The sequence below is a fragment of the Microcystis sp. M44BS1 genome, assembly GCF_020244875.1.
Lineage (GTDB): Bacteria > Cyanobacteriota > Cyanobacteriia > Cyanobacteriales > Microcystaceae > Microcystis > Microcystis panniformis.
The window spans coordinates 1-56,251 of the sequence record NZ_JADBVM010000135.1 but is presented as its reverse complement, the minus strand read 5'-3'; the positions used below and the strand labels follow the sequence as shown (position 1 = coordinate 56,251).

The 56,251-nt window shown below is 42.7% G+C and carries 53 protein-coding genes and 1 pseudogene; 34 read left to right on the top strand and 20 right to left on the bottom strand.

Annotated elements, in window-relative coordinates:
* The 7 genes and pseudogenes from IM515_RS11155 to IM515_RS11125 all read left to right on the top strand — a co-directional run.
* Positions 1-221 (top strand): annotated as a pseudogene (locus tag IM515_RS11155) (hypothetical protein); the annotation flags it as partial.
* A 58-nt stretch (positions 222-279) separates the two neighbouring features.
* Positions 280-2,007: a hormogonium polysaccharide biosynthesis protein HpsL gene (gene hpsL, locus IM515_RS11150; RefSeq protein WP_287628963.1), complete on the top strand. Its 1,728-nt coding sequence runs from the start codon at positions 280-282 to the stop codon at positions 2,005-2,007.
* Positions 2,008-2,402: 395 nt separating this feature from the next.
* Complete coding sequence (gene hpsN, locus IM515_RS11145; RefSeq protein WP_193960667.1) at positions 2,403-3,398, top strand: hormogonium polysaccharide biosynthesis glycosyltransferase HpsN; 996 nt, start codon at positions 2,403-2,405, stop codon at positions 3,396-3,398.
* Complete coding sequence (gene hpsO / locus IM515_RS11140) at positions 3,395-4,564, top strand: hormogonium polysaccharide biosynthesis glycosyltransferase HpsO (RefSeq protein WP_287628962.1); 1,170 nt, start codon at positions 3,395-3,397, stop codon at positions 4,562-4,564. The genes hpsN and hpsO overlap by 4 nt, the downstream gene beginning before the upstream one ends.
* Before the next feature lie 243 nt (positions 4,565-4,807).
* Complete coding sequence (locus tag IM515_RS11135) at positions 4,808-5,392, top strand: sigma-70 family RNA polymerase sigma factor (RefSeq protein ID WP_002770166.1); 585 nt, start codon at positions 4,808-4,810, stop codon at positions 5,390-5,392.
* Positions 5,392-5,769, top strand: a complete 378-nt coding sequence (locus IM515_RS11130) for a hypothetical protein (RefSeq protein ID WP_002770165.1) — start codon at positions 5,392-5,394, stop codon at positions 5,767-5,769. Before IM515_RS11135 ends, IM515_RS11130 begins: the two co-directional genes overlap by 1 nt.
* A 20-nt stretch (positions 5,770-5,789) precedes the next feature.
* Positions 5,790-6,290 (top strand): Spy/CpxP family protein refolding chaperone, encoded by a 501-nt coding sequence (locus IM515_RS11125; protein ID WP_287628961.1) that lies wholly within the window; start codon positions 5,790-5,792, stop codon positions 6,288-6,290.
* A gap of 102 nt (positions 6,291-6,392) precedes the next feature.
* Here IM515_RS11125 and IM515_RS11120 read toward each other — a convergent pair whose 3' ends face one another.
* Positions 6,393-7,544, bottom strand: coding sequence for an NAD-dependent epimerase/dehydratase family protein (locus tag IM515_RS11120; RefSeq protein WP_002770161.1), 1,152 nt, complete (start codon positions 7,542-7,544; stop codon positions 6,393-6,395).
* 393 nt (positions 7,545-7,937) lie between these two features.
* On the opposite strand from IM515_RS11120, the gene IM515_RS11115 reads away from it, so the two are divergent.
* Entirely contained in the window at positions 7,938-9,788 is a 1,851-nt protein-coding gene (locus IM515_RS11115) for a polysaccharide deacetylase family protein (RefSeq protein ID WP_287628960.1), read from the top strand.
* Between the two features lie 162 nt (positions 9,789-9,950).
* On the opposite strand, the gene IM515_RS11110 is transcribed toward IM515_RS11115, so the two are convergent.
* The gene (locus IM515_RS11110; RefSeq protein ID WP_002770156.1) at positions 9,951-10,367 is read right to left on the bottom strand and encodes a hypothetical protein; all 417 of its coding nucleotides are present in this window, start codon (positions 10,365-10,367) and stop codon (positions 9,951-9,953) included.
* Positions 10,364-10,762, bottom strand: a complete 399-nt coding sequence (locus IM515_RS11105) for a hypothetical protein (RefSeq protein ID WP_287628959.1) — start codon at positions 10,760-10,762, stop codon at positions 10,364-10,366. The genes IM515_RS11110 and IM515_RS11105 overlap by 4 nt, the downstream gene beginning before the upstream one ends.
* A 38-nt stretch (positions 10,763-10,800) precedes the next feature.
* On the opposite strand from IM515_RS11105, the gene IM515_RS11100 reads away from it, so the two are divergent.
* On the top strand, positions 10,801-11,493 hold the full coding sequence (locus IM515_RS11100; protein ID WP_287628958.1) for a Uma2 family endonuclease: 693 nt from the start codon (positions 10,801-10,803) through the stop codon (positions 11,491-11,493).
* On the opposite strand, the gene IM515_RS11095 is transcribed toward IM515_RS11100, so the two are convergent.
* The 10 genes from IM515_RS11095 to IM515_RS11050 form a co-directional block, all read right to left on the bottom strand.
* On the bottom strand, positions 11,490-12,269 hold the full coding sequence (locus IM515_RS11095) for a DUF1350 family protein (RefSeq protein ID WP_002770150.1): 780 nt from the start codon (positions 12,267-12,269) through the stop codon (positions 11,490-11,492). The genes IM515_RS11100 and IM515_RS11095 overlap by 4 nt on opposite strands.
* Before the next feature lie 161 nt (positions 12,270-12,430).
* Positions 12,431-12,979: a response regulator gene (locus tag IM515_RS11090; protein WP_287628957.1), complete on the bottom strand. Its 549-nt coding sequence runs from the start codon at positions 12,977-12,979 to the stop codon at positions 12,431-12,433.
* 250 nt (positions 12,980-13,229) lie between these two features.
* Positions 13,230-15,008, bottom strand: a complete 1,779-nt coding sequence (locus IM515_RS11085) for a S8 family peptidase (RefSeq protein WP_287628956.1) — start codon at positions 15,006-15,008, stop codon at positions 13,230-13,232.
* A gap of 133 nt (positions 15,009-15,141) precedes the next feature.
* Positions 15,142-15,576, bottom strand: a complete 435-nt coding sequence (locus tag IM515_RS11080) for a VOC family protein (RefSeq protein ID WP_287628966.1) — start codon at positions 15,574-15,576, stop codon at positions 15,142-15,144.
* A 305-nt stretch (positions 15,577-15,881) separates the two neighbouring features.
* Positions 15,882-17,237 carry a 5-histidylcysteine sulfoxide synthase gene (ovoA, locus tag IM515_RS11075; protein ID WP_287628955.1) on the bottom strand — a complete coding sequence of 452 codons (1,356 nt, stop codon included), beginning with the start codon at positions 17,235-17,237 and terminating at the stop codon, positions 15,882-15,884.
* A gap of 40 nt (positions 17,238-17,277) precedes the next feature.
* Positions 17,278-18,288: an L-histidine N(alpha)-methyltransferase gene (gene egtD, locus IM515_RS11070; RefSeq protein ID WP_287628964.1), complete on the bottom strand. Its 1,011-nt coding sequence runs from the start codon at positions 18,286-18,288 to the stop codon at positions 17,278-17,280.
* Positions 18,289-18,517: 229 nt separating this feature from the next.
* Entirely contained in the window at positions 18,518-18,802 is a 285-nt protein-coding gene (locus IM515_RS11065; RefSeq protein WP_002770137.1) for a DUF7734 family protein, read from the bottom strand.
* Between the two features lie 32 nt (positions 18,803-18,834).
* Positions 18,835-19,428, bottom strand: coding sequence for a DUF3177 family protein (locus tag IM515_RS11060; protein ID WP_002770135.1), 594 nt, complete (start codon positions 19,426-19,428; stop codon positions 18,835-18,837).
* A 173-nt stretch (positions 19,429-19,601) separates the two neighbouring features.
* Positions 19,602-19,826, bottom strand: coding sequence for a Calvin cycle protein CP12 (locus tag IM515_RS11055; protein ID WP_002770133.1), 225 nt, complete (start codon positions 19,824-19,826; stop codon positions 19,602-19,604).
* A gap of 308 nt (positions 19,827-20,134) precedes the next feature.
* A complete protein-coding gene (locus tag IM515_RS11050) occupies positions 20,135-20,452 on the bottom strand; it encodes a DUF4164 domain-containing protein (RefSeq protein ID WP_125730659.1) in 318 nt (105 codons plus the stop codon).
* Between the two features lie 233 nt (positions 20,453-20,685).
* Between IM515_RS11050 and IM515_RS11045 the strand changes: the two genes are divergently transcribed.
* Both IM515_RS11045 and mutL read left to right on the top strand, forming a co-directional pair.
* The gene (locus tag IM515_RS11045; RefSeq protein ID WP_002770124.1) at positions 20,686-20,814 is read left to right on the top strand and encodes an element excision factor XisI family protein; all 129 of its coding nucleotides are present in this window, start codon (positions 20,686-20,688) and stop codon (positions 20,812-20,814) included.
* A gap of 12 nt (positions 20,815-20,826) precedes the next feature.
* Positions 20,827-22,479: a DNA mismatch repair endonuclease MutL gene (gene mutL / locus IM515_RS11040; RefSeq protein ID WP_287628953.1), complete on the top strand. Its 1,653-nt coding sequence runs from the start codon at positions 20,827-20,829 to the stop codon at positions 22,477-22,479.
* Positions 22,480-22,547: 68 nt separating this feature from the next.
* Here mutL and IM515_RS11035 read toward each other — a convergent pair whose 3' ends face one another.
* On the bottom strand, positions 22,548-23,660 hold the full coding sequence (locus tag IM515_RS11035) for a sensor histidine kinase (RefSeq protein WP_287628952.1): 1,113 nt from the start codon (positions 23,658-23,660) through the stop codon (positions 22,548-22,550).
* 607 nt (positions 23,661-24,267) lie between these two features.
* Between IM515_RS11035 and IM515_RS11030 the strand changes: the two genes are divergently transcribed.
* The 11 genes from IM515_RS11030 (at position 24,268) to lepB (ending at position 35,404) form a co-directional block, all read left to right on the top strand.
* Complete coding sequence (locus tag IM515_RS11030; protein ID WP_002770118.1) at positions 24,268-24,789, top strand: photosystem I assembly protein Ycf3; 522 nt, start codon at positions 24,268-24,270, stop codon at positions 24,787-24,789.
* Positions 24,790-25,015: 226 nt separating this feature from the next.
* Positions 25,016-25,312 carry an Asp-tRNA(Asn)/Glu-tRNA(Gln) amidotransferase subunit GatC gene (gatC, locus tag IM515_RS11025; protein WP_287628951.1) on the top strand — a complete coding sequence of 99 codons (297 nt, stop codon included), beginning with the start codon at positions 25,016-25,018 and terminating at the stop codon, positions 25,310-25,312.
* 126 nt (positions 25,313-25,438) lie between these two features.
* Entirely contained in the window at positions 25,439-25,840 is a 402-nt protein-coding gene (locus IM515_RS11020; protein WP_002770115.1) for a phosphomannose isomerase type II C-terminal cupin domain, read from the top strand.
* Between the two features lie 646 nt (positions 25,841-26,486).
* Positions 26,487-28,703 carry an Hsp70 family protein gene (locus IM515_RS11015; RefSeq protein WP_287628950.1) on the top strand — a complete coding sequence of 739 codons (2,217 nt, stop codon included), beginning with the start codon at positions 26,487-26,489 and terminating at the stop codon, positions 28,701-28,703.
* A gap of 2 nt (positions 28,704-28,705) precedes the next feature.
* Positions 28,706-29,203 carry a LysM peptidoglycan-binding domain-containing protein gene (locus IM515_RS11010; protein WP_002770113.1) on the top strand — a complete coding sequence of 166 codons (498 nt, stop codon included), beginning with the start codon at positions 28,706-28,708 and terminating at the stop codon, positions 29,201-29,203.
* A gap of 20 nt (positions 29,204-29,223) precedes the next feature.
* On the top strand, positions 29,224-31,683 hold the full coding sequence (locus tag IM515_RS11005; protein WP_287628949.1) for a tetratricopeptide repeat protein: 2,460 nt from the start codon (positions 29,224-29,226) through the stop codon (positions 31,681-31,683).
* A gap of 14 nt (positions 31,684-31,697) precedes the next feature.
* The gene (locus IM515_RS11000; RefSeq protein WP_002770111.1) at positions 31,698-32,069 is read left to right on the top strand and encodes a J domain-containing protein; all 372 of its coding nucleotides are present in this window, start codon (positions 31,698-31,700) and stop codon (positions 32,067-32,069) included.
* 2 nt (positions 32,070-32,071) lie between these two features.
* Positions 32,072-32,539 (top strand): nucleotide exchange factor GrpE, encoded by a 468-nt coding sequence (locus IM515_RS10995; RefSeq protein ID WP_002770110.1) that lies wholly within the window; start codon positions 32,072-32,074, stop codon positions 32,537-32,539.
* 589 nt (positions 32,540-33,128) lie between these two features.
* On the top strand, positions 33,129-33,500 hold the full coding sequence (locus IM515_RS10990; protein WP_002760125.1) for a hypothetical protein: 372 nt from the start codon (positions 33,129-33,131) through the stop codon (positions 33,498-33,500).
* Between the two features lie 495 nt (positions 33,501-33,995).
* Positions 33,996-34,829 carry a nucleoside triphosphate pyrophosphohydrolase gene (gene mazG / locus IM515_RS10985; RefSeq protein WP_287628948.1) on the top strand — a complete coding sequence of 278 codons (834 nt, stop codon included), beginning with the start codon at positions 33,996-33,998 and terminating at the stop codon, positions 34,827-34,829.
* Positions 34,829-35,404 carry a signal peptidase I gene (lepB, locus tag IM515_RS10980; RefSeq protein ID WP_002770106.1) on the top strand — a complete coding sequence of 192 codons (576 nt, stop codon included), beginning with the start codon at positions 34,829-34,831 and terminating at the stop codon, positions 35,402-35,404. Before mazG ends, lepB begins: the two co-directional genes overlap by 1 nt.
* A 9-nt stretch (positions 35,405-35,413) precedes the next feature.
* Here lepB and IM515_RS10975 read toward each other — a convergent pair whose 3' ends face one another.
* Positions 35,414-35,902, bottom strand: coding sequence for a universal stress protein (locus tag IM515_RS10975; RefSeq protein ID WP_002770104.1), 489 nt, complete (start codon positions 35,900-35,902; stop codon positions 35,414-35,416).
* Between the two features lie 18 nt (positions 35,903-35,920).
* On the opposite strand from IM515_RS10975, the gene IM515_RS10970 reads away from it, so the two are divergent.
* Positions 35,921-36,226, top strand: a complete 306-nt coding sequence (locus IM515_RS10970; RefSeq protein WP_072924041.1) for a ribonuclease D — start codon at positions 35,921-35,923, stop codon at positions 36,224-36,226.
* Between the two features lie 157 nt (positions 36,227-36,383).
* Entirely contained in the window at positions 36,384-37,238 is an 855-nt protein-coding gene (pheA, locus tag IM515_RS10965; protein WP_287628947.1) for a prephenate dehydratase, read from the top strand.
* A 41-nt stretch (positions 37,239-37,279) separates the two neighbouring features.
* On the opposite strand, the gene IM515_RS10960 is transcribed toward pheA, so the two are convergent.
* The gene (locus IM515_RS10960) at positions 37,280-39,208 is read right to left on the bottom strand and encodes a sensor histidine kinase (protein WP_287628946.1); all 1,929 of its coding nucleotides are present in this window, start codon (positions 39,206-39,208) and stop codon (positions 37,280-37,282) included.
* A gap of 91 nt (positions 39,209-39,299) precedes the next feature.
* Between IM515_RS10960 and IM515_RS10955 the strand changes: the two genes are divergently transcribed.
* Together IM515_RS10955 and IM515_RS10950 are read left to right on the top strand one after the other, a co-directional pair.
* A complete protein-coding gene (locus IM515_RS10955; RefSeq protein WP_287628945.1) occupies positions 39,300-39,980 on the top strand; it encodes a RibD family protein in 681 nt (226 codons plus the stop codon).
* Between the two features lie 36 nt (positions 39,981-40,016).
* Positions 40,017-41,207, top strand: coding sequence for a GNAT family N-acetyltransferase (locus IM515_RS10950; RefSeq protein ID WP_287628944.1), 1,191 nt, complete (start codon positions 40,017-40,019; stop codon positions 41,205-41,207).
* Positions 41,208-41,526: 319 nt separating this feature from the next.
* On the opposite strand, the gene IM515_RS10945 is transcribed toward IM515_RS10950, so the two are convergent.
* Together IM515_RS10945 and IM515_RS10940 are read right to left on the bottom strand one after the other, a co-directional pair.
* Positions 41,527-42,111, bottom strand: a complete 585-nt coding sequence (locus IM515_RS10945; RefSeq protein WP_002770090.1) for a MiaE family protein — start codon at positions 42,109-42,111, stop codon at positions 41,527-41,529.
* Between the two features lie 46 nt (positions 42,112-42,157).
* A complete protein-coding gene (locus tag IM515_RS10940; protein WP_287628943.1) occupies positions 42,158-42,661 on the bottom strand; it encodes a DUF3122 domain-containing protein in 504 nt (167 codons plus the stop codon).
* Between the two features lie 270 nt (positions 42,662-42,931).
* Here IM515_RS10940 and glyS point away from each other — a divergent pair, with 270 nt between their 5' ends.
* The 7 genes from glyS to IM515_RS10905 all read left to right on the top strand — a co-directional run bounded on the left by glyS (position 42,932) and on the right by IM515_RS10905 (position 52,603).
* Entirely contained in the window at positions 42,932-45,064 is a 2,133-nt protein-coding gene (gene glyS, locus IM515_RS10935; protein WP_287628942.1) for a glycine--tRNA ligase subunit beta, read from the top strand.
* A 335-nt stretch (positions 45,065-45,399) separates the two neighbouring features.
* Positions 45,400-45,789 (top strand): hypothetical protein, encoded by a 390-nt coding sequence (locus IM515_RS10930; RefSeq protein ID WP_287628941.1) that lies wholly within the window; start codon positions 45,400-45,402, stop codon positions 45,787-45,789.
* A gap of 83 nt (positions 45,790-45,872) precedes the next feature.
* Positions 45,873-46,946 carry a magnesium chelatase ATPase subunit I gene (bchI, locus tag IM515_RS10925; RefSeq protein ID WP_193959275.1) on the top strand — a complete coding sequence of 358 codons (1,074 nt, stop codon included), beginning with the start codon at positions 45,873-45,875 and terminating at the stop codon, positions 46,944-46,946.
* A gap of 70 nt (positions 46,947-47,016) precedes the next feature.
* Positions 47,017-48,444 (top strand): AAA family ATPase, encoded by a 1,428-nt coding sequence (locus IM515_RS10920; RefSeq protein ID WP_287628940.1) that lies wholly within the window; start codon positions 47,017-47,019, stop codon positions 48,442-48,444.
* Positions 48,441-49,130 carry an HNH endonuclease gene (locus IM515_RS10915; protein ID WP_287628939.1) on the top strand — a complete coding sequence of 230 codons (690 nt, stop codon included), beginning with the start codon at positions 48,441-48,443 and terminating at the stop codon, positions 49,128-49,130. Before IM515_RS10920 ends, IM515_RS10915 begins: the two co-directional genes overlap by 4 nt.
* 74 nt (positions 49,131-49,204) lie before the next feature.
* Positions 49,205-50,296, top strand: a complete 1,092-nt coding sequence (locus IM515_RS10910) for a glycosyltransferase family protein (RefSeq protein ID WP_287628937.1) — start codon at positions 49,205-49,207, stop codon at positions 50,294-50,296.
* A gap of 315 nt (positions 50,297-50,611) precedes the next feature.
* Complete coding sequence (locus IM515_RS10905) at positions 50,612-52,603, top strand: ABC1 kinase family protein (protein WP_287628935.1); 1,992 nt, start codon at positions 50,612-50,614, stop codon at positions 52,601-52,603.
* A 125-nt stretch (positions 52,604-52,728) separates the two neighbouring features.
* Here the strand turns inward: IM515_RS10905 and IM515_RS10900 are convergent, their stop codons facing one another.
* Both IM515_RS10900 and alr read right to left on the bottom strand, forming a co-directional pair.
* Positions 52,729-54,033 carry a cytochrome P450 gene (locus tag IM515_RS10900; RefSeq protein ID WP_287628934.1) on the bottom strand — a complete coding sequence of 435 codons (1,305 nt, stop codon included), beginning with the start codon at positions 54,031-54,033 and terminating at the stop codon, positions 52,729-52,731.
* A gap of 333 nt (positions 54,034-54,366) precedes the next feature.
* Positions 54,367-55,563, bottom strand: a complete 1,197-nt coding sequence (alr, locus tag IM515_RS10895; RefSeq protein WP_287628933.1) for an alanine racemase — start codon at positions 55,561-55,563, stop codon at positions 54,367-54,369.
* A 377-nt stretch (positions 55,564-55,940) separates the two neighbouring features.
* Here alr and IM515_RS10890 point away from each other — a divergent pair, with 377 nt between their 5' ends.
* A complete protein-coding gene (locus IM515_RS10890; RefSeq protein ID WP_271989705.1) occupies positions 55,941-56,216 on the top strand; it encodes a polyhydroxyalkanoate biosynthesis repressor PhaR in 276 nt (91 codons plus the stop codon).
* Positions 56,217-56,251: the final 35 nt, after the last annotated feature.

The following is a 56,251-nucleotide window of genomic DNA, read 5'->3' as shown; positions in this document are numbered from 1 at the left end:
TTTCCAAAGGTGGTAAACGACGTAAATATGGTGGCTCTACCACAAGACATGGGTTCCGTAAAGGAGATTTAGTTTCCTCTCCCAAAGGAATTGGTTATATTAGTGGAGATACCGAAAAAAAGCTATCTGTAAGCGATACCAATGGTCAACGATTGGGACAGATAGCTGTTAGTAAGATTCAGTTAATTCGTCGTTCTAACGGTTTAATTGTTTCTCACTAACTCATATAAAGCCGCCCTCCGCTATCGCTAAAGGGCGGGTTTCAGACCCAATTTTTCGATGACCGGACTAAGTATTGATCGCCAGAAAAAAAAGAATAAACAAGGCCAAACAAAAGCTGATAGTCCCCCGCTTAACATCAAAGAGAAACTTGCCCTCAAAAAAGAAGAAAGGCAAAGGAAACAAAAGTTAACGGGGTTGATTATTTTTGCTATTTGTGTAGCAATTTTGCTCGGATTACCCCTCAGCTTATTATTTGATGCCACGATAGGAGCTGCAGTAAGTTTAGCCTTAATTTTAGGAGTTTTCTCCTTTAGCTATCCTCGCATGGCACTTTGGGCATTTATTATCTATGTCCCCTTCACTGGCACTATTATCTATTGGTTGGGAGGTAATCCAATCCTACAAATCAGTAAAGATATCTTTTATCTACCCGCTTTAATCGCCTTAGTTTTAGAATGTCGAAAAAAGCAATTACCGATTATTGTCCCGAAACAATTAGGTACAACCCTATTATTAATCTTTGTTTTCTGTGTAGTCTGTCTATTAGCCGTCAATTTACAGAGACAATTTCTGCCTACTTGCGATTCCGTGGCTGGGATGAGTATATTTAGGGATGGTCGCTTGCGCGGGATTCCCTGTCGGGAAAGTGAGACTTTTCTGCAAGGAATATTAGGATTTAAAGTTTTGCTGGGTTATGTCCCCTTGATCTTCTGCACTTATTACTTGATCAAAGACAAACCGACCCTATTATTTTTTAGTCGTCTTTTAGTGACTTTAGCGATTATTTGTTGTGTTCTAGGGTTAATGCAATACTGGATGCTGAAAACCGGTCGTTGTGTAGGAACTAGAGGCTTTGTAGCTGGGGCACTATTCAAAGCCACCTTAGAGGCCAGGTGCTTGGTCGGCGGAGGATTAGTCTATAGTCCAGAAGTGAATATGATACGTTTACCGGGTACCTTTGTTTCCCCCTGGCACTGGGCTTGGTTTTTGGTCTCTAGTGCCGTAATTTGTTATGCCAGTGCCTTTAGTGAAATTTCCCAAAAATGGCGACTAGCAGCCCTAGTGGGTTTAACCCTAGTTTTTATTAATGCAGTGATCTCCGGGCAAAGAGTAGCTTTCTTTGCTGTACCGATGATTATTGGTCTGATGACGATTCTTACGGGACAAATCGCTAACTTAAAAAGATTTTTGCCGATCATTTTTGCCGCCGCTTTACTTCTAGCTATCGGTTTTTCTTTCCTTAACCCCGATTTTGTCCAACAACGCTACGATAGTGCCATCGGCCGTTGGCAACAAGCTCCCCCCACCGCTTTTCTTCAAGAACAGTTGGATTTTGCTATCCGTAATCAGGGCGGTATTTTAGGTCGTGGACTTGGTGTAGCCACTGCTGCTGCTAGGGTTTTCGGTGATATTTCCTTTGTGGAAACCTATCACACTAAAGTTTTATTCGAGTTGGGATACATTGGTTTTACCTTGTACATGATATTCATGACCCATCTAGTTTATCTGACATTCCGCACCTATCGTTCCCTCAAAGATCCGACTCTGCGAGGTTTTGCCGGTAGTTATTGGGTTTTGCTGCTCTTTGTTGCCTATCTTCCCTATTGGTATGCCCTCGATACGGATCCTGTGGGCGTTTATTACTGGATATTTGCGGGCGTAATTTTTAGATTACCCGCGATCGAAAAACAGGAAAAAGAAGCCAAAATTCTGGCGGGGGAAACTGAAACAAAATCCTCCAAAAAGAGCTTAAAATTTAAACGCAAGGGTATTTCTTTAGCCTGAAATATGGGTGCTGGAGATTTCAGTTATCAGTTATCAGTTATCAGTTATCAGTTATCAGATTTGAGTTTTTAAGTGTGCGGTATTAAATAAGTACCTAAACAAAATTAATTACACATCTAAGCTCTCAGCCGTCAGCCTTTTGCTGTGAGTAAACAGTGAACTGAAAACTCAAATACGATCCCTAATAGCTGTATCGGAGTCTCGGAGTCTCGGAGTCTCGGAGTCTCGGAGTCTCGGAGTCTCGGAGTCTCGGAGTCTCGGAGTCTCGACTAGGAAATTAATTTTGCACGACTACTTAGAAGTTTTCTACTGTCTTTTTACTGATTACTGTTTACTGATTACTGATTACTGATTACTGTTTACTGATTACTGTTTACTGATTACTGTTTACTGCTATGAATTTTCCCTCGATTTCTGTCATCATACCCACCTATCGACGCGAAGAGCCTCTTAAAGATACTCTCGATGACCTGCTCAAACAAGATTACCCCAATTTTGAGGTATTAGTTATCGACCAAACCGCTACCCATAGCCACGAAATACAATCCTATCTAGAAAATCTGGCTAATCAGCACAAAATTAGCTGGTATCGGCTAGATTGGGCGAGTTTACCCGGTGCCAGAAATTATGGAGTCCGTCGCGCCCAGGGCGATATCGTTCTTTTTATTGATGATGATGTGCGGCTACCGGATAATTATCTCAAAGCACATAGTGAGAATTTTGTCAAGAACCCTGAGATAGGTGTAGTGGCTGGTCGGGTATTTGATCGCATGAAATTGGGTGACTCCCAAAAAATGGTGACAGATACCGGCAAACCCTACGAAATCGACTTTTTACCCCCCCAAGCGATGGATCCGGGCATTGCTTGGTATTACATCGATCTTGTCCACACCACTAAACCCCAGCAGGTAATCTCGGCCCGGGGCTGTAATATGTCTTTCCGGAAGGATATATTTACGAAATACGGCATTTGGTTCGATGAACGCTTTCGTGGCAGTGCCGTGCGCGAGGAATCGGATTTTTGCTTAAGGTTACGCCAGACTCCCTATCATGTCTGGTATGATCCCACCGCTTATCTGGTTCATTTAGGCGAAGAAACCGGCGGCTGTCATGATATTAGCACTCGTTCTCTGAGTTATCAGACGACTTTTTATCATAATCACTTTCTGATGGCCTTGAAAAATCTCACTCCCGCTCAACAATTGCGACTCTATGCTAAATTATTTGATTGTCACGTTCTTGGCAATCCTCCCTGTAATAAAGGTGGTTCCCCGATTAAAATCCTTTCTAGGGGAATTTTTTATAGTTTGGGTCTTCTGGATGCTCTGAAAACTCAAGTTAAGTCCCTCTGGAATGATGGCCAAATTTATACAAAACTAGATAATCTATGAGAATTTTAGTCGCTAGTCATACCTATGTCGTTGATCTCAACTGTGAGAAACTGCGCTCTCTGACAAGATTAAATCCCGATATTGAAGTTACTATTGTTGTTCCCCAACGTTGGCAACCGGGAGGAGTCCAAAATAAAATCATTGAAAGTCAACCGAAAATAGCTGATAATTTCCGAGTCATTCCTATCTCTAATTTTAGCCAAAATAACCAAGCTTTATTAACTTTTGGCACTGATATAATTTCTTTATTGCAAAAATTTAGACCCGATGTTATTCAAGTGGAACAGGGTTCTAAATCTCTCGCTTATGCCCAATTTATCACTCTGAATCGTCTCTTAAATCTCCGGGCTAAAAATGTATTTTTTACTTGGTGGAATCTTCCCTATACTCCTAAATTTCCCATCTCTTGGTTAGAAGCTTATAACCTGAAAAATACCAATGGTTTAATCGCTGGTAATCAGGACGGGGTAGATGTTTTAAAAGAACGGGGTTACAGGGGTAAATACACCGTTTTACCACAATTAGGAGTGGATGAAGTTCTTTTTTCCCCCAGCAAGCAACCCGATTTAGCTCGATCTTTAGGCATTGAATCCGATGAATTCGTGATTGGTTTTATCGGTCGTTTTGTGGAAGAGAAAGGTATTCTAACGCTGATTAAAGCTGCAGCTAAATTAACAGGTAAGTGGAAATTATTACTGTTAGGTCGGGGAATACTGAAAGATAAAATAGTCAGCGAAGCTACAGCCGCAGAAATAAGCGATCGCTTGATGATAGTGGAAAGTGTTCCCCACGATCAAGTAGTTAATTATATTAACCTGATGAACACTTTAGTTTTGCCTTCAGAAATCACCTATCAGGTCAAAACTTTAACGGCCGTCGGTTGGAAAGAACAATTCGGTCATGTTTTAATTGAAGCCATGGCCTGTCAGATTCCTGTTATTGGTTCTGATTCAGGAGAAATTCCCTTTGTTATTGCTGATACGGGTTTAATTTTTCCCGAAAAAGATGGGGAGGCACTGGCTAAATCTATACAAACTCTCTTAGATAATCCCAGCTTCGCTCTTGAATTAGGCCAGAGGGGTTATCAGAGAGTAATGACCAATTATACTAATAAAGCCCTCGCTCAAAAACAATTGGATTTCTATCAACAATTACTCCCTCGGTGATGGAAGTGGGGTGTGGGGTTGTGGGGTGTGGGGTCTGGGGAGATGGGGAAGTGGGGTGACCACTTCGTGCGCGTTGCGGGGGGAAGTGGGGAAGTGGGGTGATGGGGAGAAAAAAGCTGATAACTTACAACTGATAACTGATCACTGAATCACTGATAACTGATCACTGATAACTGATCACTGGTTATGAACCATTCTTGACACCCCCTAGTCTAAAGGGACAAGTAGCTAGGGGTGAGGGGAATGATCGAGGTGATAACCGAGAAGCAAACGAGTGTGAGCGATCGAGAGTTAATTTTAAAATGTCAAAGGGGTGATCGGGGTGCTTTTCGTCACCTTTACCGTCTCTATCAACCAAAAATCCGCTCTACTCTCTATCAACTCTGTGGACAGGAATTCCTAGAGGATTTTGTCCAAGAGGTATTTTTAAGAGTGTGGCACGGGTTGCCGAAATTGCGTTCACCTGAATACTTTTCCACTTGGGTTTATCGGATCACTTGCAATGTGGCGATCGATGGTCGGCGACAATTAGCCAAAAGACAAATGAGGATGGCCAAAAGCACTGATCAGGAAAACTCCCTTGATAGCGAATCCCGTCCCCAAGATAGTCCCGATTTGATGCAACTGCATTATGAGGAAGTGGTCCGACAAGGGTTAGAAATTCTCAGTTTAGAACATCGCGCTGTCCTTGTCCTTCACGATCTAGAGGACTTACCCCAAAAGGAAATCGCCGAAATCTTAGAAATTCCCCTCGGTACGGTGAAATCACGTCTTCATTATGCGCGTAAAACCATGGGTCAATTTTTGCAAAAACAAGGAGTTATCTAATGTCCCCAGAAGATGACAAAGTGGTTAATTTTCTGCGTCGCTATCGTCCATCGCTGCCACCTCAACCGATGATAGATGAAGAAAAACAGTTAATGCAAATGATTAGGGAAGAAAAGCCAGTAAATTTCCCAAAATTGCCGCCTTTATTGGGGTGGATAACTGGTATTACTGCCTTATCTGTGCTGATTTTTGCTTCCTATCGTTGGTCTCATCCTCATCCACAACTGGGACAAATTTCTGACGAGCAGTTAGAAGCTTTTTTAGTGGAGAGTTGGAACCATAGCATCGCTCCACCGATTGCTGCTTCTAGCGTTTATAGTTCGCCTTGGATGAGCTTAAACGAGCCTCAACTCACCTATTCTACCTATAATCCTTAATTTCTTTGTCGAGGTCAATTATGTCCCTTTCTACTGTCTCGATTCTCGGCACGACCATGGCTTTAACTCTAGCGGCTAACCTAGTCCCCACTGCCACTGTGCTATCCTATCCCCAAGATGGTCTATTTATTGCTCAAACTAGCTCTCCCCAGCGTCCTGAAAATCGTCCCCGTCGGGTGGATAATTCTAGAGAAAGACTAATCGAACAATTGAACCTTACGGATGAGCAAAAGTCGAAAGTTGCCGCTATTCGTCAGAAATATCAGGAAAAAACCCAAGAATTGCGAGAAACCCTCAGAAGCAACGAACAAGAATTAAATAGTTTATTATCGAATAATGCTTCCGATCGAGATATCCGTTCTAAACATCAGCAAGTCTCTCGGAATCGCCAAGAAATGAGTAACCTGCAATTTGAAAGTTTTTTGGAAATTCGTCAAGTCTTAACTCCCGCTCAAAGAACGGAATTTTCCCAGTTAATGCAGGAACGTCGCGCTAATTCCCGCAACCGCGGACGACAATAATTCTCATCGGTGCGGATTAAGATCGAGTTTGATGGCGATACATTAGAAAAAAGGAAAGGATGGGCAAGTAACCCATCCTCAACTTATCATTTACTAATAAATTTATCGTTTCCAAGTGACTTTTGGTAGGATATGATTCATATCTACCCGGTTTTTATACTTGGTGGCGAAGTTTAGGAGGGAATCGAGGAGAGAATCGGAGAGATAGTGAGGTTGTAGGCCTAGATCGAGTAATTTCGTGTTTTTAGCGTTAAAATAATGTTCCTCTAACTCGATGCGCGGGTTGTCAAGATTGTTAATCTCCACATTTAACCCTAATGCGGAACCAGCTTTTTTCACCATCAGTGCCAAGTCACCGACGCTAAACAGTTCGGTAAATTGGTTAAAAACGCGAAATTCCCCCGATTGAGCAGGATTAGCGATCGCTAATTCCAAACAACGCACGGTATCGCGGATATCTAAAAATCCTCGCGTTTGACCACCTTTACCGTACACTGTCAGGGGATGACCGATCGCCGCTTGAATACAAAAACGGTTTAAAGCAGTGCCAAAAACCCCATCGTAATCGAGACGGTTAATTAACATCTCATCCATTCCCGTCTCTTCGGTGAGGACTCCATAAACCACCCCTTGATTGAGATCTGTAGCTTTTAAACCCCACATCCGACAGGCAAAATGGATATTATGGCTATCGTGGACTTTGCTGAGATGGTACATACTACCGGGCTGTTTGGGATAGGGTAAAGTATCCTTACGACCGTTATGTTCGATCGTGATGTAGCCTTCTTCAATATCTATATTCGGTGTGCCATACTCACCCATGGTTCCCAGTTTTACTAGGTGCGCTTCGGGAAATTCCTCTTTCATCGCGTAGAGGATGTTTAAATTGCCAACCACGTTGTTAACTTGGGTTAAAACTGCGTGTTCGCGATCGATCATGGAGAAGGGTGCAGATCTCTGTTCTCCAAAGTGAACAATCGCATCCGGTTGAAACTGTCGCAGGGATTGAATCAGAAAGTCGTAGTCATTAATATCCCCGACAAAAAGATCGATCGATTTTCCTGTTAGATCTTGCCAGCGTTGAATCCGATGAGATATGGGTGCGATCGGTGTTAAGGTATCGCAGCCTAATTGTAAGTCCCAATAGCGACGAACTAAACTATCAAGTATGCCTACTTCGTAACCTCTATTTGATAGATGGAGTGCCGTTGCCCAACCACAATAGCCGTCTCCGCCAATAACCAAAACTCTCATACAATATCTGTAAAGTTTATACACTCGTCCTTGGTAACTCTAGCAGTTTTGTGTCACGCTTTACCAGTTTAATCCCCCTGAACATAGCGGGGTGTGGGGTGATGGGGAAATGGGGTGATGGGGAAATGGGGTGATGGGGAAATGGGGTGATGGGGTGATGGGGTGTGGGGTGTGGGGAGAATAAATAAAGGTAGTCTATTGACAACTGCTCACTGATTACCACTGTCCACTGAAAACTCAAATCTGATAACTGATAACTGATAACTGATAACTGATGAGGGTGTTCTAGAAAACTTGACAAGGGAACGGATTGTAGGGAAACTCAGCTTGTTAGTCAAGGTACTAGAGCAAATCTCAATTTCTTTTTTACTTTTTACTTTATTACTTGATCTTATGCGTTGGCAAGCTCGGCAAAAATCTTCGTTTCCTTTGCTTCCCCTATACGGATTTTTGGCATTTATTGTCACTTGTCTGATTATTTGGGCAATTTCTCTCTATCCTCGTTCTAATGCTCTGGTGGGGGGTGATTCTCTCCCCGCACCTTTTAGGGAGTTTCAACCGGAATGCGCGGATTATGTCCTAGAAAATAGTTCTTTTAAGGATATATCGACAATTTTTGATTGTAAAACCTATAAAAACCTCTCCGATCGAGTGATTATTCCCCTATCTCTCCAAAAAAACGATATTAGTCTCGATAATTGGCCAAATAACTCGGCAACAGCGATCGAATTAGCACCCTGGCCAGAAATTCATCCCCGCGCTCAAGGGACAAAAGTGCCGATTTTAATGTATCACGACATTTTACCAAAAAAAGAGGTATTTTTTGACGTTACTCCCGCCGAATTAGAGGCACATTTTCAATTTTTGCAGGAAATCGGGGCAACTCCTATCAGTATCGATTGGTTAATTTCCCATCTGCGGACAGGTATCCCCCTTCCCGCTAAACCGGTTTTATTGACTTTTGATGATGGTTATGGGGGACATTACCAGTATGTCTATCCTTTATTGAGAAAATATAACTATCCTGCTGTTTTCTCGATTTATATCAATAAAATGGCTCAAAAAACTGGTAGAACCAGTGTCACTTGGCAACAACTCCAGGAAATGGCCGCCGATCCTCTAGTACAGATTGTCTCCCATAGTGTTAGTCATCCCCGGGATTTAAGATTATTGTCCGATGCAGATTTGGAGCAAGAAGTCAAGCAATCGAAACAAATCTTAGAAAAAGAATTGGGCATTCCGATTAATTATTTCACCTATCCGGAAGGGAAGGCGGACGATCGAGTGAAGGAATTCGTCAAAAAAGCGGGTTATCGGGCGGCTTTATCGATGAATGACCTCGATGAGCATTTTGCGGGACAATCCCCCGATTTACTCACGATTGGACGCTTTGGGCAATCACGCACGCGAGAAGTTGTACCGCAAGCTTGGGGGGGTGATCCCTTACCCCGTAGGGATGGCGGTTTTAACTTTGCCACCACCATCCAAAAACGGGAAGTGGAATTTCCAACCAATACACTTGTATTGATTAGTGGCGGGATTCCCAAAACCATCCACGCTGATAGTCGTTATCAAGTGGAGGAAATTATCGCCAGTACAGAAGCGATCGCAGCCGTGGACGGCGGTTTTTTCTCTCTCAAGGAATTGGACTCAAATCAGATGATCGGGCCGGTTTTAAGCCAAAATGGCGGCTTTATCCCGGGATATGAGGGAGAAATCGGCAAGTTAGAGGGTCGTCCTTTAGTAATCATTACCGATCAATGGGTGCGTTATCTTCCCTTTGATCCGGCCCGTCATAATACCCTAGAAGGAATCGCAGCGGAGGCTGGAGATGATCTCAAGGTTACGGATGCTTTTGTCGCGGCCGCTTGGTTAGTCAAAGATGGACAACCACAACCGCGGGAATCCTTTGGTACACTTTACGGTTTTGATGCCCTGCGTCACCGGGCTTTTTGGGGGATTAATCAGGCAGGACAGCCAGTTATCGGGGTTTCCAGAGAGCCGATCGATTCGATGGCTTTGGGAGAATTATTAGTACAGGCAGGTTTTCGGGACGCAGTGATGTTAGACTCGGGAGCAAGCACCTCCCTCGCTTATCAAGGTCAATCGCAAGTGCATTATACTCCCCGTCCCGTTCCCCACGTTGTCGCTTTATTTCCCCCCACAGAAACCTATATTGTTCCCATTAATCATGTGGGGATTCCCTGCGTAATTTTCGCCGATTCCTGTCCTGCGGGGAGTTAGGTTAGCACTGAGCTAAGACGCATTTTAACCGCCTATCCTTAGATTAGCTGAATCTCCCCCACCCCCCCCTTGCCCCCCCGACGTCGGGGCGGCAAGGGTAGGGGGTTGAATATACGGGAAAATCAAGGAAAATAAATCATGCACTTTTTCTGTCAAAATTTGTCAGGAGGAAAAAACAACTTTTCTTTTAGAAAGAGTGGATTGTCCAAAAACTTGCTCTTGCCAAATATTAACATCCTTCGACCTGATAGTTTCCAACGCCTCTTTAATCAAATTGACAGTGAAATCGGTAGTTACTAGCACTATTGTTAAAACCATAACCCCCAGTTCGTTTATAGGACATCTTTGCGAAAAAAGCTTATACTTACCAAAGATAGATTCAATGACATCGGAAGTTCCCAGAAATATCTCACCTTCTGGGATAGTAGAAGTTTGTTCTAACAAATAACGCTGTATTTTCTGGTAAATAGGGATAAGACTTTCGGGAAGGGAAGACTGGGGAAAAAGCTTATCCCATTGAGATAAAGATGTTTGAGTTAACCCCTCATGTTTGATTTGAGCTTCAAGACTTCGGGTCATAGCCAAGATGGTAGCCCAGACAGGGAGAGAATCTTGATTGATAGTCTAGGAGCCAGTCCAAAGACCCTATCTAAGTTAAAATAACGAGATTTTGTCCGTTGACAAGGCGGCATTAAAAACAATAATTCGGTTTGTTGTATCTCTTGACGACACTGATGACATTTTTTGACAAATGACTGATATTGTTCATCTTTTTCCAGTTCTGACTTTAAAATCAATGCCATCTGATGAGTTACCTCATAAGTGTGAGCAACTTCTGGATTTTTCTCCTGATATAATTGGATTCCTCTGTATAAATCCCTGCCGTGGTCGGACAGTATTTGTCGAGGAGTTCCCATCTTATTTGTTACTTGTTCTAACAGTGCCGCTATCAATTCTCCCTTTGTTGATGTCATAATCTCTAGTTATAGTTATTACGCTAGGGAGTAGAACGATGATCAAGGCGATATCTTTCTCTGAGTCGGAGATTATCTATCCCGATAGTGATGGTAAACCGATGGCCGATAATACCAAACAGTTTCGCTGGATTGTGACGATCAAGGAAAATCTCGAATGTTTATTCGCAGACAATGACAATGTGTTTATCGCCGGCGATCTGTTGTGGTATCCGGTCGAGGGGGATAATAAAACCTGTCAAGCGCCGGATGCTATGGTGGTGTTTGGCAGACCCAAGGGCGATCGAGGTTCCTATAAGCAATGGTTAGAAAACCAGATTGCGCCGCAGGTGGTCTTTGAAATTCTCTCTCCAGGCAACACTAAAGCGGAAATGCGCCGAAAATGGCAATTTTATCAGCGTTTTGGCGTAGAAGAATATTATCTCTACGATCCCGATGCTAATTATCTACAGGGTTGGTGGCGAAGGGGTGATCAATTGGAGATGATTGCCGCGATCGATAATTGGCAGAGTCCGCTTCTACAGATTCGTTTTCAACTGGAGAGTCCCCAGTTAGCTATTTTTTATCCCGATGGCTCGCGGTTTTTGACCACCCTAGAAATCAAGCAAAAAGCGGAATTAGCCGAACAGCAAGCCCAACAGGAACGTCAACGGGCCGAATTAGCTGAGGCAAAATTAGCCCGCTTAGAGGCGCAATTACGGGACCTGGGGATTAATCTAGAGGAAAGCTAACGAGAGGCGGGAAGGACGGGATTTAACCACTGGAGAATCTCATCTTTGAGACGGGAATTATCCCGGGCAAGTCCCTGTTTTAACCATTGGCCGATCGCATCGAGGGGAGTAAATACTTCTCCGGTTTGCCAACTGACATCTTGACTCAAGGGAGTGAGATGATTGCCCGGGAGAGTTCGCAGGGCAATTAAATCATTAAAGCGTTTTTTTAGCAGGGGATTTAATACCAGAGATTGATCGATCGTGTCGTCTTGAAAACGGATTAAAAGATTGCGACGAATGGCATAATCTTGGAAAATTAACTCGTTTGTTTCTTCGGGGGAAGGGGTAAATTCGAGGTTAAAAGTGGTGTCAATTTGCAAAGGTTCAATAAAGGGAATAGCTCGACGAATGGGATAATTATTAAAGGAAATGAGGATATTTCCCGCCCGTTCCACTTCGTAGAGACTACCGATTAATAAATGTAGTTTACACCCCATACTGTGACCCAATCCGTAGATGGGGAGATAACCTTGGGGCAGACTATGATTCCAGCGCAGACGTTCAATAATATTATCAAAACGGTTTAAAACTGTGCGGGCGATCGATTTGTGATCGAGGGTATTAACAAAGGGAGTCGCGACCATAGCGTAGCCTGAATTCCCAAGACTTTCTAATAACCAACGATAGGTAATATTCGGGGCCGCCGCTACAAATGCCCCACCTAAAAAGTGAATGATACCCCGGGGACGACGGGGGAGAAAAACCCAATTACCCGCTATTTCTTGCCAATTCATAATTAGTTATCAGTTAATTAATAACTTAGTCACTCACCAAATAAAGACTACCTCATATTATACTAAATCCTGTTTAAAACGGATAGGAGATTAGCCCGAGATTTGCCCGCTGGATAAAGATAACTGCTTGCCCAAGTTATAAAAAATCGGGATGAATAGTTCTAGGGCAGTTTTTTCTTAATAAAAGCCACTAATTGCGACATTTGTTTCTTCATAGTTTCCATTTCTGTTTGCATTTGGGCAATTTGGGACTGGAGAGTCTGAATATCGGTGCTATAATCCCCAGTGAGTTTCTCTAGTTTCGGGCTAAAAACTGTTGGTTTGGGAGAATATTGTTTGGCCTTAGCCATCGCTTCTTTAATCGCTTGTACCAATTGTTTTTGGTCGAAAGGCTTCTCAATAAAGGCAAAATGCGGGAAAGGTTCGGGGATTTTCTCTACTACCTCCTCTTTCCGTCCCGACATTAACACTAGGGGGATACTTTTGAGATTATCTTCGGTTTGGATTTGCTGAAACACCTCCCAACCGCTCATTTTCGGGAGAAGGAAGTCCAAAATAATCAAATTCGGGTTTTCGGTACGGATGAGATGATAGCCCTCTAATCCGTCTTTAGCTTCGAGTAATTCAAAGTTACCCTCTGGTAACATATCGCGAACGTGCATCCTGATCACTTTACTGTCATCGATAACGAGAATTTTATGATTTGACACGATAGACACCTTAGAAAAGAGACAATAGATAAGCTCGATGATTCGAGGGGGTATTGGGGGAAACTTTCGGGATACGGATTGAGAATTCCCAAAAAACCCCTAGAAACTAACATACATCATAAAGAAAAAACCTCGGTTAATGTCCGAGGCTGCTGTTGTAGGAGAACTCAATGCAAAACAAAAGGAAGATACCAAAACCAAAAAGGTTTTGAACGGTAAATCACCTTTGTTGTCCCATTGTAACCCCTGTTTAAGCGTATCGGGAGGAAGTAGCACTTTTTAGGGCTAAATAACCTAAACCGAGACATAAAAGCGCATTTACGCCCAAAAATGCCTGAGCGATCGTACCAGAACCTAACCAGATCAGAGTAGGATGGACAACAGCACTGATACCTAAAGTCACCGCCATAGCTAAAGATACCCCCACCGCTAACCATTTTGCCTGGGGATGACCCAAAAGCAGGGCAATCAGGACAAAGGGCAGGATAACACTGGCAAAAAGCGGATTAAGGGCAGAACTTCCCTGAATAACGCCTCCTAGGTCGGAAAGAGAACTCCCCATCACTCGGAAAGGCCATTGGGGTAAATCGAAGATATAAAGACCTCTGAGGAAAAATAAGCCAGAACTGCCAAAAATTAGACCAGCATTCAAAAATCCGTTCCAGGGGAAGGGAAAATAATTTCTCAGCCACCAAGCGAGGAGATAAGAACCCAAAACCATGGCCATTTTGGGCAAAACCGCCACCGCGCCGCCATCAATCCAGAAACGGGGATTGAGATAACCGTTATCGCGCAACCAACGCCAAAAATCCCGGAAAGTAATCTGTCCTTTCAGGGCCAATTGTAGAGCATTGCCCGCGTCTAATTGTCCGGCACCAAAATGATTAAAGGGATCATCATTGATCTTACGGGCTGACTGTTGCAAAACCTCTAAAACTGCATTGGGTTCTTTAATTCCCGCAGCCTTGATTAAAGCTACCACCCCAGCAACGTGAGGGGCTGCCATGCTGGTTCCCTGAAAACCGAGGAACGCCGGTTCACCCCCTTTAGCGGGATCGATGGTTTCTTGGATAATTTTACCCGTATCGGAGCCGCCGGGGGCAGCAATATCGATTCCGGCTCCGAAATTAGAATAGGGGGCTTTATTTCCGGAGGCATCTACCGCAGAAACGCCGATAACGTGCGGAAAACGGGCGGGATAGGCGGCGGAATTATCATCGGCATTACCGGCAGCGGCGACGATTACCACACCCTTACTATAGGCATATTCGATCGCCTCTTTCATTACTTGGGTTTCCCCTCCACCCCCTAAACTCATATTGATGACATCGGCTTTATTATCGACGGCAAAACGGATCGCTTCGGCAATATCTGCCACGGTTCCCCCACCCGTCCCGGAAAGTACCTTGAGGGGCATGATTTTGGCTTTGTAGGCGATGCCGGCTACCCCGTAGTTATTATTGGTCGATTGGGCAATTGTTCCCGCTACATGGGTTCCGTGACCGTTATCGTCCTCGGCATTGCTGCGATCGTTGACGAAGTCGTAGCCTTCCACAAACTCGGTTTCTCGCAGATCGGGAACTTTTGATACACCTGTATCAATAACGGCGACGGTGATCCCTTCACCGTGATTTTCTTCCCAAGCGCGTTCGATGTTAATTCCCCGCAGGTTCCACTGTTTGCTATAGTCGGGGTCGTTAGGGGCGATAAAAGCATGATAAATATAATCGGGTTCGATCGATTCGGTGTATTTTTTTAGGTCGGAATTGCGGAGAGTTTTCAGGAGTTTGCTATCTCCTGCCACGGTGTAAAGATGTTCATCGATGGAAAAAATACTATTTAAACTGGTGGTTTTTCCCGCTTTTTTGTTGACAGTATTTAACTGCTCATCGAGGACGCTGACGGGTATATCGTCCTTAAAGTCGATCAAAATTGATTGATATTCGCCCCGATTTGCTAATCCAGTAAAGTGAAAGAGCGCAAATCCTAGACCGATAATAAATAGGGTTAACAATAAAATTTTTTTCATAGATTTCCTAAGAATTTATCATTACAAGCCAAGGTTTTTTAGTTTCGATGAGAGAATCCGAGGGAAGTTCCCCTGTTTTTGTCGCAGTTGAAGATAGGACTAACCAGTTACAAAAAGTCACCTGTTGTTTATTTTAAGCTCGATCGCCGATCGCTGTTAATTGCCGACTGGCAAAAATAGCTTCGTAGTGGCGATAATGTTTAAATTCGAGGAGATTATAGAAAGGATCCTCTAGAAAAAAGGTTTTATGTTCGGTTATCTCCCCAGCAAAGCGAGTTTTTGGTTCTAGATAAAATTTTAGTTGATTGACTCGTGCTTGTGCGAGAAGATTGTCCCAATCCCTGGCATTCGGCAGAATTAGACCAAAATGGCGCGGATAAATGCTATTTTGGGGAGTAAGAGGCATTTCAGTGACGTGAGCGACTACCTGATGACCATAGAAATTTAAGATTATCGCTTTCTCGGTTTCCCTTCCCGCTAAACAACCTAAACCATCACAGTAAAAGCTTTTAGCGGTGGACACATCGGTAATCGGAATAGCGAGATGAAAAATTGCAGGTTGATTCATGGCGATCGAGTTTATCGGCATTCTACTAGGTTCCATTGTAGTGATCGAGGGGCGACTTTTCCGAAAATTTTTTCTTGAAATTGGCAATTAGCTAAGATTGGCTAAATAAATCTAAAAATCTTGTTTAATAATATCTTTAGGCTTTTTTGACATCAAAAAGTGCCGACTCTTAGAGTAATCGCAGGGAAATTTTAGGCACTTTTTCCCTGAAAATCGATAAAACCCCACACCCTACACCCCACACCCCCCTGCCCCCCCGATGTCGGGGGGGTTGGGGGGGTCACACCCTACACCCCACACCTCACCTAAAGACTTTGCGCGATTCTAAAACCAGCGTGTTGATAAAAATTCCGGCGAAACCAATTGCGATAGTAGGGTAAGATTTCTGTACCGTTAGTCACCCAAGCTCCTCCTAACATCATTTTATGTTGACTATTAAAGAAAGGAGTGGAATTGTCAGCATAGAGGTAATGGGGTTGAAAGTCAGTTAAGGGATTAAAATCATCTTCTAGCCATTCCCAGACGTTACCGCGTAAGTCATAAATTTCTGAGTTATTGCCCGTATTTTTTAACATTCCCACGGGAGTGGGAGAACAGAATTTTAAATTGAGGTTATAGTCATCAAAGTTATCGTTTTCTAGGGTATAACATCGATTTTTTTGACTGCCATAGGTGACTAAATTCCACTCAGCTTCCCTCATTAAACGTATTCCTTGACCTTGAAAACGACAGTAGGCGATCGCTTCATAATAGTTCACTTCTACTGGCCAATCGAGAGGTAAATCGAAAACATCAAACATGGCTCGATATTGATAATTTCCTCCCTCATCTACCAGCCAAAATTTAGGATATTTGACTCGATAATGATTTTTCCATTGCCAAGCTTCCTCATCCCAATAGCTGGGATTTTCGTAACCACCATTATGGACAAATTCTTTAAATTCTCCGTTGGTAATCATATATTTACTCACCAGAAAATTGTTAACTTGAACTTGCCGATAACCATACTCATTATCCCAACCATAAATAGGAGAATCTTGGGGTTTACCAATTTCTACTATTCCCCCAGAAACCTCCACCATTTGATTAGGACTAGCTTGACCAAAAGAAGGAGCATAATGCCAACCAGGAGGACGTTGCAGACAATCTAGAGGCAGTTGTCTGAGTAACATTGAAGATGTTTCAAAGTGAACACGCTGATGCTCAATTCCCATCATTAATGACCAGAGAGAATGCTGAGGATGAATAGGAAGATTAAGGGGGATATTTTTAATTATTTCGACCACAATTTCATAGACTTGTTGTCGATATTCCCAAACTTTAGCCACCCCAGGCCACTGAATCTGAGCGATAGCAGAGTTTAATTCTGCGGGAGTTGCCGGATCTACTCCCACTCCAAACAATAATTCGTAGTCAGGATTAGGGCTTTTTTTTAATAGGTTAACCAGCTGCAATTTATTCAGATAAAAAGCGGCAGCATGACCTAAATAAAAAATGAGGGGATTTCTTAAATCATCAGGGTTACAATAAAAAGCTTCTTCTTTGATGATGCTTTTTAACAGCAGATATTCTAATTGCCAAGCATTATCAAAATAGTCCAGTATATTTTCTCGACTACATTTTTTTAGAGAGATAGGAGCCTGTGCTTTAATCTTTTCCATGTTTTTATGCCTCTATTACTGATAAAAATCTTTTCATTATTTACAGGGATAACTGACAGAGAATTAAACCGAATAAATTTTCAGGATCGGTGAAAACCTTGAGCGGTTTTAATCCCTTTGATTCTAGGTCTTTTTCCATAGTTTCTAGGTTGAATTTACGGGAGATTTCTGTTAAAATACTCTCCGATGCTTGAAAATTAACTGTTAAATCGAGTTTTTTAAGATGAACAGAATGAGTTTTTTGACAAATTAAATACATTTCAATTTGAGATTGGTCTTGATTATAGATAGCTTGATGACTAAATAAATCAAGGTTAAAATCAGCTTGAAAACGCCAATTTAAATGGGAAAGCATATTTAAATTAAAAGCGGCTGTTACCCCTTGGGCATCATTATAAGCTGCTTCTAATATTGCCGCTGGTTTTTGGAGATCAATCCCTAATAAAAAATAATCTCCAGCTTTTAGAACAGTGGCAATTTCTTCTAAGAATTTATCACATTCAGCCGCAGAAAAATTACCGATCGAACTTCCCAAGAAAAAAATCATTCTGGTATTATCGGAAGCATTTCGATAATAGGCTAAGGCCTGTTCATAGGTTCCAATTAACCCCTGAATTGGTAAATTAGGATATTCTTTTTGTAATTCTATGGCACTAGCTTGGAGAATAGTTTCACTAACATCGATAGGTACATATTTAGAGGATTTTTGTTGCTGATAATAAGCGTCCAATAACAGACGAGTTTTAGTGGAACTACCACTACCTAATTCGATCAATTCGCAGGCTCCTGTATAGGCGACAATTTCTGGGGCATATTCTTGGAGAATAGCGGTTTCTGTCCTAGTGGGATAATATTCTGGCAATTGACAGATTTCTTCAAAAAGTTGCGAACCTTGCCGATCATAAAAATATTTAGATGGTAAACTTTTGGGGGTTTTAGTTAATCCTTCAATCACATCTTTGCCATCATCTTTAACCAGGTTTTGTCCCGTAGCAACGGTGGCTAAATACTCAATTTGTAACAGTTCTTGGTTAGATTGTTTAAGTTGCATAGATTCTCCGATTATTCTCCAGTTTTTTGATTGTTCTCGATCGATACCGAGGATGAAATCCACTTTGACAGCTTGAATGCTGGCAGCGATTATCATTCCCCGGTAATCTTACCACTAAAACGCCGCAAAATTTACCTCTTGTGTAGATAAACCAAGTTTGTGGATGGTAAATAAAAGCTGTTAAATCGCTCAAGATGAGTGCTGATGTTATTCAAGTAAAATTACTGGTTTAATTAATCAGTAAAGACTGCATTTCCTCTAAGGTAAGATTTTCTTGAATGTAGCGAGGTTTAAGGGGATGATAGGGACTAGCAAGACGATCTATCTTAATAATTCTAGCCGTTTCAGGAATGAGCGGAATATCGGGATCGTAGGGAGTGCTGCGGGTAAGGGAACTAGAAAAACCTTTAAAAATAGAGATTTCTTCCTCCTCCCCATCCACAGCAATAGTCACTAATAAAACCTCCTGGGGATTTTTGAGGGTGTATTGTTCGAGTTGTTGACCAATATTCATAGAAAAATGGCTAATCATCGATAGCTAAAAACTTACTGTTGTAAAGCTGAACGTCCCTGTTTGCCAAGGCGAATAAGAAGAAAATGGGCAAAATAGAGAGTATAAAAAGAGAGACCAACTAAACCAAAAAAGCCCAAAACATTAGCAGTAGCTTCTGAATGAAAAATCTCGCGAAACTGCCAGGGTGCTTCCTGCCAAACCTGACAATAGGGAGAATTTAGCAATTCCCCTGACATAGCACAGGAGAGAAAAGGTAGGGTAGAAATTGCGCCCAGAGGACAATAAATCGTAACTGCCCAACGCCAAGCAGTGGTGACAAATTTAATTGGACTGGCGGGTAAATCTTTAATTTCATCGTTAATATCCACCCAAAACCAGAGGGAAATCGGGATTAAAATCTTAGCTAAAAAACTGGTGACAAAACCAATCGGCCAGGAAGCGATCATTAAATATACGGTAATTAACAAAAGACTAGCCACTCGCCAATAGATAATCAACAATTTTTGTAATGATTCGATTTTTGCAAATAAAGACCAAATCAACAAAATTGCTGGAATAATCACCGTAAATAGGACGGCTAAACGATAATCTATCCAAACGAGAGGACGAAACCAAAGTTGATTCATAAATTATTTAGACAATTACACTGTCAACATTTTACTGTCTTCGGACGCAGGAGCCAAAATCAGCCACAGCTTGACCAACAAACAACAAAACTCAGGGCGATCTCTTTATAGTTGAGATCGCCCTAAAGCTAGGATTCTACTGTAAGGAGAGAAAAAACTGCTGCCTGACTGGATTAATCTTCATAAAGGCGACACTCGGCGGCATCGGGATTATCAGCACAATACTTTTCAAAGTAGGTTTTTTGGGGATGGTCTTGACGTTGGTGAGCAGCTTCTGCTTGTAATTCTTCCACCGCATCCCAAGCGGCGGCACATTCACCAGAGGTGGCACCTTCCGTACTACAGACGGCTCTGGCATTTTCTAGCTCTTCTTGAATTTTATCCTGGATATTGCTCATGATTCCTCTGGAATTGATCTATTGATACTCTAACAATTATACAGTCACCTTCTCAAACCACAGGATCGGTTATCCCACTTGATCGCCTTTCCTGTGCTATGAAGCCGATCCTAGCGCAATTTTTCGGGAATTTAACATCAAGATTTCCTGACGGGGCCAATTTTTAGCCCAGATTTCGCACTGGAGAAATGGCAGCGGGATTTCTCCCCAGTATAGACAGCGAGCAGAACCATATCTCGACTTATTTAGGCCGTCTTACCTGTCTCGATGCTCCCTTAGACGCGGGGGCGCAGATCGAATAAGTTATTCTAGGGGAAAAAGACTGTTTTGCTGGCAATAGTCAGCATTCCTGTCACCAAAATGCCGACAATGCTAAGGAATCCAATGGTGGTAATGTTGACTCGTGCGTTGAGATCGTCAACCCGCTTTTCTAGTCCCGTAACTTTGGCATCTAAGGCCTTAATATCCCCTTTAATTTCTCCTAAACTGTTCTCGATCGCTTTCTGTCCATTTTCTAGGTTTGTCAGTCGGGACTCGATCGCTGTCAGTCGGGACTCGATCGCTTTCTGTCCGCTAACGATTAAATCTTCTAACCTTTTCAGATCATTCTCGGTAACTGCTGTCATCAGTGACAATCCTCTTATAGTTGAATTTTTGCCAGTCTCCTAATCAATACTCTATCAATATTTTCTCGGTCGGGGACTCTTTCAAACAGTAATTGGCAAAAATCAGATTCCCTACTGAGAGAGCCTAGTGATCCCGTCAAAACTGAAACAGTTTTTGATTCGGTTACGGGGACAGCAGCGCGCGCATTTAGGGCTGTATAATTGCCGTTGATATTATTAACAATAAAATCTGGGTGCAGCAGGACGGCACGGTAGCAGCGATTGGCGATAAATTGGTAGCTAGGGGAGTCCCCAAACAAGACATCGTTTTAGCTTACCATGGGCCCCCTGTGCGACAATATACCGAGTTTGCCCTTGGCTAAAACCATTAATTGATGACTTTGCCCATACAAGTTTTACCCCAAGACGTAATCGATTTAATTGCCGCAGGAGAGGTAATCGACTCTTTAGGCGCTGTGGTGCGAGAATTAGTCGAAAATGCCATTGATGCGGGGGCAGAGAGGATTACCATCGATATATCTCCCCAAAACTGGCGAATACAAGTATCGGATAACGGCAGGGGAATGTCTAGAGAAGATTTGCAACTGTGTAGCTATGCCCACAGTACCAGCAAAATCCGCCAACGGGACGATCTTTGGCAGATTACCAGTCTCGGATTCCGTGGTGAAGCTTTGCACAGTATCGCACAGGTGGCGCATCTGCGGGTTGCCAGTCGCCATGACGATGATTTAGGTTGTTATTGTCTTTACAATCACCAAGGCGAGCCGGGTAATTTAGAAACGATTCCTATAGCTATCGGTACTATCGTCACGGTAGAGAATCTCTTTGGTAACTTTCCCGTGCGTCGTCAAGCTTTACCGTCAATTAACAAACAATTAAAGGATATACAGACTTTAATTCATAATTTTGCTCTCTGTCATCCCCAAATTACTTGGCAGGTTTTTCAAGATCATCAAGATTGGTTACGCATTAGTCCGGGTAAGGATGCCAGTCAAATATTACCCCAATTAGTTAAATCTCTGCATTTTAACGATTTAGCATCCCTAAAACTTGACTTAACGACTCCTGACGCAGAATCTGCTCAAATTGAATTAGTCATTGGTTTGCCCGATCGCATTTCTCGCCATCAACCAGATTGGGTTAGAATTGCTGTTAATGGGCGAATGGTGCGCTCATCGGAGTTAGAACAGGCAATATTTGAAGCTTTCGCTCGCACAGTCCCTAAAGATCGCTATCCCGTTTGTTTTCTCCATCTACATCTTAACCCTCGTTCGATCGATTGGAATCGTCACCCAGCCAAAGCGGAAATATACCTGCATAACCTCATTTTTTGGCAAGAACAGATAATTTCAGCCATAGACAAGGCGTTAGGACTAAATCCCGAACATATACCCGAAAAAGCGCAAAATCAGCGCGTCAGTCAAATTCTCAAGGCTGCCGAAGAAAAAAGCACCTATACAATAGGGGAGAAATACCCGAAAAATCGGCTGGAATTAAAGGCACTGGCCCAAATTCACCGAACTTACATAGTTGCCGAACATCCTAACGGATTATGGTTAGTGGAACAACATATTGCCCATGAGCGGGTTTTGTACGAAGGTTTAGAGGATAACTGGGAAATCGTGCCGTTAGACAATCCGATCATCTTAAATCAGTTAACTACTCGACAAATCGAACAATTACAACGTTTAGGATTAGAAGTTGCTAGTTTTGGCGATCGCTCTTGGGCAATTCGTAGTATTCCTGTTCTACTAAAAGAACGGGAGGATCGGGCTGATGCTTTACTAGAATTAAGTTTAGGGGGGGATTTACAAACCGCTCAGGTGGCTACCGCTTGCCGGAGTGCGATCCGCAACGGTACAGCTTTGAGTTTGGAAGAAATGCAGAATTTACTCGATGATTGGCAAAATACCCGTAATCCCCGCACCTGTCCCCACGGAAGACCGATTTACTTATCCTTAGAAGAAACTTCGCTCGCTCGCTTCTTCCGTCGTCATTGGGTAATCGGCAAAAGTCACGGCATTTAATCAGTTATCAGTTATCAGTTATCAGTTATCAGATGTGAGTTTTCAGTTTACTGATTACTGATTACTGTTCACTGAAAATTGGGAGATATTGCTAGGGAAAAACGGAAAGTGCTGCCTTTACCTAATTCACTTTCCACCTCGATTTGACTTTGGTGTAATTCCACTAAACGACGGGTAATCGCTAAACCAATACCACTACCCCCAGAATAACGGGAACGAGAACGATCGGCCCGCCAAAAGCGCTCGAAAATAAAGGGTAAATCCTCGGCTGCGATGCCGATTCCCGTATCGATAACGGCAATTTGTAGGTGGTTTTTGTCCCTTGTCACTTGCAGGGTAATTGCACCATTATCAGTGTAACGAATGGCATTACCGAGCAGATTAACTAAGATTTGTTCCAGGCGATCGGGATCGGCCATTACAGATGGTAAATTGGGGGGACAATCTAACTGTAAAGTCGGTCCATCTTCTAATAATTGATCGGCAAATTTTTCGATGAGAGAATTTAACAAAGGTAATAAATTAACAGGTTGCAGTTTAATCGAGAGATAACCAGATTCCGCTCGCGATAGCTCCTGTAGATCGTGGGTTAAACGTTCTAACCTGCGGGTTTCTTTCACTAATTTCTGATAAAGTTCTGGATTAGGTTTGATCGCACCATCGGCTAATTCTTCTAAATATCCCCGCACCACAGTTAAAGGGGTGCGTAATTCGTGGGTAAGATCACCGATTAATTCCCGGCGCCTTTTTTCCACATCGGCTAAACTAATCGCCATCTGATTAAAACTGATGGCTAATTGATTTAATTCGGGGATTTCGCTTTCTGGAACTCGCGCCGATAAATCCCCTTCAGCAAAATTTTTAGTGATTTGTTTCATTTGTTTTACCGGTTTCATAATGCGTTGAGAAACCAAAAAACTCAGATAACCAGCTGCGCTTCCCCCCGCAATAAATGACCAAATGGCACTACTATCCCAAGCTGTCTCAAAACCCCTAACCAAGAAAGTTCTCGCTGATCGCACGGTAAAAAATCCCTGCCTTTCTAACTGTTCTAAACGCAAAACAAACATTCGCGGAGAAGATAATTTAGCAATGATAATAAAGCTACTCAATCCCACCACCATAACGAGGAGATGGGATAAAAATAATCTAGTTCCTAAGCTTAATTTTGGTGGCTGCATATTTGGTAAAAAACTCTATTTGTTGTCAATAATATTGAGAGATTGCTGCATAAATATAAAAACCTTGTTGGCTAATATCTTTTGGTCTTTTTGAAATCAAAAAGTGCCAGCCATTGGATTGTTCGGTGGTAAAATTTAGGAACTTTTTACCCCCGATCACTCCCATATCGGCTCTTCTGGTTTCTGTGTGGAAACTAGGTCTATACTGATAGTTTATTCCGCAAAATAGTCCTAAAAGTTTTGCCCAATAAGCACTTCAGGATTCCATAAGCCAAAATTATCACACAAAGTCGAGAAGAGCCCCATATCCAGTGCTTTTTGATTGACAAAAGGTCTAAAAGTCTTACCCAACAAGGTTTTTAGATTTATTCAGCCAGCCCTAATTACTCAGAATCTTGGGTAAAGTTGCACCAATGCTCGTCGGAATGAGATGTGTTCCGACTAGGTTCTTGGCTGGAGAATCAGCCATTAACTTCTTGCCATTGCCGGACTAGCAAAGATACTCTAAATCGAAACCCTAGCCAGAAAAATTAGAAAAACAGCCCTGGGGGTGCTGGCGAGTGCTATAAAGGTAAGTAGTCATTTCGATCGCCTAATCGTCCTAACTATGCCACGCACTCAACGTAACGATAATTTTATTGATAAATCTTTTACTGTCATGGCGGATATCATTTTAAAGATACTCCCTGCCAATAAAAAAGCCAAGGAAGCCTTTGTTTATTACCGCGATGGGATGTCTGCCCAAGCTGACGGCGAATACGCCGAAGCCCTCGATAATTACTATGAGGCTTTAACATTAGAAGAGGATCCTAACGATCGCAGTTATATCCTCTACAATATCGGCATTATCCACGCTAGTAACGGCGAGCATGAAAAGGCTCTAGAATACTACGAAGAAGCTATCCAACTTAATCCCAGAATGCCCTCCGCTTTGAATAATATCGCCGTTATTTACCATTTTCAGGGGGAAAAAGCCAGAGAAGACGGTCAACAGGCCGAAGCGGAAGCACTCTACGACAAAGCGGCAGAATACTGGAAACAAGCCATCCGATTAGCCCCCAATAACTACATTGAAGCCCAAAACTGGCTGAAAATCACCGGGCGATCGGAAATTGATGTTTTCTTTTAAATTGAGGAGTCGGTCGTCGGTCGTCGGTCGTCGGTCGTCAGGAGATAGGAGACAGTATTCAGGAGACAGTATTCAGGAGACAGTATTCAGGAGACAGCTTTTATTTATTCTCCCCACTCCCCAATTCATCATTCCCACACCCCACACCCCACACCCCCCCTCCCCGATGTCGGGGGGGTTGGGGGGGTCACACCCTACACCCCACACCCCACACCCCATTTCTCCCATGATCGATCAAGCTACAGTTGAAAAAATCGCCCATTTAGCCCGTTTAGAGATTAATAGCAGCGAAGAAGAACAATTTGCCCTGCAATTAAGCGGAATCCTCGATTATTTCGAGCAGTTAAGCGAATTAGACACGGAAAATGTGCCACCCACCACGCGAGCGATCGAAATTCAAAATATCACTCGCGCCGATGGTAATAGACCTTACCCCGATCACGAGGTCTTAGTGCAGGAATCGCCGGCTCCAGAAGGGGATTATTTCCGGGTTCCCCGTATTCTCAACACCGACGAAGAGTGAATTAGTGATCAGTGATCAGATGTGAGTTTTCGGTTTACTGTTTACTGATCACTGATTTAGATGCCATCTAGGGTTTTTGCTGCTATCTTGGACTAAGATCAGACCTAGCAATGGAGACATAATATAATGATCGCATCTCAAGATGTGGTACCATTTCAGCTTATTTCGAGCGTAGAATCGGCAGCAACAGAATTTAGGCCTTGGGGTTCTTTCACGACTCTAGAAGAAGGTCTTGGTTATAAAATCAAGCGAATTGAAGTGAATCCGGGTCATCGTCTCAGTTTACAGATGCACTACCATCGCAGTGAACACTGGATTGTGGTTTCGGGAACGGCAAAAGTCACCTGTGGAGATAACGAAGAAATTCTCGGAGCCAATCAGTCCACTTATGTGCCGCAGTGTACGGCTCACCGTCTGGAAAACCCCGGGGTGATCAAATTGGTGTTAATTGAAGTGCAGAATGGGGAATATTTAGGAGAGGATGATATAGTCCGTTTTCAGGATGATTATGCTCGCCATCAGAGCTAAGACCGTGTTTAGGGAGACAGAAAGGCAAGAAACTATATTTTCGCCCCAAAAACCTGTTTAGGTCAGTCTGCCTGACTGTCTTCCCTGCTCTCAAGGCTCCTCAAGTTCTAGAAAAATTTTCTTTTCGGGCCGGGTAGCGGTTTTCCTCCATGGCAGAAAAATAAACTTCCCCTAGGCCCTGTGTGGGAAGCTTGAGGAAAGCTGGGCTAGGGGAAATAATTTATTCCTTTGCTGGATTAACTTTAGCATATAACTCTCATTTGTCAGGACTATAACGGCCAGATGTCAATTCTGTGACAAAGAAAAGGCGATCAGGAGTCGGGCAAGAGGCAAGGGGCAATGATTTATACGCACAGAAAACGGGTTTCTCGGAGAAACCCGTTTTCTGCTCATGCAAAAGGCAAAGGGGAATAAATAATCAGTTTTTAATAACCGGATTTAATATTATGTGGGATGAAGTCAGGAAACGGCTTGATCTTGTGGATCAATGGGGCAAAAAACCAAGGGAATTTGCCAAAAATCACCTATATGTACATTGGTTAATATGTATAGAATAAAATCTATTAACGATAGATAGTGTTTCCTTTAATAAATAGAGTAATCATGGGTATAATAAGAGCAATCTTAGAGAAGATGAAGGCATCCGATGGGTAATATTGTCGGGATAGATTTGGGTACGACGAATTCAGTAGCGGCATTTAAATTAGCGGGGGTAGAGGTAGTGACCGCCCCAGATAACTCGCCTCCGGAGAGAAAATTAACTCGATCGCTCGTCTCCCTAGCTGGAGAGGGGTTACTCGTTGGAGAAGAAGCCTACAGACAGATCAAGGCGAACCCAGAAAACGTGATCATGTCGATCAAGCGTTTGATGGGTAGGAGTTTTAGCGATACTATCGTTCAGGAACAAATACCCCGTTTAAGCTATAAAGTCACTCGCTCGATCCGGGGTACGGAGGATAGTCTATCGGTATGGTTAGGGGGCAAGGAATACGAACCGGAAGACATATCGGCCGAGATTTTAAAAAAAGTAGTAGCTAATGCCCAGAATTATCAAGGGGCTAACGGTCAGAAAAGCCGGATACAGGAAGCTGTGATCACTATTCCCGCCTATTTTAACGATAAACAGCGTCACGCCACGGAGATGGCGGCAAAACGGGCAGGTATCATCGCCCGGGAGTTGCTCTCGGAACCGACCGCGGCGGCAATTTCCTACGGTTATAAACCGGATTCGGAGGAGGTAAAAACCATACTGGTGTACGATTTCGGTGGCGGTACTTTCGATTCTTGTTTAATCACCGCCGCCGGAAATCAATTTATAGAATCGGGGAAAGCTGGGGATCTCTGGTTAGGAGGAGATGATCTAGATACACAATTAATGCAATTTGTCAAGGAAAAAGTGGCACAAGAAGAAGCTCTAGAGGATGTGGACGCTCTGATCGCTGCGATGCCCCATTATCAAAGGGTAAGATTTTTAGGGGATTTCAAGAGTGCCGTAGAGAGGGCAAAGATAGATTTAAGTAGTGCTGAAAGTGCCACCATTATCCCCGCGACCCCGCTGATCGATGAGATGGGTATGGCGATCACCATTTCCGTGACGATTAAGAGGGGTGAATTTGAAGAGATGATCCGGCCCCTAGTGGAGAAAACGATCGCCATCTGTCAAGAAGCGATCCGGTATTCCGACTATCCCGAAGATCTGATCGATGTGGTGTTATTAGTGGGGGGTTCCTCCCAGATTCCTTTCGTCCAAGAGGAAGTTAAAAAAGTTTTCGGTTCCGAGAGGGTGGTAGTTCACCGACGGCCGATGTATGCAGTAGCGGAGGGAGCAGCGATCGTGGCTGCTGGTTTAACAGAGAAGGTAATGACCGTATCCCGTGATTACTGTATCCACTTGGCCGACGGCAGCCAAGATCCGATCATCAGACAGGGGGATATATTACCCGTTAAAACCACCCGCACTTTTAAAACCGAAGCGGATGATCAGAGTCTGATCCATTTTAAATTTTATAGTCCCGATCGGGTGCGGGCAGAAAGTACCGGGGAGAAGTGCGACGAGAAAATCGGGGAAATGTGGTTAGCTCTCGATCGACCCTATCCAAAGGGTACAGAAATATTACTAGCCGTCTCCCTAGACGAACAGAATAATTCTCTATCGATGGTAGCAAGTTTAAAAAATGACCCCTCGCTGAAAGTGAGTTCCGATTTTTCCCGTGGCGGTGAGGACGAGGAGATCTCGCGACAGGTAGAAGAAAGTATCGAGGAGATAAACCGTAAGGAGTTATTAACCACGGTCGGGGCCGAATACGTCTATCAAATAGCCGGGGAAATAGTGCGGGCGGCCAATCAAATCCGCGGAGAGGATGGAAAATCGCGGCAAGATCGGGTCAAGGTGGCCAGGGAAAAATTACGGGAGTTAAAAACTTACTCCTGCGAGGATAGTAGTCAGGGTCAAATCCTGATCTCCGACTTCGAGTTCGTTTTAAAATACTGTCAAATTCTGATTCCGGAAGAACAAAAGGCACGCATCGAACAACTGATAGAAGATTTAAATAGGGCTATCAATAACGGTAATCTTTCGGCTATACAGCGATTAAATGAAACAGCAATACAGGAGAGGAAAAATTTATCCGAATTGTTGTTGCTGCTGCTATTGTGTCGTAGCGTCATCACCCGTACTGGAGTGGTAAATCAAGCCAGCGCGGATAGTATGGCGAGAAAATTCCTAGGGGTGATCACCGCTTTGCAAGCGGGGGATCGAGAAACGGCGGAACGAGAATTACAGCGATTATTACCGGAAGTTCGCCAGAATTGCGATCTCGAATTACCCACAGGCAATGTGGCTACTGGATTAACCCGATTTTAATTATGAGTAAAATTAATTGTCCCGTTTGTCAACGATCGGACGTGGAGGGGAATGTTTGCCCCAATTGCGAGACGGATTTATCCTCTCTACGTCTTTTAATGGAACTGTCTCCCGTTGTCGATAATCGGACTGCAACTAACCGCCGTGGTTTATTACTGGGATTGGCTCTTTTACTGTTAATTTCGGGGATTTTTCTCGGTGCTATCGCTTCTAATCTATTCCCCCGTTCCCTACTCCCTGTCAGCGAATCTAGTCCTGTTATCTCTCCTGTTGGGGAACTAATCGGGCCATCGAAGCAGCTGACTAAAACTGTCTGCGTGGATGGGTTTAACTATCGGGTTCGCTCGGGTGATTCCCTATCTCGTATCGCTCAACGTTTTTACGGGAATGAGTCTCTATTGTCTCCTATACTTGAGGCTAATCCTTTTTTGCTTGATCGGCTCGATTCTCTCGAGGTCGGTGAAAAGTTATTGATTCCCAACTCTGATAAATCCTGTTAATTTTACCCAGTAGGAATATTATGTTAGTTTTCTTGGGCTATGCTATTGGATTTGTTTTAGCTTTTTTTCTCGCCATTAGTTTAACGGCTGTTTTTTTAGGGTTTCCTACTAATAAAGACAATAACTATTGGTCAAGACAATCAGAAATATTAACTGGCTTTGGTGGCGGACTTTTCATCATATTTATCCTCTTTTTCCTCAAAAATTGGTTGGCTTTAGATGATAATTTTATAAATTATTTTTATATCACTACACTGGTAATAAATTTATTTTGTTTTTCCGGGCGAATAGAAGGAATTAAAAAGGGCAGAGAACTGGCGAATAAGGCGATAAAATTACAAGGGGAAGATACGGTAAACCCTTTCGAGATAGGCAAGTTATCGGAGGCTTTAAAATTTTACCAAGAGGCTAACAAATTAATTAATAATCCCAAGTTAAGATCTGGAGAAAAAAATCTTAAAAAAGAATTAGAAAGAAGAAAAGAATTTTTAAATTTTTTTAAACAGGGCAAGGAGTTGGGAAATCAGGGATATTTTAAGAAGGCTTTAGAGGTACTGGAAAGCGCACAGGCTCTTTATTCCCATCACCGAATCGGTTTAGAAATCCAGCAATGTCGATTACAGGTAGAGCAAGAAAATATCTGTCAAGTAAGACTGAAAAAAGCCCAGGAATTGGCCCGACAGGGAGAACTAAAACAATCGAGAGATTTAATAAATCAAGCCCTAGCAGATTTCCAGCGACTGGACGTTAAAAACCTATTAACTAAGGTAGAACAGATAACGATCGCCTTCAATTATTTTGAACAGGGAGTGGCTGCCGAAAAAAACGGTGATCTAAACAAGGCGATAGATAACTATCGAAAAGCCCTACTCATAACACCGGAATTAATCGATATAAACCGACGATTAGGCATGACGAATATTAAAGCGGGGAACTATCGGGAGGGAATAGAACAATTAGAGGGAATCGAAGATAGGGAATCGATCTACTTCCGGGGTTACGGTTATGCGCGATTACAGGAATGGAGGAAAGCGCATCGGGAATGGAAAAAGATTGATCGACCGGAAATTAAAGAACAGATACAGCTGCTCAGCCGATATAGCCAAAGGGAAAAATTAACTCTACAGCAGGAAATACAAGAACTAATTCCAGAAGAAAACCTAGAATTGGCCCGCTCAAAAAGCGAGGTGTTTTTAGAGAAATTCGGCGATGATCCGCAAGTTAGCCAGAACTTAAGCAATCATATCGCCCCCCGCATAGCCCATCAACTTTGGCGGTCTCAGGATCGGGAGAAAATCCTGATCAACGCCGAGAGGGAATGGGAAAGAAAACGCAATTTGGAATCGTTGCACAATTTGGCAATCGCCCTTTATTATCGATCAGTAGAAAATCCCGCTACCCTAGAGAAATTAATACCCGTCTGGTTATCCGCTACGGCAAATTTAAATCTCAACACCAGTATCAGGAATGTGGTTTGGAAAGTTATCGATGACGGTGACATACGCGACTTAGAGGCACAATTAACCCGAATACTTGAGGAGCTGATCGATCGAACCAAAGAAGACCTAAATTACTACCTGCAACTTCGCGATCTTTACCGTCGCGATACTGTCGCCCTAGGGTTATTACGCGATAATCCTGTAGAGGGAATCTATATCGAAGGGTTAACCATCCTACCTGGGTTGTATCGGACCCACCCCGATAGAAATACTGTTAAACTGCCTGATCAATTCTGGGCGACTCTCTATACCCGTTGGGGGGAATCTGTAGCTGCCTGTTTACAGGGGGATCGGGTTCGCGGGGTGGCGTTAAAACCCCTAACCTGCCAATCTACTCTCGAACAGATAGCTAATACTTTTGTATCATTCCATCAAGGTTGTCATTATCTAGAACAGAAACAGTGGCAAAAAGCCGAGAATCCTTTAAAAGAGGCGAAAACAGCCCTTAAAAATCACCCAGAATGGATTGAGGAGATCGATCGACTTTACCTAGAATTACAGGAGGAGATTGAGGGTTTCGAGAATCTATTAAGGATGAATAAAAATTGGTACGAGTTAGTACAAACGACTAACTCGAAAATGTATTACGTCCGAGATCAAGCCTTGGCAATAGTCAGGAGATTGGATGAGCAAAAGATAGACGAGTCCAAAGCTTTAAGCGAACTGGAGAAATTAAAACAGATAGATTACAATCATGCCATACTAAACGAATTGATCGAGGAGATTATTTTTAGAAAAGACCTAAGGGAAGTAGGGCGATTGATGGAGCGCAATCAATTTTCCGAGGCGATCAAAAAGGCGAAACGATCGAGATCACAAAAACTCCGTCACCTTACCGCCCAATTCTGTCTCAATCTTTTAATAGATAATTCTCACAAATTACCTCGAGAATTACTAATAGAACTTGTTAGATCGGCTTACGAATTATGCCCCGACGATCCAGAGTTTCGAGAAGTATATAAACTATTTAATCTTATTTAATGGGAGTTAGATTAATGTACGATAATTTAGATAGTAATCCTTACGATATTCTAGAAATTTCCCCCGCCGCTTCCACTGCCGAAATCACTAAAGCTTTTGGTCTGGCGATGAAACGCCGTAGCTATTCTATGGATAGCATAGCTAAAGCGCGTAAGATATTAATGAATCCTCAAGATAGGATAGTTGCGGATTATTTACGTCCTCATCTCCCTCTGGTTCAACGCTTGAAAACCATGTCTTTCTCGGAATTGTCTGAACCTTTACCATCTTTAGAAATCTTAAATAGCATGGATGATATTAATAATTACGATCAAGACAACTTGAAAAAAGTCGCTGGCGCACTGGCTTCAGCGATACTGAAAGACATTAATTTTGGGGAGGAATAAGGATGAATAATTACAAAATTAGCGAAGAAGATAGAAACAAATTATTAAGCCTAATTATAAATTTAACCAAAGAGGAGGCAAGTTTACAACAAGCTTTACGGCAGCAAGGAGAGAACAATCGCTCGGAAAAAGAAAAGATTTTTTTGGAACTATTAGAGGTGTTTGATACCCTCGAATCGTTATTAAATTTTTTAGAAGATCGACCCGAACCAGATGAGCGAGTCTGGAAAAGATTACCGAAATCTTTAAAAAGCGTACAGACAAAATTATTAAGTATTCTAGAAAAACGTCAGGTGCTGAAAATAGAACTGTCCGCTCATCAGCCAGACTTTACTATTTGTCAGGTGGTGGAGCGAGAAATACGCCCCGATTTGGCAGAACAGACGATCACAAAAATAGTCAGGCAGGGATTTACCATCGAGGATAAATTACTCAGACCGATGGAGGTTATTACATCTAAACAAGAATAGATAGGGGTTGCTGAATAAATCTAAAAACCTTGTTGGGTAAGACTTTTAGACCTTTTGTCAATCAAAAAGTCCTGGATATGGGAGTGATCGGGGGGAAAATTCCGGGACTTTTTCCCTGAAAATTAGGTAATTTACCCCCTCAAAATGGGTAAAACCCTACACCCTGCCCCGACGAGAAACTTTTTCAGCAGACCCTAGATAACCCCTTGCCACTTCCCACTCCCAACTCGGCACTCTGGCGCTCCCGTCCACTTATTTTCTGAGAATTCTAGAGGTACTTGTAAAGATTTGTTACAAGGAGACGGGGAGAAATCTGCGGACAGGGAGACAAGAAAGGATTATCGACGGGGATCAAGGATTTCAGTAGGAAATTAGATTGGGGATCAAGGGAAACCGATTGTAAAGTTTTCGATACATCTCGCCGATTCTTGTAATAGTTCGATACATATAACATAGATAATCAGCGATGATTGTAAATTTATATTGCGAATAGCTCATCTTCTTCGGTGTTTTCCCTATACTGGTTCTCATCAACTTTGAGCCGACGTGCAGAAAAGTTAGACCACCAAGTTTGTAAGAGGTCAGGAAGATGCAATTAACCGCAAGAAATAACTGGGGCCACGTTTCTTTAGCAATGCTAAAAAGCTTTCTTCTCTGGAGTTTCGTCCTCACTGTCTGTTTATTAGTAGTGGGATTTCCTTTAGTAGTATTAATGATGACAGTGGGAGCATTGTCGGCGATTATCCTACAGTCGGTTTTACCGGTTAGTTCCGTGCTTTTAGTGGCGGGAATGATTATTGGCATCAATATTTTGGCTATCCTAATTAGTGCCGCTTTGTTAGCAGCAAAAGGTGTTCATCCCCATGAAGTTAGCTGGTTGCACTGGTTACACGGTGAGGCAAAAACTTCTCATCAAGCTGTTTATGCTTCTTGTCCCCTAACTTGCGGGATGATTCATTAAATCTGATTTTCTTACAGTGGAATTACTTACCTTTTTTCTATTTAGATTTATTTAAGTTTTCAACTGCTTTATCGGTTGACTATACAGATTCCAAGCTAGTGGAACCCGGTTTTACCGGGTTTTTTCATCGTTATTGAGCTAAAGCAGTTATCTGAATGGTGAGGTACGAAGTTTTCGTTTTGGGGGGTAGGTCTTCGCTCAAATTAGGTTAAACTTCATCTATTATGAGAAAGGCTGTGACTGAATATTAGGAAGATAGGGAGATGAGTAGGTGGGTGGAATTAAATATAAGATGAACGTAGGTTGGGTTGAAGCATGAAACCCAACGCTCGATTATGTTACGCTACCGCTAACCCATCCTACAAATAATTGTACTAGGAAATTTATTTTGCAAGACTACTTAAACAGTGATTAGTTAACTGAAAACTCACATCTGATCACTGATAACTGATCACTGATAACCGGTATAATGGGCGAGAAAACCGGAAAAAATCGATGTCTAGCCTTCCAGAAACCGATAATCTCAGCTACAAGGCCATCTTAGAGGCATTAAACCATTTAATCAGCGTTGTTGCCCGTTTACGAGACCCAGAAAGCGGCTGTCCTTGGGATTTAGCCCAAACCCCGGCAACCCTGATTCCCTACGTTATCGAAGAAGCTTATGAGGTGGTAGCAGCGATTAAAAGCGGTGATAAAACTGCCATTGCCGAGGAATTAGGCGATTTACTGCTACAGGTGGTTTTACAAGCCCAAATTGCCAGCGATGAGGGTAATTTTAGCCTAGAAGAAGTGGCTAGAGGCATCACTGATAAATTAATTCGTCGTCATCCCCACGTTTTTGGGGAGCTATCCCTAGAAAATCCCGAACAGGTGCGTCAAAATTGGGAGAAAATCAAAGCTGAGGAAAAAAATGACCCGACTATTAGTGGCAAATTAACCCGTTATGCCCAAACTTTACCACCCTTGATGGGAGCGATGAAAATTTCTCGGCAAGCGGCGCGAGTCGGTTTTGAATGGGAAAATATCGCAGGAGTCTGGGAAAAATTTGGCGAAGAGTTAGCAGAATGGCAAGAGTCCCTAGAATCGGGCGATAAAGAGCATCAACAGGCCGAATTAGGCGATTTACTCTTTACTATTGTCAATCTTGCTCGCTGGTATAATTTAGACCCCAGCATCGCTTTACAAGAGACTAATCTGCGTTTTATTCAACGTTTTTCCCTAGTGGAATCTGTGGCGGAAAAGCCTCTTCATGACTATACACTAGAGGAATTAACAGTTTTCTGGCAGCAAGCGAAAGCTAAGTTAAACCAACCATCATCTGGGCAATAATGCAAGAGCAAGAAATTAATAAGGACAAATCCAAGAGTTTTTGGGCTTCTATTCGAGAAAATCTGCAAATTATCACTATAGCTTTAGTTTTAGCCCTACTGATCCGCACTTTTGTGGCTGAACCTCGTTTTATCCCCTCTGATTCTATGTTACCCACTTTAGAACAAGGCGATCGCTTAGTAGTGGAAAAACTTTCCTACGATTTCCATCCTCCTCGACGGGGGGATATCGTCGTCTTTGAACCGCCGGCACAATTACAATTACAGGGATATCAAAAGGATCAAGCTTTTATTAAAAGAGTGATTGCCACCCCAGGGGATGTGATTGCTGTCAAGGAGGGCAAAATTTATCTGAATAATCAACCCTTGGCAGAGGATTATATTCTAGAATCCCCTCAATATAATTTAATGCCTTTGCTCGTGCCAGAAAATAATTTATTTGTGATGGGAGATAATCGCAATAATAGCAATGACTCCCATATCTGGGGGTTTTTACCAGAAAATAACGTGATTGGTAGGGCGGTTTTTCGCTTTTTTCCTTTTAATCGTTTGGGGATTTTAGGGGGGAATCGCTAACAGGAATTTTTAGTCCTGACGATGTTGAACAATTAAGACGGAACAGGGGGCATGATGGAGAACATAATTACTCACACTACCTAAGAATAACTCTCCTAGACCCGATCGCCCACGCCGACCGATGACAATTAAATCAATATTCTCCTCTCGCGCCACTTTACAGATAGTTTTGGCGGCATGACCGTAAATTTGCCGGTATTCTCCCTTTACACCCATTTCTGCCGCCTGATTAGCTCTTTTTTGCAACATAGCCGCCCCTTTCTGCTCGAATTCTTCCCATTGTTGCCGCCAAAAATCAAGAGTGAGATCATTACCCTGGGCGGGGTAAATATCGGCTAAATTGGGTGGAATCGGTAAAGGGCTATAATCTTCCTCAGGGGAAAGGACGTGCAGTAGTAGGAGGTTAGCTTCGTACTTACTGGCTAAGGATACAGCCTCCTTAAAAACACTGTCCCCCATCTCCGACAAATCTACTGCTATCAAGATTTTTTGATACATTTTTCAGCCTCTGCAACCATGCCTTATTTAACGGAATCCGACGCTATTAGGAATGCGATCGATCACTTTTGCCATTTTCCCATTCTTTGGTTAGATACGGAAGTGGCCGATTACAATAGCAAGACTCCCCGTTTGTCTCTGATTCAAATTCTGGCTGATTCCACGGACTTAACGGGGGAGCGGGTGACAATTTTGGATGTTCTCGAACGACCGGATATTACTGACTATTTTATCACTAAAATCCTGTTGCTTGACCGGATAGAAAAGGTTTTTCACAATGCTAGTTATGATTGTCAATTTTTGGGCGGTAAGGGCAAAGTTTAAAAAATTACCTGTACCCTAGAGTTAGCTAAAAAGGTTCCCTACTATATTGCTCCTTTACCCAATTATCAACTGAAAACCCTGGCTGAATTAGGTTATACTTGATGTTGATGAGAAAGGCTGTAATAGCTAGAAAAAATTGCTTGCGGGGATAATTTCAATGACTGTAAAGATCGCTTATCTGGGGCCAGTGGGAACCTATTCAGAAACAGCCGCTTTAGCATATGCTAACAGTTTAGCATCCCAGCCTCATCAATTAATACCCTATCCTAGCATTGCCCTGGCCTTGCGATCGGTTGTCCAAAATCAGGCCGATTTAGCAGTGGTCCCAGTGGAAAATTCCACCGAAGGAAGTGTGGTAATGACTCTTGATGCTTTATGGCAATTACCTGGGTTACAGATTCAACAAGAATTAGTTTTACCGATTTCCCATGCACTTCTATCTCCTCGACAATCGCTAACAGAAATTACCACCGTTTATTCCCATCCCCAAGCTTTAGCTCAATGTCAAAAATGGCTAGAAAATAATTTACCTACTGTGCCAATTATTCCCACCAATTCTACCACAGAAGCGATTCAAATTCTCGATCGAGAGGCTAATTCGGCCGCTATCGCTTCCCCCCGAGCAGCAAAACTCTATCATGTACCAATATTAACACAACCAATTAATGATTATCCCGATAATTGTACCCGTTTTTGGGTAATGGCTTTAACTTCCCATCCCCAAGGGGAGCGAATGTCCCTCGCTTTTCAGGTTTTAGATCAACCTGGTGCTTTAGTCAAACCCTTAGAAGTTTTTGCCAAACGTCAGCTTAATTTATCTCGGATCGAATCGCGACCAACTAAACGATCTTTAGGGGAATACATATTTTTTATCGATCTAGAGATTAATCTGGATCAACAGCATTTAATCGCAGAAACTTTAGAAGAATTAACAAATTATACCGATGCGATCAAGGTTTTTGGTTTTTATCAGGTGGTTAATTTACCTGTAGAAAGTTTAGAGGAATTATAAACTAAGTTGCCCAGAAATTACGGTAGTTAAATAGAGATATTTTAGCTTTTAAGAGAGGGAAGAATCGGCAAAGATGAGTTTTCCTCTGGTGGAGTAAAATCAAGCTTTCTTTCCCCCACCAGAGGAAGAATAATTTCCACAGTTGTTCCTAAACCTTGACCTTGACTAGAGATAGTAATATCTCCCCCCATCATTTTCATAAAATTCTTAGAAATAGCTAATCCTAAACCCGTACCGCTAAATTTTCTAGTTGTGGAACCATCAATCATCACAAAAGGACGGAATAATTTTGATTGCTGCTGGGGGTCGATACCGATTCCTGTATCGATTATAGTGATAATAGCCTGTGGATGTTCTAGGTGAGTTATCAGAGAAATAGTTCCCGTTTCGGTAAATTTAATTGAGTTAGAAATAACATTCAAAATTACCTGTTTAAATTTAGTTGGATCAGCATAGACTACTGGATTTTCTTGACAGAAAAGTAAATTTAATTTTAAGTGCTTACCTTGCAGCGAGGCTGTTTGTAAATTAATAACTTCATTGATAATTTGGTGTAAATATACTGGTTCAGGATTAACGGAAAGTTTGCCCGCTTCTATTTTAGCAATACTGAGAATATCATCAATAATTTCCAAAAGATGTACGGCTGAATTATCCGCTTGTTGCAGATATTCTTTTTCCTCCTCCTCACTATTACAAAATCCATCCATAACGCAACGAATTGAGCCAATAATACCATTGAGAGGGGTGCGTAATTCGTGGGAAGTATTCGCCAAAAATTGGTTTTTTAATTGATTAGCATTTTCCGCTTCTTGCCAACTCTTAACTATTTCCTCTCCCCAAAGACGTAAACGTTCGAGCATTTCCTCTAGGGCCGACGCTAACTGATTAATTTCTCGAATATTAAAGTTTTGTGGTGTAATCTTTTCGGAGGGAATTTTCTGAATATTTAAGGCATAATCTCGCAGTTTTTCTAAAGGTATAGCTAAATCCCTAGCAATAAGTACAATAACTACTAAATAAGCTAATAATAAACCAGAAATTAGATAAAAAATTGCCTCCCAAATTTGTTGTAGAGGAGCCAGAGCTTGGGAGAGGGGACTAATGGCTAAAACTACCCATTGTTGGGATGATTCTCCCGTAACTGGACTAGGGAGGGAACTATAACCCGCGACTAATTCTTTGCCATCTTTCTCGAAAGAAAATAAATGCAAGAAATTTTGTTTTCCTCGGATAGCATTATTGATAATACTATTTAAGCGTTCAGCATCAGCTTCTTGACTGATATGCTTACCAATGCGATGAAAATAGGGATGAGCGAGAATAATGCCATTTTCAGAAATAACCACGGGATAACCTGACAAAGAACCGGGTAAAACCTTCTCACCGTAAAGTAGAGAAGTTTGCAGAATCAGACTAGATTGTAATTGTCCTTGATTATCGTAGATGGGAAGGGCAAAAACTAATTCTAATTGACGATTATTATTGGGAGATTTGGTTAAAAGTTGTCGAGGTAAACTTCTCACTAAAATATTTTCCATATTTCCAGCAGAGCTAGTCCGTTTTTCTGTCCATCTTTCCAGAGGCAAAACTTTGATAATTTCTGGTTCACAGGCTCGATTTAATAAAAATTTCTTGGTCTTAATATCAATTAACTCCAGACAGTTAATCTGATTAGGAAGCTGCGCCGTGAATTGTTGTAAAAAAGTTTCTTTTTCGGCTAAGGTTCCCTGTTTTAAAACCAGACTCTCACCCGCAGTGATCAGATTGGCCCGCAAAAATTGAATTGATTGCTCAATATTGTCTGCTTTTCTGATGGCACTTTCGGTGAGATTTTGACGGGCCATTTCCAAAAAAGCCGATCGCGCCTTACGATAGGTAACATAAACTCCCATTAGTAGTACAGGAACACTAACCAAGAGTAAGCGAGAGAGCAGAATACGACGAAAGGAGGATTGACCGATAGACATAGGCGAAAATTGCTTTGATTCTTGCTATCAAACTCCAAACTATACTAGCCTATTCACCAATCGGACCGGGTGATATCCCCGATCATTTGCCATGAATCGTCCTCACACCACAGTTATTTTAGCCATGAGTGCCGATGGTAAAATTGCCGACGCTTACCAGTCAGCGGCCAGATTTGCCTCTGCTACCGATAAAATGCGTCTAGAACAACATTTATCGCGCATGGATGCCGCTTTATTCGGTGCTAACACCCTGCGCGCTTATCACACCAGTCTTCCTATCCGTCATGGGGATTTTCTCGCATACCGTCAACAACGGGGATTATCTCCGCAGCCGATACAGATCGTTTGTTCTTATTCAGGCCAGCTTGATCCCCAGATGAAATTTTTTCAGCAGCCTTTCCCGCGCTGGTTAATCACGGCAGCGGAAAAAGTGGCGGCATGGGAAAATCGGGGTTTATTTGAGCTTGTCTTAGTCTGCGGCGATTGGAAGGCTATTTTTAGTCAATTTACCGCACTAGGTATCAAAAAACTGGCGATTCTGGGAGGAGGTGAATTAATTGCCTCTCTTTTAGCTGAAGATTTAATCGATGAAATCTACCTAACCATTTGTCCGTTGCTGTTAGGAGGCAATAAAGCGGCAACTCCCCTGGGAGGAACTGGATTTCTGGCAGATTCTGCCAGAAAATTACGACTTTTGAGCGTGGAAACCGTGGAAGAAGAAATTTTCTTACATTATTCCCTTGAACGAGATTCCCACAAATCTCAAAACTAGATTACCTTAAATAAAAAGGTTGACTTATCTTGTCCCATGGTAGAACAGCTTAAACCTCAATATTCTGTCGCTTGGATTGATAAAATGAGTGAGATTCCCCAACAAAAATGGGATGCTCTCGCTCAACCCCTAACTACTCCCTTTCTAGAGTGGCAATGGTTACATAATATCGAAACTTCTGGCAGTGCCACGGGACGCACCGGGTGGCAACCGGCTCATCTCACAGTTTGGCGCGGTGCTGAGTTAATTGCCGCCGCTCCTTTGTATATTAAAAGTCATAGTTACGGTGAATTTGTCTTTGACCACCAATGGGCAGATCTTTCCCATCGTTTGGGGATTAGATACTATCCGAAACTGTTAGGAATGACCCCTTTTACTCCGGCGGTAGGTTATCGTTTTTTAATTGCTCCGGGGGAAAATGAACTGGAGATTACGGCTTTAATGATAGCGGCAATTGATCATTTTTGTGATCAAAATAATCTGTCGGGTTGTCATTTTCTTTTTGTGGATCCCCAATGGCGAATTTTAATGGAAAATTTTGGCTTTACTCCCTGGTTACATCATAGTTATATCTGGAATAACAAAGGTTTTCAAAGTTTTGAAGATTATCTGACAGCTTTTAATGCTAATCAACGCCGCAATATTAAACGGGAACGGAAAGCGGTGACTAATGCGGGGTTAATTATTAAAACTCTGGCTGCCGAAGAAATTCCCCATCATTTGTTCCCGTTAATTTATCGGTTTTATAGCAGTACCTGTGATAAATTTTACTGGGGAAGTAAATACCTGACACAGAAATTTTTTGAACAATTATATCCGAATTATCGTCAGCGAGTGGTTTTGATTACTGCCTACCAAAATGAAAAGGATACTAAACCCGTGGGTTTATCTTTTTGTATTCGCAAAGATACTAATCTTTATGGTCGTTACTGGGGCAGTTTTCAGGAGTACGACTGTTTACATTTTGAAGCTTGTTACTATCAACCGATCGATTGGGCAATTAGTCAAAATATTACCATGTTTGACCCGGGTGCGGGAGGACAACATAAAAAAAGACGGGGTTTTCCCGCTACTGCTAATCATAGTTTACACCGTTTCTATCATGGCAAAATGACTCAAATTCTCCGCAATTATATCCAAGAAATTAATCAAATGGAACAGGAAGAAATTGAGGCCATTAATCAAGATTTACCCTTTTCTAAAAGAGAAATTGAGTTTAACGAGTAATTTAGATAGTTAATTGTCCCTGGGTGCATCTCATTTTTGTAAATCTACTGAAGTTGGGATTTTTAAAGGGAAACTATCTTCTAAAATTGGTCATTACTTCCGATTTAATCACTCAATCCAAGCTTTTGGGGGGTTCTACCCCCCAAACCCCCCGTTGGGGACGCAAGCGCCGTCCCCAAACCCCTCGCGCATTAGTTTTTCGGTGGGATGCTTACAGGCAGCTGCTGATATATTTGTAATAATTTAAGAGTCACTGATAATTGCTAATTGTCCGTATTTCTGCAAATGTGAGCTGCAGCCATTGTCCCTATTAGTGCAATCAACTATGAATACGAGGTTCCGGGTGCAGAGTAGTGAGAATTTCACTTTCGATCGCCGCTAGGGTTTCTAAGCGTTGCTCGATCACTGTACGTTCAAAATAATCCGCTGCTAATAGCCAATAAATACCATAATGACGGGCTTCGGAAGCCATTAAACCGCGATAAAATTGAGCTAATTGAGGATCGGGACAATACTCTCCCAATAAACCCAATCTTTCGTGGGAACGCGCCTCAATTAAAGCTGATATCAACAGAGAATCCAAAAGGCGATCGGGTTCTTGGTGACGAATCTGCGCCTTTAATTTAGCACCATAAGGGGGAGAATTTAAGGGAGCGAGGGGAATTCCCCATTTATCTAACCATTGATTTACCTGTTCAAAATGTTCTAATTCCTCTTGTGCGATCGCTGTTAATTTCCGCACGAGGGAAGCGTAGGAAGGATAACGAAACATGAGATTTAAGGCCACTCCTGCCGCTTTTCGCTCACAATGGGAATGATCGAGCAGAATAATCCCTAAATTATTAATTGCCTGTTCTATCCAATCCTCAGAGGTGGCACTGACTAATAAATTAATCTTTCCCATCGTCGCTGATTCCAATTTGCTGCATCTTTCACCCTAACCCAAAAAGTCAAATATTTGCCGAAAAAAGCAGACTTTGCCATTCTAAAAGTACAGGAATCGGGATGTTAAGATGACGGGGAGCCTCTAGGGGTAGGGAAAGTTCGATCGCTTCAGTAACGGGTAGCTGCGGTAAGATATCCCGCATCTCGTATTGACCGACGTTAGCTGCTGGTGATTTTTCGGCAAAAGCATCCTTAGCCGCTAAAATTTCGCCTTTAGCCGTCGTTATCGTCAATCTTTCTCCATGCAGAAACTCAATCCCTTCAGGAAATCCCACCAAGCGCAAACTAATTTCTAGGGTTTCCCCATCCTTAATTCGTTTGAACAACACCACCTGCCAAGGACTACCTGTATCATCGCGCAAACTATGACGGGATTGATACAACAGCTGCCCCGGCCCCTCTAGCTGTTGTCGAGTTAGAGCTAGTGCAGACAAGGAAACATCAATCCCAAAGCTGATAAACAGCAAAAAACTCACGAGAACACAAAATAATAATAGAAATCGTTTCATAACTTTATTGACATAATAGATAAAATATGAGACCAACTTTGCACCCTTAGCCAAGCTAAGGCAATTGTATCGCCATATAGTTATACTAGCATACTGTTTAAAAGGGATAGGAGAGTGGGCAGCACCAAAGCTAGGTCGAGGAAGTTTGAGCATTTGTACTAAAATTTCCCATATGCAGTTTAAATGCAGTACAGCTGATCAAAAACTAAGGACACGGCTTCTGTGATAGCCTAGATGATTGGTGAAGCATAAACACGGCCAATCAATCAGATGGATTTTTTACTTGAAGTCGGTACAGAAGAACTACCCGCAGATTTTGTCGATAGCGCGATCGCACAATGGCAGGAAAGAGTTAGCAAGAGTTTAGAGACGGAATCTCTGGATGCGACTGCTATTCAAGTTTACGGAACCCCGCGCCGTTTGGCCGTGTTAATCACAGGATTACCGAAGGAGCAAGAAGCTCGCAGCGAGGAGATCAAAGGACCGCCAGTTAGTGCCGCCTACAAAAATGGTCAAATTACCCCCGCGGGTGAGGGTTTTGCTCGAAAACAGGGAGTTAGCACCGCTGCTTTCTCCATTCGTGCCACAGACAAAGGAGAATTTGTCTATATTGAAAAAACGATTCCAGGTCGTCCAACAGCCGAGATTTTAACTGAATTAATTCCCCAATGGATTACCCGTTTGGAAGGAAGACGTTTTATGCGTTGGGGAGATGGAGATTTAAGATTTCCCCGGCCAATTCGTTGGTTATTAACTTTAGTGGATGGGGAAGTTTTGCCCCTAGAATTAATTAATGGCTCTACCACTTTAACCAGCGATCGCTTAACTTTTGGTCATCGCATTCTACACCCGCAATCTTTAGCCATTAGTCATCCCCAAGCATATTTAACCAGTTTGCGATCGATTTTTGTGGAAGCGGATCCGCAAGTGCGTCAACAGATAATTACCGATCAGATTAGCACCCTAGCCAAAAAACTCCAGGGAGTGGCAGAAATTCCCGCAGATTTATTAGCAGAAGTGACTAACTTAGTCGAATATCCCACGGCAATTGTTGGCAAATTTGACGATGAATTTCTGGAATTACCCCCGGAAGTAATTATTACCGTGATGGTGACACACCAGCGTTATTTCCCTGTGAAAACTCCCCAGGGTTTGTCACCCTATTTTATTACTATTTCCAATGGCGATCCCCAGAAATCGGAGATTATTTCCGCAGGAAATGAAAGGGTTATCCGCGCACGGTTAGCTGATGCCAGATTTTTCTATACTGCCGATTGTGATGAACCCTTAGATAGTTTTCTTCCCCAACTGGAAACCGTCACTTTCCAAGAAGAATTGGGAACCATGCGCGATAAAGTCGATCGAATTATGGAAATTGCCCAGATGATCGTCGAACAGTTAAATCTCGATGAACAAAGTCGCAGTGATATAGAGTCCACTGCCATGCTTTGTAAAGCGGATTTAGTTACCCAAATGGTCTATGAATTTCCCGAATTACAGGGAGTAATGGCCGAAAAATATGCTTTAATTAGTGGTGAATCGCCTGTAGTTGCCCGGGGCATTTTTGAACATTATCTGCCTCGCAATGCTGGGGATATACTCCCGGAAACAATAACCGGTCAAGTGGTGGGAATTGCCGATCGCTTGGATACTTTAGTCAGTATTTTTGGACTGGGAATGCTGCCCACTGGTTCCTCAGATCCCTTCGCTCTCCGTCGGGCTGCCAATGCAATAATTAGTATTATCTGGTCAGCCAATTTTAATATCAATCTTTTGGCATTAATTGAGCAGATAGCTAAGGATTTTGTTACCTGTCATCCCGATAAACCCAACCCAGCAAATCTGATTAAAGATTTCTTTTTACAACGTCTGCAAACTCTCTTAATTGATGATTTGAGGATAGATTATGATCTCGTTAATGCAGTTTTAGGGGAAAACGATCCGGAGTATAAGTCTCGCGCTTTAGAAAATTTATTAGATACCCGTGAACGCGCTCGCTTTTTATGCCAAATTCGTCAGGATGGTCAGTTAGCAAACATCTATGAAACCGTCAATCGCTCGACCCGTTTGGCACAAAAAGGAGATTTAGATACAACTACCCTAGAAACCAAGGGAATCATCGATAGGGAGTTATTTGAACAATCCTCCGAACAGGCATTTTATGACGCTTTAATTGCCCTAATTCCCGAAACTATCAGCGCAAGAGAGCAAAGAGATTATCAGCGTCTTGTCACTGCTTTAACGGCAATTTCTCCCCTGGTGGCTGACTTTTTTGATGGCGAAAATAGTGTATTAGTCATGGCCGAAAAAGAATCTGTCCGTCGCAATCGTTTAAATCTGTTGGGTTTACTGCGAAATCACGCCCGAGTCCTAGCAGATTTTGGGGCAATTGTCAAGGGATAATTCAGTTATCAGTTATCAGTTATCAGTTATCAGATTTGAGTTTTCAGTGGACAGTGGTAATCAGTGAGCAGTTGTCAATAGACTGACTACCTTTATTGATTCTCCCCATCACCCCATCACCCCATTTCCCCATCCCCCCACACCCCACACCCCACACCCCACACCCTACTTCCCCACACCCTACTTCCCCACACCCCACACCCCATCACCCCATCACCCCATCACCCCATCACCCCACACCCTACACCCCACACCCTACACCCCACACCCTACACCCCACACCCTACACCCCACACCCCACAACCCCACTGAATTACTGCTCACTGATAACTGAAATGGCCGATTCTGAACTACAGCAACAAGTCCAAAGATTACATCGACTGACGGTATGGGGTCGTTGGTTATTCGTGTTGGGTTGTTGGTTAGGGATTGGTTCGGCGAGTTTATGGGTTTTATGGGATGATATAGCCTTAATGCGGCAATATTTTACTTGGACAGCCCTTAGATACGCTTTAGCTTTCAATTACTGGCCTTCTATCGGTCTAGCCTTTTGTTTTGCCATTACAGGAGCAGTGTTAGTCTGGCAAAGTCGCAATATTATTTTAGGACTTTCCCCCAGAGAAAAACTGCGCTTAGAGCAACGGGTGCAGAAAATTCGGGCCAAAGGGCCGCATCATCCCCTCTGGCGCTGGATACTAAAAAGCAGGGAAAAAGACCTACAATGATAAAGATTTGCTGAAAGCTGACGGCTAGAACCCACACTAGATATAATTCTTTACGCAACAACTCTTGACTTTTGAATCCACTTATGACCGTGACTCCCCAAGCTCCTCCGAAAACTCGCCGCGTGGTTTTTCCCTTCACCGCTATTGTCGGCCAGGAAGAAATGAAATTATCCCTAATGCTCAACGTCATCGACCCCAAAATTGGCGGGGTGATGATTATGGGGGATCGAGGTACGGGAAAATCGACCACAATTAGGGCTTTAGCCGACCTTTTACCAGAAATTGACGTAGTTGCTAACGATCCCTTTAATTCTGACCCCAATGATCCCGATTTAATGAGCGATGAGGTGCGGCAAAAGGTGGATGAATCCATTCCCTTGACCATTGCCAAGAAAAAAGTCACTATGGTAGATCTGCCCCTCGGTGCGACGGAGGATCGGGTCTGTGGCACGATTGACATCGAAAAGGCCCTGTCAGAAGGGGTAAAAGCTTTTGAACCAGGATTGCTGGCCAAAGCTAACCGCGGCATTCTCTATGTGGATGAAGTCAATTTACTTGACGATCACCTCGTCGATGTGCTATTAGATTCGGCCGCTAGTGGTTGGAATACGGTGGAACGGGAAGGAATTTCCATCCGTCACCCGGCCCGGTTTGTTTTGGTGGGATCGGGCAACCCAGAAGAGGGAGAATTGCGCCCACAACTGCTCGATCGCTTCGGAATGCACGCCGAGATTCACACCGTCAAAGAACCACCTCTACGGGTCAAAATCGTGGAACAGCGTGCGGAATTTGATGGCAATCCCCTCTCGTTTTTAGAGAAATATAACTTAGAACAGGAAGAACTGCAAAGAAAGCTAGTGGAGGCCCAGAATCTTTTGCCTTCTGTGGAGCTTGATTATGATCTGCGGGTGAAAATTTCCGAGGTTTGTTCCGAGTTAGACGTGGATGGATTGCGCGGCGATATCGTTACCAATCGCGCCGCTAAAGCTCTGGCCGCTTTAGAAGGACGGACGACTGTGACGGTAGATGATATCCGTCGGGTAATTGTTCTCTGTTTACGTCACCGTTTGCGGAAAGATCCCCTAGAATCGATCGATTCTGGTTATAAAGTCTTGAAAGCTTTTAATCGCGTCTTTGGATTAGAGGAAAATTCCTAAATCTAATTCACCCTCTCCCCGAAGAGAGGGTTTTTGACTGGATTTAGAGATGAAGGCCAAAAAGGGCTAGATGTGGCCGAATAAGCTAGAATTTTATCGATCGCTGTTATCCTCTGGGGGAATGTCGATGTGGGTTGAAAGTATAACACTCGAAAACATTAAATGCTTCCAGAATCAAGAGATTAAATTTATTATTCGTAATCCCGATAATAAACGTCGTCAGGATGCTAAACCTTATCATTGGATCACTTTATTAGGAGAAAATGGAGTAGGAAAAAGCACGATTTTACAGGCTTTAGCTTTACTGCTCGCCGGACCAGAAGCAGCCAAAGAATTATTACCACGTCCGACTGGTTGGATATGTAATCCCAAGACACCGGGTAAATTAACCGCAGTGCTTCATCAAGAAGATGGGGATGCGGGAAAATTTGGTATAGATAAAACTCGAAAAACTTTTGCTTATTCCTATTTTGTTACAGGCAAGGAAAGGTTAGAGTTAGGAGGCAGTAAGGACAAACAAACCTATACAGAACCAGCATTAATCGAAGAAAATAGCAAAATTTTAAGTTGGTTGCGAGCCAATGCTTTTGCCTCCGATAGTCGTGGTTGGTTTGCCGTCGGTTATGGAGCTTTCCGTCGTTTGACACGAGTGAGTCAAGTGATTATTCCTAGTCTTGAACCCCCGCAACGCTCTAGCAACTTTTTCAGCCAATTTCATGAGGATACATCTTTAAGTTCTTTTGAGAGATGGATGGTGTATTTAGATTATCGAATAGCCAAAAATCCTGAAGATAGTAAATCCAAACAAATGAAAAAAATCGGCGAAGAAGCAATTACTAAACTGTTACCCGGTAATGTAGAAATTGCTGAAGTAACTGCCGATGCCTTGATTCAGTTTCTAGTTAACGGTCAAAAAGTTCCAACCATTAGTTTATCCGATGGTTTTCGGAGTATGATTGCTTTAGCTGGGGATTTAATTTGGCGATTATTACAATCCTTCCCCAATCTAGATAACCCCACAGAGGCTTCTGGAGTCGTCTTAATCGATGAGTTAGATGTTCATTTACATCCTTCTTGGCAAAGGGAAATTGCTGGATGGTTACAGGAAGTTTTTCCCAACCTTCAATTCTTTGTCGCTACTCATAGTCCTTTAATCGCTGCCGGTGCGGGGGAAAAGTCTTTAACCCTACGAATCGATCTGGTAGAGGGTGAATTAGAGATTGTAGAAATTCCTTATTTAGAATTAGCGGCTAATGTTGATCGTACTTTAACAAGTGCTGCTTTTGGTTTGAAATCAACCTATCCCACTGATACAGAAAATAAAATTAAGCGTTACCACCAACTAAATCGTAAAAATAAAAATCTGGCAGCAGAAGAAAAGGAAGAATATGAACAACTGTCATTATTTGTTGGAGAAGTTAAACCCTTTGGCGAAATTAGTCAACCTAATAGTTTAGAATCCCGAATTGATGCCTTACTAGAGGAGCGTTTATCTTGATTCCTGTCACCAGAATATCAGAGCCACGCGTATTAGCTAAAAATGCCGCTCGTTGGCTAGAGGCTTTAGAATCAATAAAATCAAACAACAAGGCAACTAAAGCTCAAATTAACCAAGCACAAAATAAATACAGTCATCCGCAAGTTAAAGACGCATTAGTTAAAATGTTTAATGGGAAATGCGCTTACTGTGAAAGTAAGATTACAGTGGTAACTTACGGAGCGATCAAACATTTTTATCCAAAAAGCCAGTATCCTGATCTGACTTTTACTTGGGAGAATTTACTGCTTTCTTGTGATAAATGTAATGATGCCAATCACAAAGGCACAAATTTTCCTCTCGATGATATCACGGGAAATCCTCTGTTAATAGACCCCACGGATGGAGTAAGCGATACGAATACACATCTTGAATTTGTTTGGGATGAAATGGCAAAATTGGCCAGTGTTTATGGTCGGGATCGGCGTGGTCAAATTGTTGAAGATTTGTTCGATCTCAATGGTATGCGTGGACGAAAAGAATTAATTAACTATCGTAGTCAATATATTAAAAAGTTGTTAGCATTATTACGTTACGCAAAACAAGGAGACTCGGAGGTTTTATCTTTACTGCAAGAAGCTTGTCAACCGGGAGCGGAATATTATGCTTTTGCTAGTATTTATATACTGCCCCATTTGCCTCCCTAAAATTAAGGGTAATTCTTATCTACGGTCTGAAAAACAAAATTTATCGCTTATTATTCTCACCTTACTTGCTATTTATGTCTCGTCCTGTTGTTTATTTCGCCATTACTAATCATGGTTTTGGCCACGCTGTCCGCACTGCTTCGGTGGTAGCTAATATTATTGAACTTAATCCCGAAATTTTGCCGATATTAGTCACCACTGCTCCGCGCTGGTTATTAGATTCCTACATATCCGGAGAATATATTCAAAGACATCGGGGGTTTGATGTGGGGGTAATCCAATCGGATAGTTTAACGATGGATAAATTAGCTACTAAAGAAAAATTAGAACAAATAATTGCTCAATCAAGGGCAATTATTGCCAGTGAAGTTAATTTTATTAAAACTAATCGTGTGGGTTTAGTTGTAGCCGATTTACCGCCTTTAGCGGCACTAATTGCCAAAAGTGCGGGGCTTCCTTGTTGGATGATTGGTAACTTTGGTTGGGATTTTATCTATCGTGATTGGGGTGAAGAATTTGCGGGTATTAGTGATTGGATCAGTCGTTGTTATAATCAATGTGATCGCTTATTTAAACTGCCTTTAGCAGAAGCAATGACAGCATTTCCTCACGTTACCGAAGCAGGTTTAACCGGGGGTACACCCCGCTACAGTGAAGAACAATTACGACAGGAATTTAAGCTAAATACTCCTAAAGAAAAAACTATTTTATTGAGTTTTGGTGGGTTAGGATTAGAAGCAATTCCATATAATAACCTCGCCAGTTTTCCCGATTGGCAATTTATCACTTTTGAAAAAAACGCGCCCGAACTGCCCAATTTAGTCCGCTTACAGGATAAACCAGATCGGAGCTATCGTCCTGTCGATTTTATGCCCCTGTGCGATCGAATTATTTCCAAACCGGGATATAGTACCTTTGCCGAGGCTTTAAAATTAGAGGTGCCGATTGTTTCCCTAATTCGAGAAGGTTTCGCCGAATCAGCGATTTTATTGGCTGGAATCCAAGATTATAGTTATCATCAAATCATTAGCAGTGAAGAATTTTTTCAGGGTAATTGGGACTTTTTACGCCAAGCTCCCCAACCGCCAAGATTAAAGGTTAAACTGCCTAAAGATGGTGCAGAATCGATAGCGAGAGCTATTGTAGAATACTTTGAGAGGCATTAACGAAGCCTGCCGACCGCCTGATCTCAACAAGCAATTTAAATTACGAACAGCATTATAGGTTATCAGCCTCGAAATCGTCAAAAACACCGATAAGGGACTTGCGCTTTGATAATGTACCTTTTGGGCGAACGCAGTTCGCCCCTACATTGTGGACAAAATCCGTTACTGTAGGGGCGCAAAGCTTGCGCCCCCCGATCGATTGGGATATTATTCCCACGCAAGTCCCTAACCATTCGGGGAGACAGAAACAAGATCAGGCAGAAAGCCGATACTTGTTACAATAGTTTACAAATCACCCTGCCTTGTCACCGAACTATGTCCGAACAGATGATCTCCCCAGAGACGCAACCCGAAGAAGCGATTACTGTTGAAGTGCAGCCCGTCCATATTCCCGAAGAGCATCGGGAAAATATCGGCCCCATGGATGACAACGTAGCCGAGAGTTGGCGCTACAATCCCGAAGTTATTAACGACTATTACCGTCGGCGACCTCTAGACGTTTTGGGGAGATTAATCGAAATTGCCCTACCGGTTTTATCTTTTGTCATCGGTATCTGGTCGGATAAACTGCGGGGAAAATCGCCAAAAAATGAAATTAGACGGGCCGTACAATTGCGGGAAATGTTGACCAAATTGGGACCAACCTATATTAAAATCGGTCAAGCTCTCTCTACCCGGCCTGATTTAGTACCGCCTTTATATTTAGAAGAATTAACCACTCTCCAGGATCAAATTCCCTCTTTTCCTAATGAAATTGCCTATCGTTTTATCGAAGAAGAATTAGGTTATTCTCCTGAAGAAATTTATACAGAATTATCCCCCAATCCCATAGCGGCCGCTTCCCTAGGACAAGTTTACAAAGGTAAATTAAAAACCGGAGAGACAGTCGCCGTTAAAGTACAGCGTCCCGATTTGATTCGCTGTATAACTTTAGATGTGTATATCATGCGTAGTTTGGCGAGTTGGGCGAAAATTAATGTTAAAAGACTTCGCTCCGATTTAGTGGCAATTACCGACGAATTAGCCAGTCGTATTTTTGAAGAAATTAATTATCTGCACGAGGGACAAAACGCCGAAAAATTCGCTCAACTTTATGGTCATATTGCCGAAATTTACATCCCCAAAATCTACTGGAAATATACCGGGCGACGGGTTTTAACCATGGAGTGGGTGGACGGCACAAAATTAACTAATATCAAAGAAATTCAGGCCCAGGGTATTGATGCCACCCACTTAGTTAATGTGGGGGTGCAGTGTTCTTTGCGTCAATTACTTGAACACGGATTTTTCCATGCGGATCCCCATCCGGGTAATTTATTAGCGACTCCCGACGGTAAATTAGCTTATCTTGATTTCGGCATGATGAGCAATATTGAACCCTATCAACGCTACGGTTTAATCGAAGCGGTGGTGCATTTAGTCAACCGGGATTTTGAGTCTTTGGCCAAGGATTATGTTAAATTAGACTTCCTGTCACCCACCACCAATTTAGAGCCAATTGTTCCCGCTTTTTCGGAAGTTTTCGGTAATGCTTTAGGGGCGAGTGTGGCAGAATTAAACTTTAAAAGTATCACCGATAAAATGTCGGCGATGATGTATGAGTTTCCCTTTCGAGTTCCTGCCTATTATGCCCTGATTATTCGCTCGATGGTGACTTTAGAGGGAATAGCAATCGGCATCGATCCTAATTTTAAGGTACTGAGTAAAGCCTATCCTTATATTGCTAAACGTCTGCTCACCGATCCTTCCACGGAGTTGCGAGATTCCCTGCGGGATTTATTGTTTAAAGACGGTACTTTTCGCTGGAATCGTTTAGAAAATCTCCTGCGTAATGCTAAAGATTCTAATGATTTTAACTTCGAGAAAGTCAGCGAACAAGCGTTAGATTTTCTTCTGTCAGACAGGGGTATATTTATCCGCGAAAAATTAGTGAATGAGTTAGTAAATACCCTCGATAATTTTGGCCGTCGCACTTGGTTTAATCTCACGGTTAATTTCCGGCAACAGGTGGGTTTAGCGGTGCAAGAAACTCCCCCAGAATTGTTGGGTGATGCTAAGAGTTTTGAGCATCTTCGCAACATCTTTAGTATTTTACAGGAAACAAAAGGATTCGATGCCATGGCTATGGTGCCAGTGATGACGAAACTAATCGCTAAACCGGAAACCCAACAGATGGGACAAAAAATTGCTGAAGGTTTGCTACAAAAATCCCTAGCGCGTTTAATTCGTTACTTAGTTCTCGAATTTGATAGACCAAATCATCAGCAAAATGGAGAATTATCGAAAGCTTTACCCGCTGCTGATTAACCTCTGTTCGGAGTTCCACCGACGGCTCAAAATCTGAGCATTTCCCACAATAAATGCCGTGAAATTTATTTCACGGCTACGATAAAAACGCTAAACTGTTTTTAAAGTTTTTTTATCCTAACTGGTTAACGGGGTTGAAAGGTGACTTGTAAACCGTCGCGAGGATGGGGAGTGGGGATAGTGGTGAGGGTGAGATCTTGATTAGGGAGTAATTGCCAATCGTATTTTTCTACTAAACGGACGGCTAAAATTTTCATCTCTAAACGAGCGAATTCTTTGCCAATACATTCGCGCAATCCCGCACCAAAGGGGATATATCCGTAGGGTTTTTCCTCGGCTAAAAAGCGATCGGGATCGAAGGTTTCAGGATGGGAATAAATATTATTATCTTTATGGGTATTGCTGATTTGATACTGCACTACCCATCCTTTCGGCAAATGATAACCGTTAAATTGACAGTCTTCTATTACCCGACGGAATCCTCCTCCCACGGGGGGAGTAAAACGTAAAACTTCCTTTAAAACGCGATCTAAATAGGTCATCTGTTTGAGGGTATCGACGCTTAAAGGAGTGGATAGATCAAAATTAGTTATTTCCTCAAGGACAAGCTGAAAAATATCGGGATGCAGTGCCATTTGTAGGCAGAAAGTGGCAATAGCGGAGGTTAAAGTTTCATGACCGGCAAAGAGTAATAATAGCACTTGATCCTTTAATTCCGCTAAGGATAAACTTTCACCGTTTTCGTCTTTAGCTTGTAAAAGGATAGCCAGAGCATCCTGGCCTAAGTCATCATTTTTTTGTCTTTCTAAAATGATAGTTTCGATCGCTTGCAGTAATTCTTCTCGACAGCGTAATGCTTTGCCGAAAGCTGTCCAGGGAAGGGGAAGGGGAAGGGTAAATAGTCCCGCACACCAAGTATCAAAAACTTCTCCTAATTTGGTGGCAGAACCCTGGTCAAGACCGATAAATAATTTACAGGCGATATCGAGAGTATAGTTTCTTAATTCAGGATACCATGACAGGGTTTTTGCGGTTTGCCAACGCTCTAAATAGTGATCGGTAATTGTTTCTACCGTAGGGATATAACTTGCTAGGGACCGGGGTTGAAAAGCTTGATAGATTAAACGACGACGGGAAGCGTGAACATCTCCCGTATGCACCGCTAAAGATGCGCTACCTAGGAGAGTTTTGGTACTTTTAGGCCAAGTTGCCGCAAAGTATTTATTCTCGTTGCTGAGGAGAAACCGGTTAGCTTCGGCACCGGATAAAATAATCGTGGGACTGCCAAAAATATGAGTACGGAAAAGTTGACCATATTTATTATGACGTTTACTGGCAAAATCCCCATCGGTCAAAAAAGCGATTGTTTCTCCTAATAGGGGTAATCCGAAACTGCCGGGGGGTAGGGGTAAATCGTTGCTTATAGTCATCGCTGCCTCTAGGGTAAAACTAATCAGTTGCCGTCGATTAACTCTGTTTATTCTAACCTAAAGCACCGGAGAATTCACCTCCTGATCTAGCCTGACAATTAGCGATCGCACTTGACCAAGGCAAGTATCTAAGTAGGGAGGCACAATTATTTGTAGGATGGGTTAGCGGTAGCGTAACATAATCGGGCGTTGGGTTTCATGCTTCAACCCAACCTACGTTCATCTTATATTTAATTCCACCCACCTACTTAGGCAAAATTAATCACAGATATCGCCAATCAGTTAACAATAAGAATTGCCGCCAATTGACATTTTTTAAGATCACCGCCATAATCACCCATTGCTAATAATAATTCGCGGCAAACGATGCTTAAAACCGCAGAGAATCTCCCAGGATATCGTACCTAAATCCCGCGCCCAATCATCGGCGGTGATGCACTGTGGACCGTCTTTACCGATAAGTGTGACGATTTCCCCTGTTTTTACCTCTGGAATCTCGCTCACGTCAATCATTAACTGATCCATGGTTATCGCGCCGATTTGGGGTACTAAACGTCCTCTCAGGGATACTTTTAAACGATTGGAGAGATTGCGGGGAATTCCATCGGCGTAACCGATACCGACCACAGCAATACGGGTGTCTTTTGCCGCTATGTACTGATGACCATAACTCACTCCCGAGCCGGCGGCAATGGTTTTGACTTGGGCAATGCGTGCTTTTACTTGCAGCACCGGTTGCAAAGGAACTTTATCGGTGAGATGATCGGCAGGATAAAGACCGTAGAGAGCTAATCCGACTCTAACTCGATCGTAGTGCAGAGATCGATCGCTTAGGGTAGCGGCAGAGTTGGCTAAATGCAGACAGGGGGGATGATAACCTTTTGATCTTAACTCGGCGATCGCTTGTTGGAATCTTTGCCGTTGTAACTGCATGATTTCGGGATTCGGATCATCAGCCGTGGCAAAATGCGAGTATATACTGGCAATTTTCAGGTTAGGAGCCTCTAAAACCTGTTCGACGAATTTGGTGCCGTTGTGCCATTGTGTACCTAAGCGAGACATCCCCGTATCTAGTTTGATATGGACTAGCAGCCGCTGCTCTAAGCGTCTCATAACGGCGGCAAAAATTTGCACCTGTTCGATTTGCACCAGGGTGGGTTGCAATTGCCAATGGGCCAGGGCTGCCACTTCTTCTGGGGTATTGACTGCCCCTAAAATCATAATTGGGGCAACGATTCCCGCTTCCCGTAGTTCGATACCTTCCCCGATAGTTGCGATGGCTAAAGATTGCGCTCCGGCTTCTAAAACGCTGTTAGCCACTTTAACTGCCCCATGTCCGTAAGCATCGGCTTTAATTACCGCCATTAATTCCGTTTTTGGGGCTAATAAGGCCTTGACTTTTCGCACGTTTTGTTGTAAGGCCGAGCGATCTATCTCTACCCAAGCACGATAGCGAATTACTTCCGACAATTGATAATCATGACGGTTTTTGGACGGATTGATAATTTTTGGTTCGATGCTAAACGTCACTCGCTCACTCCTTTGCACACATAACCCAATTTATAGCAAAAGAAAACCGAGAGGGCTAGGAAAGAAGCCTGAAACCCCTCTGGATTTCCCCCTTTTTCCCTGTGGAATCTGGGTTTTAAGATGAATGGGATGTTAGGAAGTTCCCGAAAAAATTGGCAGTTAGGGTTATAAAGGCTAGAAACTAAGTACCTAAAAGCTTTTAGCTTAACCAATTAGGTTTTAGATTCGATCGAGTGACAAGAAACTGGCGAAGTTTTCACCTAACACTATCTCAGTGGTTGGACAGAAGTGAAGTTAACTATAGGGTAAGGAATACCAAAAAGCCTAGACTTAAGATAAAATTATATCCAACCAGATGCAGTGTAGGAGTTTACCAAATGTCTAACGAAACTGTTACTTATTCCCTAGAAGCTGTCCTCACAAGGATTGAGGGGAAGATCGATAAGATTGATGAGCGCTTAACCAAAGTAGAAATAGGATTAACCGATCTCAAAGGGGATATTAAAGTATTAGACGAGAAAATCGAAGGCATCGACAATCGGCTAATATCGGTAGAGGGAACCCAAAAAAATCAGGTCTGGACATTGATTATCCTTTTGGGAAGTGCCATTATTACGGCCGGTTGGAAAGTATTTTTTTCCAGTAATATCTGAGTTGTCTAATCCTCAACACAACTACAGTTAACCGC

Coding starts and splice junctions, on each gene's coding strand:
- hpsL (WP_287628963.1), top strand. CDS start 280: ATGACCGGACTAAGTATTGATCGCCAGAAAAAAAAGAATAAACAAGGC.
- hpsN (WP_193960667.1), top strand. CDS start 2,403: ATGAATTTTCCCTCGATTTCTGTCATCATACCCACCTATCGACGCGAA.
- hpsO (WP_287628962.1), top strand. CDS start 3,395: ATGAGAATTTTAGTCGCTAGTCATACCTATGTCGTTGATCTCAACTGT.
- IM515_RS11135 (WP_002770166.1), top strand. CDS start 4,808: ATGATCGAGGTGATAACCGAGAAGCAAACGAGTGTGAGCGATCGAGAG.
- IM515_RS11130 (WP_002770165.1), top strand. CDS start 5,392: ATGTCCCCAGAAGATGACAAAGTGGTTAATTTTCTGCGTCGCTATCGT.
- IM515_RS11125 (WP_287628961.1), top strand. CDS start 5,790: ATGTCCCTTTCTACTGTCTCGATTCTCGGCACGACCATGGCTTTAACT.
- IM515_RS11120 (WP_002770161.1), bottom strand. CDS start 7,544: ATGAGAGTTTTGGTTATTGGCGGAGACGGCTATTGTGGTTGGGCAACG.
- IM515_RS11115 (WP_287628960.1), top strand. CDS start 7,938: ATGCGTTGGCAAGCTCGGCAAAAATCTTCGTTTCCTTTGCTTCCCCTA.
- IM515_RS11110 (WP_002770156.1), bottom strand. CDS start 10,367: ATGACCCGAAGTCTTGAAGCTCAAATCAAACATGAGGGGTTAACTCAA.
- IM515_RS11105 (WP_287628959.1), bottom strand. CDS start 10,762: ATGACATCAACAAAGGGAGAATTGATAGCGGCACTGTTAGAACAAGTA.
- IM515_RS11100 (WP_287628958.1), top strand. CDS start 10,801: ATGATCAAGGCGATATCTTTCTCTGAGTCGGAGATTATCTATCCCGAT.
- IM515_RS11095 (WP_002770150.1), bottom strand. CDS start 12,269: ATGAATTGGCAAGAAATAGCGGGTAATTGGGTTTTTCTCCCCCGTCGT.
- IM515_RS11085 (WP_287628956.1), bottom strand. CDS start 15,008: ATGAAAAAAATTTTATTGTTAACCCTATTTATTATCGGTCTAGGATTT.
- IM515_RS11080 (WP_287628966.1), bottom strand. CDS start 15,576: ATGAATCAACCTGCAATTTTTCATCTCGCTATTCCGATTACCGATGTG.
- ovoA (WP_287628955.1), bottom strand. CDS start 17,237: ATGGAAAAGATTAAAGCACAGGCTCCTATCTCTCTAAAAAAATGTAGT.
- egtD (WP_287628964.1), bottom strand. CDS start 18,288: ATGCAACTTAAACAATCTAACCAAGAACTGTTACAAATTGAGTATTTA.
- IM515_RS11065 (WP_002770137.1), bottom strand. CDS start 18,802: ATGAATATTGGTCAACAACTCGAACAATACACCCTCAAAAATCCCCAG.
- IM515_RS11060 (WP_002770135.1), bottom strand. CDS start 19,428: ATGAATCAACTTTGGTTTCGTCCTCTCGTTTGGATAGATTATCGTTTA.
- IM515_RS11055 (WP_002770133.1), bottom strand. CDS start 19,826: ATGAGCAATATCCAGGATAAAATTCAAGAAGAGCTAGAAAATGCCAGA.
- IM515_RS11050 (WP_125730659.1), bottom strand. CDS start 20,452: ATGACAGCAGTTACCGAGAATGATCTGAAAAGGTTAGAAGATTTAATC.
- mutL (WP_287628953.1), top strand. CDS start 20,827: ATGACTTTGCCCATACAAGTTTTACCCCAAGACGTAATCGATTTAATT.
- IM515_RS11035 (WP_287628952.1), bottom strand. CDS start 23,660: ATGCAGCCACCAAAATTAAGCTTAGGAACTAGATTATTTTTATCCCAT.
- IM515_RS11030 (WP_002770118.1), top strand. CDS start 24,268: ATGCCACGCACTCAACGTAACGATAATTTTATTGATAAATCTTTTACT.
- gatC (WP_287628951.1), top strand. CDS start 25,016: ATGATCGATCAAGCTACAGTTGAAAAAATCGCCCATTTAGCCCGTTTA.
- IM515_RS11020 (WP_002770115.1), top strand. CDS start 25,439: ATGATCGCATCTCAAGATGTGGTACCATTTCAGCTTATTTCGAGCGTA.
- IM515_RS11015 (WP_287628950.1), top strand. CDS start 26,487: ATGGGTAATATTGTCGGGATAGATTTGGGTACGACGAATTCAGTAGCG.
- IM515_RS11010 (WP_002770113.1), top strand. CDS start 28,706: ATGAGTAAAATTAATTGTCCCGTTTGTCAACGATCGGACGTGGAGGGG.
- IM515_RS11005 (WP_287628949.1), top strand. CDS start 29,224: ATGTTAGTTTTCTTGGGCTATGCTATTGGATTTGTTTTAGCTTTTTTT.
- IM515_RS11000 (WP_002770111.1), top strand. CDS start 31,698: ATGTACGATAATTTAGATAGTAATCCTTACGATATTCTAGAAATTTCC.
- IM515_RS10995 (WP_002770110.1), top strand. CDS start 32,072: ATGAATAATTACAAAATTAGCGAAGAAGATAGAAACAAATTATTAAGC.
- IM515_RS10990 (WP_002760125.1), top strand. CDS start 33,129: ATGCAATTAACCGCAAGAAATAACTGGGGCCACGTTTCTTTAGCAATG.
- mazG (WP_287628948.1), top strand. CDS start 33,996: ATGTCTAGCCTTCCAGAAACCGATAATCTCAGCTACAAGGCCATCTTA.
- lepB (WP_002770106.1), top strand. CDS start 34,829: ATGCAAGAGCAAGAAATTAATAAGGACAAATCCAAGAGTTTTTGGGCT.
- IM515_RS10975 (WP_002770104.1), bottom strand. CDS start 35,902: ATGTATCAAAAAATCTTGATAGCAGTAGATTTGTCGGAGATGGGGGAC.
- IM515_RS10970 (WP_072924041.1), top strand. CDS start 35,921: ATGCCTTATTTAACGGAATCCGACGCTATTAGGAATGCGATCGATCAC.
- pheA (WP_287628947.1), top strand. CDS start 36,384: ATGACTGTAAAGATCGCTTATCTGGGGCCAGTGGGAACCTATTCAGAA.
- IM515_RS10960 (WP_287628946.1), bottom strand. CDS start 39,208: ATGTCTATCGGTCAATCCTCCTTTCGTCGTATTCTGCTCTCTCGCTTA.
- IM515_RS10955 (WP_287628945.1), top strand. CDS start 39,300: ATGAATCGTCCTCACACCACAGTTATTTTAGCCATGAGTGCCGATGGT.
- IM515_RS10950 (WP_287628944.1), top strand. CDS start 40,017: ATGGTAGAACAGCTTAAACCTCAATATTCTGTCGCTTGGATTGATAAA.
- IM515_RS10945 (WP_002770090.1), bottom strand. CDS start 42,111: ATGGGAAAGATTAATTTATTAGTCAGTGCCACCTCTGAGGATTGGATA.
- IM515_RS10940 (WP_287628943.1), bottom strand. CDS start 42,661: ATGAAACGATTTCTATTATTATTTTGTGTTCTCGTGAGTTTTTTGCTG.
- glyS (WP_287628942.1), top strand. CDS start 42,932: ATGGATTTTTTACTTGAAGTCGGTACAGAAGAACTACCCGCAGATTTT.
- IM515_RS10930 (WP_287628941.1), top strand. CDS start 45,400: ATGGCCGATTCTGAACTACAGCAACAAGTCCAAAGATTACATCGACTG.
- bchI (WP_193959275.1), top strand. CDS start 45,873: ATGACCGTGACTCCCCAAGCTCCTCCGAAAACTCGCCGCGTGGTTTTT.
- IM515_RS10920 (WP_287628940.1), top strand. CDS start 47,017: ATGTGGCCGAATAAGCTAGAATTTTATCGATCGCTGTTATCCTCTGGG.
- IM515_RS10910 (WP_287628937.1), top strand. CDS start 49,205: ATGTCTCGTCCTGTTGTTTATTTCGCCATTACTAATCATGGTTTTGGC.
- IM515_RS10905 (WP_287628935.1), top strand. CDS start 50,612: ATGTCCGAACAGATGATCTCCCCAGAGACGCAACCCGAAGAAGCGATT.
- IM515_RS10900 (WP_287628934.1), bottom strand. CDS start 54,033: ATGACTATAAGCAACGATTTACCCCTACCCCCCGGCAGTTTCGGATTA.
- IM515_RS10890 (WP_271989705.1), top strand. CDS start 55,941: ATGTCTAACGAAACTGTTACTTATTCCCTAGAAGCTGTCCTCACAAGG.